This is a genomic window from Gammaproteobacteria bacterium (assembly GCA_035501935.1).
Lineage (GTDB): Bacteria > Pseudomonadota > Gammaproteobacteria > JAJPIJ01 > JAJPIJ01 > JAJPIJ01.
The window spans coordinates 55,906-111,955 of record DATJVC010000025.1 but is presented as its reverse complement, the minus strand read 5'-3'; the positions used below and the strand labels follow the sequence as shown (position 1 = coordinate 111,955).

The following is a 56,050-nucleotide window of genomic DNA, read 5'->3' as shown; positions in this document are numbered from 1 at the left end:
ATTCGACGAACCAACGACGGGTATCGATATCGGCGGTGAAGAGACTGTCTATGGGCTTCTCGCGCGGCTCCAGCACGAACGGAACCTGACTATGCTGATCGTCACGCACGATCTGGCCGTGGTCCACAGACTTTCGTCCATGGTGCTTTGTCTGAACCGACAACTCGTCTGCATGGGGCCGCCTCTCTCGACGCTCACACCAGAGAACCTTCAGCGGCTGTATGGGACTGAGGTGAAGTTCTACGAACATAAACACGAGTAGAGGCGCATGAGCACATTCCTCCTCAGCCTGATTTCGGGAGTATTCATCGGCGGTGCAGCTGGATACCTCGGTACCTTGATGCTAAGCCGCAGGATGGCGCTCGTTGCCGGTCCGCTGGGGCACCTGACGCTGCCTGGGATCGCGCTGGCGCTCCTCTGGGGCTTCGACGTTTCAGTCGGAGCATTCCCTTTCGTGATTCTCGGTGTCGTCCTCATCTGGCTGCTCGAGATGAAGACGAAACTGCCGATGGAAGCCCTGACTGCGCTCGTCTTCGCTTCCGGTGTGGCGATCGCGTTCCTATGTCTACCCATGGAACAGGCCGAAACTGCACTGATCGGCGACATCTCGAAGGTCAACTTCGGCAATGCGGCGCTGTCCGTCGTCGCATCGCTCGCCATAATGCTGACGCTCAGACGAGCTTACCCGCAGATGGTTCTCGGGAACATCTCGGAGGAACTCGCCGCCGCCGAGGGAATCAACGTTAGGCAGTATAACTTGCTGTATCTATTCTTAATCGCCGTGATTGTCGCGCTTGGGGTGAAGATGGTGGGTGGCCTGCTGACCGCAGCATTGGTGGCGATCCCCCCGTCCGCGGCACGCAACTTCGGCAGTACCTTGAAACGATACACCCTGGGGGCGACGGCCATCGGCGCAGGGTCGGCTGTTCTTGGGATCGTCCTGTCCCAGGTAACGGGATTCCCGGCAGGGCCACTGGTCGTTCTAGTGAGCGCTGCGATCTTTCTGTTTACGCTACCGTTCGCAAGATGAAGCGCTCATATCAGCCGGCACGATGCGAGGACCTCCCGGGTTCCGTTGCTAAAGAACGTATAGCTTCGGGATCGAACTGCCCAACAACAGCATGCAGCGGACAGCTTTGCGCTGCCGCTGAGCGTTATTTCCAAACACAGGAGGTTCGGTGCTGTCGTTTGTGATTCCAGCATACAATGAGGAGGCTCACATCGGGCAATGCCTGCGCACGGTGCTGGCATCAGCTGGTGCAGCCGGCGAGCCCTACGAGGTGATAGTTGTCGATGATGCCTCGACGGATCGGACGGCGGAAATAGCCCGCTCGTTTGGCGCAACGATTGTACCTGTTCATCTACGCAAGATTTCCGCGGTTCGCAATGCCGGCGCGCGCGCTACTCGTGGAGATGTTCTGATCTTTGTCGATGCTGACACCTTATTACCTGCGAACACATTGATCGCCGCACTCGCTGCCATTCGTGATGGTGCGGTCGGTGGCGGGGCGCGGTTGCAAATGGATCAAAAGGCACCGTTGTGGGGAAGGGCATTGGCGGGACTGATTGCCGGCACCATGCGGCAGTTCGATCTGGCCTGCGGCTGTTTCATGTTCGCAAGGCGCGATGCATTCGAGGCGGTGGGCGGATATGACGAACAATATTACGCCAGCGAGGAGATACACTTGAGCATGGCGTTGAAGAAACAGGGGCGCTTTGTGATGTTGCCGGAACCGGTCATAACCTCCAGCCGCAAGTTTCAAATGTATTCAGGCCGTGAATTTCTCCAACAATTTCTTGATCTCGCTGCCGGCGGTCTGGACGCCTTCAAGCGCCGCGATATGCTCGACATTTGGTATGACGGACGGCGGGAGCATACACAATCCGGCGAGCACATGACCAAACATCAAGCAGGCGGAACGTGAAGCGGTTTACAACCATCGTTTTGTTATTGTTTTGTCTCGGGCCTGTCCTGGCGGCTGATCGGAGTCTCAAACCCAAGCCGATTTCGCCGGAAAAGCAGCAATGGATCAGTCCACCAGCCGTGCCGGGACTGCGAGCAACCTGGATGCTGGGTTCGGAAAAGGGCGCCGGACTTTACCTGTTGCGCGTCAAGCTGGCTCGAGGCACCCATGTTCCTCTCCATACCCATCCCGATGAGCGCAACACCACTGTTCTGTCGGGTACTTTGTACGTCGGATTCGGCAAAAGTTTTGCTGAAGACAAAATGGTCGCGGTACCGGCGGGCTCGGTCTTTGTCGCGCCAGCTAATGTAGAACATTATCTCTGGGCCAAGGATGGCGAAGTGATCTATCAGGAATCCGGCGTCGGACCGACGGCCACTAACATTTTCAAGCCGTAAATTTGTTTCAAACAACCGTTCGCCCTGATGTATAGAAGGGCGGACGCCATGTTCGCGTTATTTCGTTCGTGCTTCGATACCTCAGCACGAACGGTTTTGCCTTTAGTTTTTTCGGCGGCGCCAGATGCCGCTGCGACCGCCGGATTTCTCCAGCAGGCGCACGCCGTTAATCGTCATGCCGCGGTCAACCGCCTTGCACATGTCGTAGATCGTGAGCAGCGCGATTTCCACGGCCAGCAGGGCCTCCATCTCCACGCCGGTCTTGCCATCCGTCTCGACGGAAGCGCGGCAATGCACGGCATTCTTTTTCTTCTCCGGCGTCAATTCGATTTCCACCCGCGTCAGCGACAACGGATGGCACAACGGGATTAGCTCCGAGGTCTGCTTGGCGGCCATGATGCCGGCCACGCGCGCCACCGCCAGCACGTCGCCCTTCTTGTGTCCGGCAGTCTGAACGCGGCGCAGGGTTGCGGCCTTCATGCGGATGCACCCCTCGGCCACGGCCACGCGATGGGTGACGGCCTTGGCCGACACGTCCACCATGCGCGCCTCGCCTTTCTTGTTCAGATGAGTCAGTTTGGGCATGAAGAGATTCCTTGGGATTATTTAGAATAAGGCTTTCTCATGAAAAGTGGCAGGGGCGTAGAATAGGCGCGTGCGTATAAAGGTAAAGCTATTGGCGAGCCTGGCGGAACAGTTCGGCCGGCGTGAAGTTGACGTGGACGCATCTGCCGGCGCCACGGCCGAACAGGCTTGGGCCCAGGTGACCGGCGGCGTTCCGATGCCGCCGAATACGCTGGTCGCGATCAACAAGGAATATGCCGAGCGGCGGAAACCGCTGGCCGATGGCGATGAGGTGGCTTTTTTCCCACCGGTGACGGGAGGCTGAGCCCCATGAAAATCGAAGTACGGACGAAGCCTTTTGATCCCTGGGTGGAAGTGGCCGCCTATGAAAAGCAGGTGCTGGCGGCAGGCGCTTATGGCGCCACCGCCGTATTCGTCGGCGCGACGCGCGATCTGAGCGGCGATGACAGCGTGCAGGCGATGCATCTTGAGCATTATCCGGGCATGACGGAAAAACATCTCACCCGCATCGCCGAGGAGGCCATGCAGCGCTGGCCGATCAACGACGCCCTGATTCTGCATCGCGTGGGCGATCTCAAGCCGGGCGATCCGATCGTGTTGGTGGCCGCCTGGTCGGCGCACCGCGCGGACGCTTTCGCGGCCTGCCGGTTTCTGATCGAGGACCTCAAATCGCGCGCGCCGCTCTGGAAGAAGGAACAGCTCGAGGCTGGCAGCCGCTGGGTGAAATGCAATACGCCGGGCTGAGATCGGGGATGCGCCATGTATTGTGGTGGTTGTCGGCGTTTTGCCTGCTGTTGTCTGGTTGCGGCCAGGGCGTCAAGCCCGCTGTCCCGCCGGAGCAGGAAATGACGGTCGTCACGCCCGAAAATCAAACGCCGGCCTGGTGGATTGCCTATTTCACGGTGGACTGGCCGGAAAACACGCAGCCGCGTTTTTATGTCGACGACTTGCTTGCGCATCGGCTCGTCGAGCCGGAGTTGAACCGTTTTCACGCGGCGATCAGTTTGTGGCGCATTCACCGGCGGGCGGCCCGCGATGAAGCCGGCCATCGTTTCCGCTTCATATTCTATGCACCTGCCCGCGTGGCCGCGGCGATTTTCAGGGATCTGCAATCGCAACCGTTGCTTGCTGATCTGCAACAGGCGGGCGTGGTGAAGGAACTGGTGGTGGATGACGTGCACGGTACACTGAAGACGGACATCGGGGCGACGGGCGATCCCATCTGGAGCCATGATCTCAATGAAAGCTGGCCGTATTTTGCGATGGGCGCAAGCCAGACCTGGCTTTCGCTCGTCGATCGTTACGCGCCCAGTCCCGATTCTGTTCGAAGTGTTCCGGAGTTATTGCAGGAATATGAGCGGGTCGACAAGCGTGTGACCGAGACCTGGCAGAGCGAGGGCGGCCATGCGTTTTTACATCATTTGAACGCCATCTTTGGTTATCAGCCTCTCGGCATTAACTTTTGAAGGCTTTTACTTTCAGCACGACCACGGTTAAGTCATCGAGTTGTGCTTGAGCACCGCGGAACGTCTGCAAATCGGCAATGAGGGCTGTGCAGATCTCCTCGGCGCTTTCCCTGGCATGAGCGCGGAGCAGGTTGCGGATGCGTTCCTTGCCATAAGTCTCATCGGCGCTGTTGCGCGTCTCCCAGACACCATCAGTGCCGAAAAACAGCAAACTACCATCTGCAATATCAGGCCGGATGGATTCCCGATAATTCCAGTATGACTCCACGCCAATGGGGATGTCCTGCCCCACAAGTTCGTGGAAGGCACCCGTGGCGGCACAGTAGAAAATTGCCGGGTCGTGACCGGCGCTGACCCAGCGGCAAGTCCGTTCCCCCGCGTCCGCGATCAGGTAAAACAGCGTCATGAATCGGCCCGACGGCATGTCTTTGGCCAGTTGGGTGTTGATGGCGCTCATAAGCGTTGCCAGGGGCAGGCCCTGTTGAGTGTAGCCGTGCAGCAAGGCCCGAATCGCCGTCATCACCAGGGCGGAACTGATGCCGTGTCCGGAGACATCGCCGATGACCACGCCGATGCGGGATTCGCTCAAATCCAGAAAGTCGTAATAATCCCCGCCGGTTTCCTCGCAATAGATCGTGCGGCCGGCGATGTCGAAATGCGTGGAGCGGGGCGGCGATTGCGGGATCAGATTCTGCTGCACCTCGCGCGCCAGTTGCAGTGACTGGTTCAACTGCAGGAGTTCCTGTAGTTGGGGCACCATGGTGTTGAAACCCTCGGCCAGGCGCTGCCACTCGTCTCCCGTGTCCAGTCGCGCCCGCGCCTTGAGGTCGCCGCGGGTGACGCGGTTGATGACATCGACCAGATGATGCAGAGGGCGCGTCACCGTGCGGGCGCTGAGCAGAGCCACCAGCACGACCAACGCCGCCGCCAGTACGGCGATGGCCGCCGTGGTTTTCAATTGTTGCGCGGTGGCGTCGAGGGCCATTGCATGCACAGACTCGGCATGTTCGATGGCGCGGGCATAAGGCACGATCAGCACTAAAATGCTGCCGTCATCTTCGAGCGGGCGATAGGCCCACAACGATTCGACGCCCCGATAAAGCGCCTTGATCATGCCGGCGCGATGCGCGCCGGTATCGGTTATCAACCGGGCGCCGGCCGAGGCCGGTTCGGGCGTCAGCCATTCCGTGGACAGGACGGTATGCCAGTCGCGGGCGGCGGTTTCGTAGCTCTGTCTGGCCAGCACCTTTAGCGCGTGCTGTCCGTCGCCGGGGTCATGATCGGCAACCACCACGAAGGCGTTGCTTTCCGCCGCCCAGCCGGAGGGCAGGGGTACGCGCGAGAACAGGCCTTGGAGCGAGATGTCCATGGCGGTGACGCCGGCGAAATTACCGTCGGGGGCGCGAACGGGCATGGACAGGCCCAGCGTGACTTCGCCGCTGACGACGTCGACGAGCGGCGGACTCCATGCCAGCCCCGGCGTCTGCAATTGATGCTGATACCAGGGGCGGGTCCGCGGATCATAATCGGCGGGATAGCCCCCGCGCCCCGGATAAACCGAATGCAATCCCGATTGCAGGGTGGTGTAGTGCCGGAGGATCACGTCGTTGTGCGAGGCGTAGATTTCGCGGTAAACGTCGCTCATTGAGACCAGCCGGTTGATGTCGCCCCGGAATTCCGACACGGCGCCGCCCGGCGGGATGCGAAAAATCTGCGACTTGTAGGTGATGGGCATGGCGCCACCGTTTGCTCCAGGCATGGGCTCGGTTCTGTCCGGCGGCACCTTCCCGGCATCCAAATCGGTGTCGAAGATCACGCGATCCGGGGTCCCGGGAATGCCCGTGGGCGGCAGCGCCAGCCGGGTTTCGACCTCACGGGCCTGATCCCGGATCAGCAACTCCAGGATCTCGCGCTGGCGCTGGATGAGCAGTGCGTCGCTGACGGTGGTCTGGGACAGTTCTTGTTGCGCCCGTTCGGTCAGCGCCTTCTGGCTTTGAGCGGCCAGATCGATACCGAGCGACCGTAATGCACGGTAGTCCAGCCAGCCGATCACGGTCAGTGGCACCAGCGCGATCGCCAGCAGCAGCAACAGCAGTTTGGTGCGGATGCGCAGTCCCATAATCGAGATAGTCTATCAGCACTGTGACCCGCCACTATTACCCCGGAAACAGCCGCCGGGATTGATTTGAGAGCAAGAATCGGGAGTGCGGCCGAGTGAGGCCGGGGGTATTCTTCATTTCAGGTACTGAAATACACTTGACGCTTCAACATGCCCCGGATGATTCAAAAACCAGCTCGTAGGAAGGCGCCCGCCGGCGATGATCCGCGCTGGGCCGCGGTGGTCGCAAAAGACCGCTCTTTCGACGGCGGGTTTTATTATTCCGTGAAAACGACGGGCGTGTATTGCCGGCCGTCGTGTCCGGCGCGTCTGCCCAAGCGAATGAACGTGCGTTTTCACAGGACATGCGCCGAGGCCGAAGCAGCGGGCTTCCGACCCTGCAAACGCTGCAAACCGGATCAACCTGCGCTCCATGCGCAATATACGGCGGCGGTGGCCAGGGCATGTCGTCTCATCGAAGCCGCGGAAAAATCGCCCAAACTGGATGAACTCGCCAAGGCCGCCGGGCTCAGCCCCTACCATTTCCACCGGATTTTCAAGGCGGTGACTGGCGTGACGCCCAAGGCCTATGCGATGGCCCACCGCCAGAAACGTATTCGCGACAGATTGGGAAGGAATGCAACAGTGACCGACGCAATTTATGACGCGGGCTTCGTCTCCAGCGGCCGGTTCTATGCGACTGCCACGCATATGCTGGGTATGACGCCGAGGGACTACCGGGCCGGCGGCGCCAACACGGAGATACGCTTCGCCATCGGCGAATGCTCGCTCGGCTCCATCCTTGTGGCCTGCAGTGTGCGCGGCGTCTGCGCCATTTTTCTGGGTGATAACCCCGATAAGCTTGTGCGTGACTTGCAGGACAAATTTCCGCGCGCCAACCTGATCGGCGGCGACAAGGGGTTCGAGCGACTCGTCGCCAAAATTGTGGGCCTCGTCGAGGCGCCGCAGCGGGGACTCGACCTGCCGCTCGACGTGCGTGGAACTGCGTTTCAACAGCGCGTGTGGCAGGCGCTCAGAACAATACCGGCAGGCAAAACGGCGAGCTACTCGGAGATTGCCAGGCGGATCGGCAGGCCGAAATCGGTCCGGGCCGTGGCGCAGGCCTGCGCCGCGAACACGCTGGCGGTGGCCATCCCCTGCCATCGCGTGGTGCGGAACGACGGCGCATTGTCCGGCTATCGCTGGGGCATCGAGCGCAAGCGCCTTTTGCTCGATAGAGAGGCTGGCTGAGACGTAAATTAGATCAAACCATCGAAAGGTTGCACATCGACCAATGCACCGGCTTCGATATTGCCGCTGTCCATCGGCAGGATGATGAAGCAGTTGGCCTGCGACATGGAGGTGAGGATGCCGGAGCCCTGCATGCCCGTGGTGCTGACGGAGAGCCTGCCGTTTTCATCGCATTCCAGCATCGCGCGCTGAAATTCCACCCGGCCGGGTTTCTTCTTGAGCCGCGATCGTGTGACGGCTTTCAACAGCAGCGGTGCATGCGGCGCCTCGCCCATCATCTTGCGCAACGCGGGCTGCACGAACTGGTAGAACGTCACCATCACCGATACCGGATTTCCAGGCAGGCCGAAAAACACGGCATCACCTAGCTGTCCGAAGGTGAGCGGCCGGCCCGGCTTCATCGCCACTTTCCAGAAATTCATCTTTCCCTGCTCATTCAGGATTTCCTTCACGAAGTCGGCCTCACCGACGGAGACACCGCCACTGCTGATGACGGCATCCCGTCCCCGCGCGGCGCCCTTGAAGGCAGCGCGGGTGGCGGCGCGGTCATCGCGCACGATCCCGAAATCAGCGACCTCGACACCCAGGCGCGTCAACATGGCGTGGAGGGTATGGCGGTTGCTGTCGTGGATTTCACCGGGCGCCAGTTGCTCACCCACGGGTTTCAACTCATCCCCGGTGGACAGGAACGCCACTTTCAATCGTCGCCGCACCGGCACGGTGCCGATGCCGAGCGAGGCCAGCAGGCCCAGATCGGCCGGCGTCAACCGCCGTCCGGTCTTCAGCACGGTTTGTCCCACGGCAATGTCTTCGCCGGCGGCGCGGACGTTGTCGCCGGCCTTGTGGCCGCCGCCCACCCGGATCTTGTCACCCAGCCGTTCAACATGCTCTTGAATCACCACGCTATCTGCGCCCTGCGGCAGGATGGCGCCGGTCGTGATGCGCACGCATTCGCCCGGTTGCACCGTGGCGGAACAGGGCTTGCCAGCATAGGAACTGCCGGCTATACGCAACCGCACCGTGTCCTGCACGGGCAAATCACCGCTGCGCACAGCGTAACCGTCCATCGCCGAGTTGGCGTATGCCGGGACATTGACGTTGGAGACGACGTCTTCCGCTAATACGCGGCCCAGGCTATTGCGCAAAGTCACATGATCGATGCCATCCACCGGCGACACTGCCGCAAGCAGGCGGCGGAGCGCTTCATCGCAGGTCAGCGAACCCGGGTCGTAATCATCCGCGCAACTGGATTGAGTTGTAATGACGCCTTTGCTCATGACGATTTCGAGGCTGTTTTCATGGCGTGCTTGCCGAGTTTAAACCGGTGCAGAATAAAATCCGCGATCACGGCAGGTTCATTGAGCGGCAATAACGGCAGTCCGCGGGGCAGTGTGAGCGGTGTGTCGCTTGCGACGGCAATAATGTGGGGGTCATCGGCGCAGAGGAGGGGCTTGTTCAACGCCGGGCGGTGAATCTCAATCTTGTCCATCGGCTCATTCTTCAATCCCTCGACCAGAATCAGATCCGCGTTCTCCCGCGGCAGATGGCGCAGCATGTCGGCCAGCTTGGGTTCGCGTTCCGTGGCAGCCTCCACCATCAGGGCCCAGCGTCTGCTTGAGCAGACCAGCATCTGATTGGCGCCGGCCTTGCGCAATTCATAGCTGTCCTTGCCGGGCACGTCGATGTCGAATTCATGATGCGCATGTTTAATCATGGCTATGCTCAAATTCTGCGCGCGCAGCAGCGGCAGCAGCGCCTTGAGCAGCGTGGTCTTGCCAGCGCCGCTCCACGCCGCGAAGCCCAGCAATGGCGTGGTCTTCATCCCGCCTGCCTCATGGCGTCGGAGTTCTTCATTTGCTGCTCCACGACGGCCAGATCCTCCGGGGTGTTCAGATTGATGAAGGCGCGCGGATTGTCGGAGAAGTTCACCGCGACCATCCGGTGCCGGGCATACCAGCGGTCAATCTTGCGTTCGCCGCTGTCCAGGTATTTCAGCAGTGACGGCAGCAATCCGCAATCGATCAACGCAAACACCGGTTCCAACCGCCCCTGATTTTCGGCGACAGCGATCTCCGCCTTCTCGTCAATGAGGCCGGCATGGAGCCGAGCCGCCAGATCAGCGGGTACGAAAGGCGAGTCGCATGGGGCCGTCAACAGATAAGGGGTTTTGGCAATGCGCAGACCGCTCGCCATCCCCGCGAGCGGGCCTTGGTAACCTTCGATGAGGTCACTGATTATTGGATAACCCAGTGCCCGGTATTGCTCCAGGTTGCGGTTGGCGTTGATGAATAGATCGGCGACCTGCGTGCGCAGCGCCTGCACGATACGCGAAACCAGCGGCTTGCCCGCCAGCATCAGCAGTCCTTTGTCCATGCCGCCCATGCGCGTGGCGTTCCCGCCGGCCAGTACCAGGCCGCTCAATTGACTGCGGATTTGTTGTGATAGCGCCATAAAACACCCGCATGAGATATGCGCATTTTAACCGAGCTAAGGGGCTCGCGACCGAACTTGTTATGGCGTCATGTTGAGATGGCATGCAATGCCATGCCGGCGGCGACCAGCAGCATCAATATGGCAAACACCTCTTGCAGCCGCGCACCGGCGATGTACGGCGCCAGCCAGCGCCCGCCAGTCATGCCCAGCAGGGCGCCGATTACGAACGGCACTGCGATTAGCCAGGGCAAATCGCGGCCCAGCAGCACGGCGCCTGCGACGGTGCCGAGGCTGGTCAGGGCTATGGCCATCAGCGATGTGGCCACCGCCGAGTGCATGGATAATTCCGTGAACGCGCGCAAGGACGGGACTATCACGAAACCGCCGCCCACGCCCAGGAGGCCCGAGAGAAAACCCGTGACGAGGCCGATCGCTGAAATCATCAACGCGCAGGGCCGCGTCCAGATGATGCGGCCGGTGTTCGCGTTCAGCCGGCAGATTGGTCCATGGGCGTGGCTGCCGTCGCCGGCCACTGCAGCGCGCACCACTGCCGCTTCCTCCGGCACGCGGCTCGCGCGCAGGAACATTCGTATTGCCACTGCGACAAGTACTAGCGCGAACAAGATGGAGAGCGCTGTCTGGGGCAGGGCGGTGCTGGCCTTCAAGCCGAGCGGCGAGGTCAGCATGCCGGCGGCCGCCATCAGACCCGCCGTCTTGTAGCGTACGTAGCTCTTGTGCCAGGCGATGTACGTACCAAGGGCGGCGGACGCCGCCACCGCCAGCAGGGCAACGGGCACGGCTTGTGTGAGCGTCCAACCCAGACCAGCCATCAGCAACGGCACCGCGAAGATGGATCCTCCAGCGCCGGTGAGGCCCAATACCAATCCGGTCAGGACGCCGAGGAACAAGCTCATCGCTTAATCTGACACGTTCATTGATGAAGGGCCACCGACTTCAGATTTCCGGATCGGGGCGCCGAATAAAAAGGCGGGCTGCTTGCCGGCAGCCCGCCTTTGAACTCACATCAAATGCGACTGGATTTACAAACGGATGGTGACGGCCTTGTTTTCGATATAGTTGGACAACACCGCCTCGCCCATCTCCCGGCCCCAGCCGGACTGCTTGTAGCCGCCAAAGGGCAGCGCTGAGTCGAAGATGTTGTAGCAGTTGACCCAGATGGTGCCGGCCTTCAGTTGCGCCGCCAGCGTGTGCGCCTTGCTGAGATCGCGCGTCCACACGCCCGCCGCCAGGCCATAGATCGAATCATTGGCCTGCCTGACAATGTCCGCGTCGAGGCCGTTGAACGGCATGGCACAAACCACCGGCCCAAATATCTCTTCCTTGATGACTTTCATGGCGGGCTTGGTATTGACCAGTACGGTGGGATCGATGAAATAGCCCTTGCCCTGGCGTTTTTTGCCGCCGGCCACGGCCTTGGCACCTTCCTTCAGGCCTGCCTCCAGGTAACTACCGACGCGCTCATGCTGCGTTTCTGAGACCATGGGCCCCATTTCCGTGCTGGATTCCAGGCCTGGACCGACCTTGATCTTTTTGGCGTATTCGGCGACGCCTTCGACCACCTTGTCGAACACCTTCTTTTCCGCGTACAGGCGCGAGCCCGCGCAGCAGCATTGGCCGTGATTAAAGAAGATCGCGCTGGCGGCGCCGGGTATGGCGACATCCAAATCAGCGTCGGCCAGGACAATGTTGGGCGATTTGCCGCCCAGCTCGAGGGTGACTTTCTTGAGATCATGGGCCGCTGCCTTGACGATGAGCTTGCCCACCTCTGTCGAGCCCGTGAACGCCACTTTTTCAATGCCCGGGTGTCCGGCGAGCGCGGCGCCGGCGGTCTCGCCGAAGCCGGTGATGATGTTGACGACGCCATCCGGCAGACCGGCCTCCAGCATGATTTCGCCCAGACGCAGCGCGGACAACGGAGTTTCCTCGGCGACCTTCAACACGACGGTGCAGCCGGTGGCCAATACCGGCGCCAGTTTCCACGCCGCCATCAGCAGTGGAAAATTCCAGGGGATGATCTGGCCGACCACGCCGACCGGTTCCGGCCGCGTGTAGGAATGATACCGCGCACCCGGCGTATACAGTACTGACAACGGCAGGGTCTTGCCCTCGATCTTGGTTGCCCAGCCCGCCATGTAGTGGAACATGTCGGCGGAGAGGGGAACGTCCGCAGCCTTGGCGACACTGATAGGCTTGCCGTTATCCAGTGCCTCCAGTTCGGCGAGTTCGTCGTTGTACTTGGAGATCAGATCGCCGATGCGCCAGATCACCTTGCCGCGTTGGGCGGGCGTCATGCGCGACCATTCGCTGTCCTCGAAGGCCCGGCGGGCGGCCTTGACCGCGCGGTTCACGTCTTCCTTGTCACCCTCGGCCACCTGGGCAATCACCTCGCCCGTGGCCGGGTTGGTGACGCCAAAAGTACCGCCCGATGCGGCGGGCACCCATTTGCCGTCTATCAACAACTTCTTCGGGTTTTTAAGAAACTCGATATTTTCTTTTGAAATGATGGAGCTTAATGCCTTTAGTGCAGCTGTCATGGAAACCTCCTGCTACTCATCTCTCGTGCATCTGCAAAATTTCGGGGAGATGCATCCCGTCTGGCTTTTGGTATCAAACAGCAATTCCGTCAAAATATCGGTATATCCGGCGCCCTGTTTTTATTTTTATGACTTTTTGAATCATCGGACATTGACCTGGATCAACTTAATTATCGCGCGATTGGACCGGAAATAAACAAGAAATGCGAAAATCAGCTCGATTTATAGTGGATGTGTCGCAAACTGCAACAGAAATACGTGATCGGATCGCGTTTAGGCCAACTATCCGGCCGGTATCAGGGCTAGCCGCCGGTCATGTTCATATGGCGCAGGATGACGGGTTGCGCGGCCAGATTGAAGTCGTGCCCCTTGGGCTTGATGGCCATGGAATCACGGATGGCCTGCTTGAGAATCTCCATGTTGCCGGGATTCGCTCGTATGACGTGGCGCAGGTCGATCGAGTGTTCCTGGCCGAGGCAGAGCAGAAGGCGGCCTTCAGCGGTCAGGCGCACGCGGTTGCAGAGATGGCAGAAGTTGTGGCTGTGCGGCGAGATAAAGCCGACGCGCGTGCCGGTCTCCTTGAGGCGGAAATAGCGTGACGGACCACCGGTGGTTTCAGCGGTGGGCAAGAGTGTGTATTCCTGTTCGAGATCGCGGCGGATTTCGTCACTGGAGTAATGGGCCTCGGCGCGGTCATGGTCAAAATTGACGCCCAGCGGCATTTCCTCGATGAAGCTGATGTCCATCAGCCTGTCGCAGGCAAAACGCGTCAGATCGATGACCTCATCGTGGTTGCGGTTTTTCAGGATGACGGCGTTGATCTTGAGCCGTTCGAAGCCGGCCTCCAGCGCCGCGTCGATGCCGGCCAGCACGGCATTAAGATCGCCGGTCCGCGTGATCTCACGGAAACGTTCAGGCCGTAATGAATCGAGACTGATGTTGATGCGTTTGACGTTCGCGGCCTTCAACTCGCCGGCGTAGCGGCTGAGCTGGGAACCATTGGTGGTCAATACCAGTTCACGCAAGGGCAGAGCCCCCAGTTCGTGTATCAGGGTCATGACGTTGCGACGCACCAGCGGTTCGCCACCGGTGATGCGTATTTTCTGCACGCCGAGTTCCGTGAAGGCCCGCCCCACGAGGGCGATTTCCTCCAGAGTCAGCACCTGCGCCCGCGGGAGGAATTGCATTTCCTCCTCCATGCAATACACGCAACGGAAATCGCATCGATCCGTGACGGAAATGCGCACGTAACTGACCGTACGGCCAAAACGGTCGATCAATTGCGGGGTTGTGTGAGCGCTCATGTGAGTTTGCCAGACAGTATTATTACGATCAGATTAATTATACACCCGCCCATCTTGACTTGACGCACTACTTTGGACACTCTGAATACCCGCAAGGCACTAAAAAAACAACAAATTCGCAAGGGGAGGGCACATGGCTGGTCTGTTATCCAAAGAACACACCGTGGCGAAACCGGGGTTCAATCGCTGGCTGGTCCCGCCGGCCTCCATCGCCATCCATTTATGCATTGGTTCGGTCTACGCCTGGAGCATCTACAATCCGGCCTTGATCAAGACCAGAGGCGTGGTGACCAGCGCTGCCGGTGATTGGTCGCTGTCCGATGTCGTCTGGATATTCACCGTTGCCATCGTGTCACTCGGTCTGTCGGCTGCCTTTGCCGGGAAATGGCTGGAAAAAGTCGGGCCGCGCATGGTCGGCGTGGTGGCGGCCTGCTGCTGGGGCGGGGGTTATATCGTCGGCGGCTTCGGGATACTGGCCCACCAGTTGTGGCTGATTTATCTCGGTTACGGGGTCATTGGCGGCTGCGGCCTGGGTCTGGGTTATGTATCGCCGGTCAGCACGCTCATCCGCTGGTTTCCCGATCGCCGCGGCATGGCCACCGGCATGGCGATCATGGGCTTCGGCGGCGGCGCAATGATCGGCGCGCCGCTCAAAGAGCACTTCATCAAGACGTTCTACAAGGCCCCTGAATACCTCGGCACCGTTGATCAGGTCAAGCTCGTGACGCAGGCGGGCAGGCGCTTTGCCGAAGTGGCGGGGCAGTTGAAGGAAGTCGTGGTGGTCGGGGCCAACGAAATCAGCAAGATGATCGTCCCGGGACCGCAGGGTGTCTATGTCACCGGCACCGGCTCGGTGGGCGCCGCACAAACCTTTTTCACCCTGGGCGCCATCTACTTTACCGTCATGATGATTGCCGCGTTTTCCTATCGGATCCCTGCTGTGGGCTGGAAGCCGGCGGGCTGGACGCCGCCAGACCAAGCCACGAAAAAAATGATGACCTCCAACCATGTCCACATCGATCAGGCGCTGAAGACACCGCAGTTTTATTTGTTATGGCTGGTGCTGTGTCTCAACGTGACCGCCGGCATCGGCGTGCTGGGCGTGGCCAAGACCATGATCACGGAGATATTCGGGACCACTTTGCCGAATGTGGTGAACAGTTCCTTCGCCGCCACTTACGTGGTCATGATCAGTGTCTTCAACATGGTGGGCCGGTTTTTCTGGGCCAGCGCCTCTGACTACATCGGACGCAAGAACACCTACTGGATATTCTTTGCGCTCGGCATCGTGTTGTATCTTTCCATCCCGTACAGCGCGCAGCATGTCAGCGTCAATCCGTCGACGGTCTGGCTGGTGTATTTCTACGCCGCAACCATGATCATTTTCACCATGTATGGCGGCGGCTTTGCCACCATCCCCGCCTATCTGGCCGATGTTTTCGGCACCAAATACGTCGGCGGCATTCATGGGAGGCTTTTGACGGCCTGGAGCACCGCCGGGGTATTGGGGCCGCTTGCCATCACATCGTTGCGTGAGAACGCGGTCAACAAGGCAATAACCGATCTGGTTTCGCACATCGACCCGGCGAAATTCCAGCAGAAGTTCGGTGCCGGCGTGGACCAGTTGCAGCTGCTGGTCTCGCAGCATACCGTGACCATTTCCAAACTGATGGAGATTGCGCCCGCGGGCACCATCGACCCCACCAGTGAACTCTATAACAACACGATGTATTTGATGGCGGGTTTGTTGCTGATTGCCCTGGTTTGCAACGCCATCATGCACCCCGTTCATGATAAGCACCACATGACCGAGGAGGAGCTTCTTGCCGACAACGTCTGACCTGGCGGGGCAGTCGGGAAACTTCGCGGCATCCATGCGGACTTATTTTTTCCGCCAGTCTTTGTACGGATATTGGGCCAGATTGACGTTGTAGTAGCGCGGATCGTCGGTTACTTCTTCCCCGAGCCATTCCGGCCTGGCAAAAGTTTCATCGGGGTTGTTCAGTTCGATTTCAGCGACGACGAGCCCGGCATTATCGCCCTCGAAGACATCGATCTCCCAGGTGTGGCCCTGGTGTTCGACGAAATGCCGCACCTTGTCGATGAAAGGCCGCGCACATAGCATCTCCAGCAATGCCCGTGCCTCCATCGTCGGGATGGGGAATTCAAATTCCGCGCGTGAGGCGCCCAAGGTCATGCTCTTGATGTTGAGCCTGGCCTCATCACCTTCGATGCGCACGCGCACGGAACAGCCGCTGTCTGTACCGGTGCGTAGATATCCCTGGTGGTAGCGCGTGGATTTGTGCACCGCGCGCCGCCAGCCGTCATTTTTTGGCAGGAATTTGCGTTCGATTTCCTCTGCCATCGTGTGTATGCTCGCGCCGGGGATTCATGCCTGATCCAGATCTCTCAAGTGATGCTCATTTTCGCATGATAAGACGCTGGAACTTAAGTTACTTATTGCCGCTGGGTTTCGCCTCCGGGCTGCCGCTGGCATTGACCTCCGGCACGTTACAGGCCTGGTTGACGGTGGCGGGTGTGGACGTCAAGCAGATCGGGCTGTTTGCGCTGGTGGGTCTGCCCTATATGCTGAAGTTTCTGTGGGCGCCGTGGATGGACGCCTATGCGCCGTCATGGCTGGATCGCCGTCGCGGCTGGATGTTGATCTGCCAGGTGACGCTGATCACGGGCATGGCCATGATGGCGGGCTGGGCACCGGCGCAGGGCACGCTCCCGGTTGCTGCACTGGCTTTGTTTGTCGCCTTCGCCTCGGCGTCGCAGGACGTGGCCTATGACGCCTATCGCACGGACGTGCTCGGCGCGCGCGAACGCGGCATCGGCACGGCCCTGACAACTGTTGGCTACCGCATCGCCATGCTGACCTCCGGCGCGCTGGCCTTGATACTGAGCGAGGACATTGGTTGGCACAACGTTTATCTGCTGATGGCGGCTCTGATGGGTATCGGCATGCTGGCGACATGGTGCGCGCCGCCGGTACCCCCGACCCGGATACCCCGGCATCCTCTGGCGCAGACGTTGCGCGATCCATTCGAATCGTTGCTGTCGCGCCCCGGGATCGCTTGGGTGCTCTTGTTCGTCGTGCTGTATAAATTGGGCGATGCGCTGGCCGGTGCACTCAGCACCACTTTTTTGCTGCGCGAGATGCAGTACACCACGGTGGAAGTCGGCCTGATCAACAAGGCCGTGGGACTGGCAGCCACGTTGATCGGCACCTTGTTTGCCGGCGCCTTGTTGACGCGCTGGCGGCTATATCCGGCACTGATGATGTTCGGTGTTTTGCAGGCGGTGACCATTCTTGGTTTCTATGCCTTGCTCATCATCGGCAGGAGCTATTGGGGCCTGGTGGCAGTGGTGACGATGGAAAATCTGACCAGCGGCATGGGGACCTGCGCCTTCACCGCATTACTGATGGCCCTGTGCGATCATCGGTATTCAGCGACGCAATTCGCACTGTTGACGGCACTGGCCTCCATCGGGCGCATTGTCATGGGAAGCAGCGCCGGATACATGGTGGATGGCATGGGCTGGGGCAACTATTTTCTGTTGAGCTTTATACTGGCCTGGCCGGCGCTATGGGTGCTGCGGTTGCTGCGACCTCAAATCCTCGCCATGGACGCGGAGGTGAAATCGACATGAACAAGCCACGCATCGAGATCATCTATTGCAGCCAGTGTCGTTTCATCCTGCGCGCGACGTGGCTGGCGCAGGAACTGCTGTTTACTTTCGCCGACGAATTGGGCGGGGTTACGCTGGTGCCCGGCACCGGCGGTATATTCGAGGTGCGCGTGGACGGCGAACTTGTTCATTCGAAGGCGCAGGCGGGCGTTTTCCCCGAGGCCAAGGATTTGAAGCAGCTTGTCCGCGATCGCATCGCACCAGGTAAATCACTGGGCCATAGCGACAAACCCGCGTAGCATCACGCCTGTTATCTCCAACCGCATTCATTTTTTCACTACAACCCAGGAAATACCTTCACTGCTTCTTCGGGAATGATCCCGTTGGAGGGGCCATGAACCGGCTTCAGCATGACGGTTCATGGGGCACTCGAATCTCGGGATACTCACGCTCGAAATGCTGGCCTTGGGCCTGCCTTGGCTGTTCGCCATTGTGGGCGCCATCGTTGTGGAAATTTTAGCTATGGGGTGGCATGGGCTGAAGAAGGCGTATTCAGGTTGCCTTCCTCAGCGGAATCGATTTTCGGCGGGATGGTCATCACGCCTGTTGCAATCCAGCTGCGGCAAGGGCATGAAATATGGTTCGCCCTGCCGCTGAAGGGAAATATTCCCAATTTTTATGGAACGCGTGCCGTATTCATTCCATGCCAGCCGTAATACCTTGCATGCCTACATAACAGGCGTTGCCGTTTGAAATCCATCGCTTTCTAGCGATGTGACTCCGGGCAGGGGACTGAATTTCTGATATTCCTGCAGGTTGTCGGCAACGTCGACGGAATCAATCGTTCGGCATCGAGGGGGGGCTCCAGCCATGTTGAATTTGTCGGGCATAAACGGACTCACACGGAAATGTTGCACTAGCGGCACGCTGGTCGTGTTGATGGTGTGCACCGCGGGCTACGCGTTACCGGTGCTGGCGGACGATACGCAAACACTGCCGGAAGTGGAGGTCGTCGGAGTTACGCCAGTTCACGGCGTCGGCCTTCCCAAGGACAAGGTACCAACCAATGTCCAGTCTGCTACCAGCGCCGATCTTGAGCGCTCGCAGAACCTGGATCTGACCGGCTTTGCGCGCAACAATCTGGGCAGCGTCAATATCAACGACGCGCAGGACAACCCGTTGCAACCCAACGTGTTGTACCGCGGTTTCACTTCCTCCCCCCTGTTGGGTACGCCGCAGGGCATTTCCGTCTACCTCGACGGCATGCGTTTCAACGAGGCGTTCGGCGACATAGTCAACTGGGATTTGTTGCCGGAATCATCCATCGCCAGCATCAATCTCATCAGCGGCGCCAATCCAGTGTTCGGGTTGAACACCCTCGGCGGCGCCCTCTCGATACAAAGTAAAAACGGTTTCACCGATCCGGGCCACAGCCTTGAAGCCTATGGCGGCTCCTTTGGGCGGGTGGTGACTTCGCTGGAAAGCGGGGCCAACAACGGCACGCTGGGTTACTACCTGAACGTACGCTATTTCAACGAGGATGGCTGGCGCGATGCCTCGCCTTCCAACGCTGTCAACTTCTTTACAACGCTGAGCTGGCGGCACGCGAATGACAGCCTTGATCTCCATATCAGCCACGGAAACACCGACCTCATCGGGAACGGGGTGCAACCCCTTTCCGTGCTGGCCTCCGATCGCGCATCCATCTTTACTTCTCCCGACCAGACCAAAAATGACATGACGTTGGTCAACCTGGAGGGCGCGCACTGGTTCACTGACAAGTTCCAAACCTCCGGCAACATTTATTACCGCACCACGGACACTCATACCGCCAACGGCGACACCACCGACTTCAATACCAACACGGCGGTGTTGCTGGACGATGACGGGAACCCGGTGCTGGATCAGAATGGCAATTCCATTCCTTCAACCTTTGACGCGGTTTTCCACCAGACCGTCACCGACTCTGAAACCTTCGGCGGTACTTTGCAGGCGACGCTGCTGTTGCCGTTGTTCAGTCATGACAACCAGTTCATTGCCGGCGTCGGCTATGATCGCGGCCTGAGTGACTTTAATTCATCAACGGAGGCGGCGACGCTGCTTGCCGATCGCTCGACCGCAGCCAGCGGACTGAGTATCCCCTCGGTGGCCAGCGATGCCGGCACCACCAGCCGCACCGCATCCGCATACTTCACGGACGCATTTTCCATCACCAAGGACCTCACTCTCTCAGTTTCCGGCCGCTACAACGACACCAAGATCACGCTCAGCGACAGCACCGGCGATATCAATGGGTCACACTCTTTTTCACGGTTTAATCCCGCCGCCGGACTCACCTGGCAGTTCATTCCCGGCGTCAACTTTTTTGGCGGCTACAGCGAATCCTCCCGCGCGCCGACGCCAGTGGAACTGACCTGTTCCGATCCCACTGCGCCCTGTTTCCTGCCCAACGCCTTTGTGGCCGATCCGCCCCTCAAGCAGGTGGTGGCAGAGAGTTTTGAGGGTGGTGTACGCGGCAGCGTATTTGGCAGCGTGAATTACACCGTCGATGTCTTCCACACCACCAACATAGACGACATCCTCTTCCAGTGCACGGGTGGCGGTACCTGCACGACGGGATTTTTTGCCAATGCCGGTGATACGCGCAGACGGGGCTTCGAACTGGGACTCAATGGTGTACAAGGCAAGGCCAGATGGTTTCTCAATTACAGCTATGTCGATGCGACATTCGAATCAAATTTCACTGAAAGCAGCCCTAATCATCCGAATGCCGCCGCCGACAGCACCATCCAGGTCGTGTCCGGCGATCGGATCCCGGGCATCCCCAAGCATAATGTCAAGTTGGGCGCCGACTACGCGCTTACGCCGAGCCTGTCCATCGGCGGCGACGTGGTGTACAACTCGGACCAGGTTCTCTTTGGCGACGAGGCCAATCAGCTCAAGCCCCTGGACGGCTACGCCGTCGTCAACCTCCACGGCAACTATGTCATCAACAAGCACATCACTGCTTTCGCCAGCATCGAAAATCTCTTTGACACCGATTATGAGACCTTCGGCATTCTGGGCGAACCCGACGATGTTCCCTTCCCGCCGTTTTCAAGCATCACCGATCCCCGCATGGCAAGTCCCGGCGTGCCCTTTGGCGGATGGGTGGGCCTCAAGATATCGCTGTAGTCAAACTTCACGTATGCGGAATTAATGCTGACGACGGATGCTTAGTTTTTTCCTGTAATACAATTTGGCAGCAGCTTGAGCAGCGTAGGCCATCGTTCCCGCCAGCCGGAATCATGTGTGGCGTCCTTTACGGCAATGATCCGAATGCAGGAACTGTCACCGGCGTGGCGGACAAATGACTCGGCAACGGATTGTGGAATCACGGAATCGTCTGCGCCCACGAAATGCAACTGCGGCAATGCGCTGAGCATCAGTGATACATCAATGGGATTCAGCGATTCCGGCATCGGGCTGACGTGGTGCAGGCGGTTCACAAATTCGTGATCCAGGTTGCCGGCCACAGTCCGAAGTGTAGAGACGTCGTGTCGGCAGGCAGCCAGCAATACCGCCACAGCGCCGCCGCCGGAATAGCCGATTAAATTTATTTTCCGGGCGTTGGTTTGACGCACAAAGAAATCCACCGCCCGGTTCATGGAATCGATTACCTCCTTGGAATAGCGCTTGTCGGACCAGTAGGCGCTGTCGCAGGCGGTCTGTTTCAAATCAACAAACTGGCAGGGGCGGGCTAGATAAACCACGTTAGGGGAGGGGTCGAGGGCGGCCAGCGACAAGCCGATCGCCTGCTGCGGTGTCGGATCCGGCGACAGCCGCGTGCGCGAAAGCCATGCCAGGCCGTCGCCTTCGATATAAAAATTGATTGGCTGGGCGGGATCGCTGATGCGTGAATAGGTGGTCAGCGTGAATATGCCTGCCGGTACGCCGTTACGTGTCAATCCGCCTTGATGCGCGATTTGATCGGCATGTACAAGCCGGTCCTTCGTGGTGGCGCATGCTGCCAGCGATGCCGCCAGCAGGATGATGATAACGGACGCTGTTTTCTTGCCGCCATGAGCCATGACGGCATGATAACCGAAGGTTAGAAATGCGGGATGGGTTGGTCAGGCCATCCCACCAGTGCTTAAAATTCAAACCGTGCCGTCAGCATGCCTGCGTGACCGATATACTCATCCCTGACTTCCGCGTCATAGCTCACCACCAGGCTCTTCATGCCATCGGCGGAGACGAGCCGCAGCTTGGGGCCCACATCCACCGATTCGCGGCCGATGTTGATGCCCCGGGTGTTGAAGGCATTGCCCCCGGCGGCAAAGCTCGCGGTGGCGTCTTGGGATGTGTCGCCAAATTCATGCTGCCATACGGCATGTAATTCCAGCGCACTGCCGAAATCCTTGGTCATGACCAGGGGTATGAACAGTTTGCCGCCCAACCCGGTCCGGAACGAGTCGACATCGTCGTTGTCGACCTTGAGCGCCGCGCCCGCCACGCTGGTTTCGGTGTAGCTGTCGGTGCTGAGATGGCTGTAGGTCAGCGATATCAGTGGAACCGCCGTCATGGCATCCCAATGGAGGGGATATCCGCCTTCGCCTTTGACAGTATATTGCCAGCCGTCATAGCTGGCAGTGGCGGTATCGCTGAAACCGCCGATGTTGATCACACGCTTGCTGTCATACTCGTGAAAGCCGAAATCCACGATGCCGTCGAAATACCACGGTCCGTCATTGTAGGAACCATACACGGCCCCCTGAAAGCTGTCGAAGTCGATCGAGTCGCCGCGCCGGCTGCCCTTGTCATCGACATTGGACAGCGCGTAACTTCCCGCCAGGCCGACACGCCACATATCCCCCACCGCGGTGTCCACGCCGAATGCCACGCCGGCGCTGTCAGCGGTATAGCCGTCTATGCCGTCACGGCGATCCTGTTCACCGCGGGATCCGAAGCCCTGCAGCCAGAAGTTTTTCATCGTCGCGTTCTCGCCGGCAGAGAGGCCGGTCATGCCGTTGCCGGCTCCCGCATCGGCGATGCGATTATCAATCACCGTGAGCAATCCGTCGGTTACGTTGATGGCTCCCTGCATGCCGGCGTTGTTTGCGTTGGGGCGCAGCTTTTCCCCCGCATCACGAACCTCATCCTCCGTGGCCAGGTTCTGGACCTCGCCACCGAGGCTGAGCAGCCCGGGATCGGTGCCGGTGTAACTTAACAGGGCCTCGATTGCGCCAGAGCCGCCGGCCGTCAATCCGGGGATGCCGGCGGGATCCTTGACCGCCGCACCTAACACCAGATCATCCGCTGCGTTTTCCTGTATCGTCCAGGATACCAGCGCGCTGCCTTGGATTTGGGGCACGGTATCGAACACGCTGCCGCCGCCACTGTTGGTGGCGATTCTGTACCAGGCGCCGTTGTGCACGATCACGCCGCTGGTGACGGGTACCACCGTGGCGCTGGCGTCCGCGGTGCCGGTGGCGCCCACGGTCAGCAGGCCGGCGTTGCTGGACGGCGCGTCGGCGGAGGCGCCGCCCGCGCCGGAGATCGTTGTCTTGAACACGCTGCCCGCGGCCATGGCCACCGCGCCGGTGACCGTGAGGACGGAGGAGCCCACGTCGATCGTGCCGGCATTGGTTACCTCGCCGTCAATGGTTCCCGAACCGCCTAGTGTGCCGCCGCTGTCAACCGTCACATCGCTGGTCAGGGCGCTGTCCACGGTCAGTGTGGCGCCATCCTCAATTTCGGTTCCAACGGAGAACTGTTGGGCCGTTCCACTCGCCAGTGTCCAACTGGTGGCGGCACTGGCGGCGTTGTCATCGTCGTCATCAGCATCTTCGTCTGCGGCCCCGCCGGTCACGGTCAAGGTCGTGAAGTTGCTTACATTGTGCAGGGTGCCGGCGCCGGTCAGTGTCAGGGCGTTGGTGCCGGTACCGTTGGTCGCAGTGATGTCGCCACTGAAACCCCCGCCGCTGAGTGTGATTGAATTCTGGGCGCCAGCAAAGTCAATAATGCTGATATTGCCGGTCAGCGTGCCGGAGTTCTCCAGGGTGAATTGCCGGGCGCCTATCGCCGTCCCGATGCCGGTTTGATCGACAAAGATGCTACCCGTGATCGTGCCGTCGTTTTCCACCTCGTGCGTACCGGAGCCGAGGTAGATGTTGCCGGTAATCGTGCCGTCGTTGTCGAGCTCCAAATCCCTCACCCCCGCCTGATTGTTCAGCGTCAATCCGGTCACGCCTTTCGCTTTTGCCGCCCAGTAGCGGAGGGCATTACCGTCCACCGCCAGAATGTCACCGATGATGGTGCCGGAATTGTCGATTTCCAGCTCGCCGTCGCCGTCATCGGAGGCGGCGTGGGCGGAGATGGCGATGCCGCCGCTGTTATTACGGATGATACCGGCGTTGTCGATCTCCAGATCGCCGGCGCGCCCGTATATCGCCGCCGTGTAGTCCCCTGTGGCCTCGATGACGGCGCCCTGGTGATTGTTGACTGTGAAGTCGTCAGTATCGTCGTCGCTGTCGATGCCGGAGGCGATCCCCAGCGCGCGGTTGGTGCCATCGATGGCTGTTTTCGCCTGCAGGGCGCCGCCGACGACGGTAATGGTGAGCGCCTGCGTTCTGTTGCTGGTGACGGTGCCGAAGTTGTCGAAGGTGATGTCGTCGACATCCTCGCCGGAATAGATCGCCTCGGAATTTCCCACGCCGGCGTGATTTAGTGTAACGCTGCCATTATTGACGATGCTCAAGTTCTCCAGCGTTGACGGGCTGGAGCTGGCGCTGGAGGTGGCAATCAAACCGCGCAGTGTTCTGGTGCCCTTTATCGTTCCCGGCAGGGCAGAGGTGATGTCGGTGTCGCTAATCGTGAGCTGCACCGAACCGTTGTTGGTAATGGTGCTGTCGGTGTCGTTGATGTTGATCCCCAGGTTGGTGGTTTGCGAACCGCCGGCGTTGATGACGGTCCCATTGTTGGTGACGGTACTCTCGTTGTTGATTTGTATGGTCACGCTGGGGCTCACGGTTGTTTTCGCCTGCACGGTGGCGCCGCTGTCGACGTTGACGGTGAGATTGTTCACTCCCGTACCGGCAACAAATCCGTCAGCATCGGTTCCGGTACAAGTCACGGTGGCGCCGGTCGTCGCCGGATCGGGGGTGCAGTCCGCATAGGCGGATTGTGCGCCCAAAACCAGCCCTAACGCCGACAAGGTGGCCGTGATGGCTCGATGCGACGCCAGTAGTGCCGCGAATTTTGCTTTCCTCATTGTGACTCCCCCGGTGTGTAAATAATTTGTTTTTTTGCACGTCTTGGACGCGAAAGAAATTTTTCGCCGCCCGCGCCGGATCCGGCCATCGATTACACTAGTGGTATGAACGGTATGAGGTAATGGAATGTGCAGACGAGAAAAGTGGGATAACTTCCTTGGCTGACGGGAGATGTTGCATGGAACTGCATGACGCTACCGACGACTTTCCGAGGGTGATCGTCACGCCTGAATAATGCCGTGGCGGACGGCAAGCCGGGTGAGATCGGCGATGTTGTCGACCTCCAGTTTGGCCTTGATCTGTGTGCTGTAGTTGGCGATGGTTTTATAGCTCAAGGACAGGCGTCGGGCGATTTCTTCCAGCGTCGTACCCGACGCCAGCAGGGTCATGATCTCGAATTCGCGCGTTGATAGCATCTCAAATGGCGTCTGTTTGCCACGGCTTTTCTGAAACGCCATTTGCTGGGCGATGGCTGCATCCACGTATACCTCTCCTCTGGCTACTTTCTTCACAGCTTCCACCAGCACCGTGGCTGCGCTGCTTTTGGTGACGTAGCCGAGTGCGCCGGCTTGCAGGGCCTGCTCGGCGAAGATGGGATCCTCATGCATGCTGAAGGCGAGTATGCGGACATCGGGCGTGCGGTTGATGATGCGGCGTATGATCTCCAGTCCGCTGATTCCCGGAAGCACGAGATCCATAATCGTCACATCCGGGCGTTCGCTCAAAAAACAGGCTTGGGCCTCCTCGCCGGTGCCGGCTTCGGCGACGACTTCAATATCAGGCGTGGTTTGCAGCAGGATGCGATATCCCGCCCTAACCACGGCATGATCGTCGACCAGCAGCACCCGGATTTTCGCCGCCAGGGTGTGTGATTTGCGCATGGTGTCATGATAGTGAGAGAGAACGCGGCGGGTGCCGGAAAAAGTAATTTCATTGGCGGGATTGTTTCCCGTAAATACGGGATTATCGATCGGTGGTTTGACGATTGAGTACCGTGAGTGCAATGGTCCCATGGGTTGTCCAGTGTCCATCGGATCGCTGCACGACAGTATTGAGCCGTCGAGCTACTCGACGCGCCATGACTGCGAAGCCGATCAAAGTCATACGAATGGGAAAGCAGCGTGTTCCCCCGAAATTATCTCAACGGCAATCTCACTGGATTGTCGTGGTTTCCAGTCGGCGGGCAATGGGTTATTGTAGTTGCGCCAGCGATCAGGCGAGACTGCTCATTTCCCACGGGAATCATGTTTTAGGAAGGAGAAACGTCATGAAGAAAAGCACGTTAACTACAGCGATTGCTATTACTTTAAGTGCGACTCCAATTGCCGATGCCACCGATAATCCGTTCTCAGCGAGGGATTTTTCCGGCGGTTTCATGGTGGCTGCGACCGGCCATGACATGACTGGCAAGGAGGTGGAGATGCCGGCCGGCTTTACTTATGGCGGCGATCCCACGGGTGCATACGCGGGCGGCAAGATTGGCACGGGCGCCAAGGATCCCGCCGTATGCGGCACGTTCAAGGAAGCCAAGTGTTCAATCAAGTACGTCAAGGGTGGTGGCTCCATGTCGAAGATGAAGCACATGATGAAAAACAAGATGAAGGAGATGATGAAAGAGTAGGGATTGATCCTTTTCGCGACCGGTATCGCAATGTAAATGAAAGACCCCGCTTCGCGGGGTCTTCTTTTTTGGGAGTTCTTTACGGCTCAGGGCTCGCGGAGGATGCGGAAACCGGTGGTGTCGTTGCCCCTGGATGGATTCAGCTTGTCGCGGTAGGAGGCGCGGATGGACTTCGGCGGTTGATCGTAGGCGCCGCCGCGCACCACGCGCTCGTCGCACTCGCCGCCCTCCCAGACACTGCCGTCGTTCGGGGCGCCTTCGTAGTTGCTGTGGTAGCAATCCTGCACCCATTCGGCGACGTTTCCGGCGGTGTCGTAGAGTCCGAATGGATTGGGCTTGAAGCTGCCCACCTTGGCCGGCCGGCGGCTGTCGAAATCGGAACCGCAGCCGAAGCAATGCGCCATGCCCTGGCCCGGATCGCGTCCCCACCACCATTCATAAGTGTCGGTTCCCGCTGCCGCGGCATATTCCCACTCTGCCTCGCTCGGCAGTCGGTATTTGAAACCGGTCTGCTCGGAGAGCCAGTGGGCGTAGGCCAGCGCGTCCTCCCATGACACCCAGATGATCGGGTGCTCGGGTTTGAAATCGCCGCCCAGTTTGGGCATGGCGCGGCCGGTCGCCTTGACGAATTTCTCGTAGTCGGCCACGGTGATTTCATACTTGCTCAGGGCAAATTTTTTGCCAATCTGCACGGTATGGCGCGGGCGCTGATTCGCTTCACTTGCGGTCGCGGGCGCACCCATCTCGAATTTGCCGGGCGGCACCCATATCATCACCGGTCCGGCGCCGCCGGATTTGAGCGCATCCTGGAATTCCTCGATTTTGCCTGTGGGCGCTGGTACTGGTGCTGGTACTGGCGCCGGAGTGGCGGGCGCCGGCTGTGGAATGGCCGCCGTTGTTGGTGGTGTCCCGGGTTTTTCCTCCGGCGTGGCGGTTTCCGGTGCCGGTGTTGTCGCAGTCGGTGTTTCGGCGGTTGTTTCAGTTTCCGTTGGATGCTTTTTGACGGCGTGGTGCGCCGTGGATTTACCGCCCCCTGACATGAAGTAATAGCCCGCGCCGCCTGCCACAATGAGCACGCCGGCGATGACGGCGGCGACGGCCAGCCAGTTGCGTTTTGGTTCTTCTTCGACTGGCGGTGGAGGCGGCGGGGCCTTGCGCTTGATGGCGATCGGCGGTGCGGCGCCGGGCGCGGCGTATTTGGTGATGGCCAGATCCTGTTCCTCCTGTTCTGTAAGCGCGCGTGCTGGCGGCGGAGGTGGCGGAGGTGGCGGCGGCGGTGGGGCAACGGCCGGTTTTTCCTCCTTGGCAGTGACATCGATGACTACAACGGTGGTGTTGTCCTGCCGGGGGATCTTCGCTTCTTCAACGCCATCGAGCAGTGACTTGACGCACTCCTTGGCGGTTTTGACGCCGTCGCAATAATGCAAGATTTTGGCGTCGGAGAGCGAATCGAGGCCATCGGTGGCGACGATGATGCGATCACCGCCCTTGATCTCGAAGGGCTCCGGGGGACAGTCAATCTCGGCGATGTCCTCGCCTGTCAGCGCACTCATCAGCATGTTGCGTGAGAAGCCCTGCTCCGGCTTCACCGGCGTACCGGCGGCGGACATGCGGTCGAGAAAACCGCCGTAGCTGTGATCGGCATTTTTCTTGATGAGTTTTTTGTCGCGCAGCAGATACAAATTGCTGTCGCCCACGCTGACCCAGCGCATCTTCGACTTGTGCAGAATGACGCCGACGAAGGTGCAGCCCATGCCCTTCAGCGCCTCGGTTTCCTTGACGGTGTGTTCTATGGAACCGTTGGCGGCGAGGACCGCCTCCCGCAACACCGTCTGCATCTGCTCGCTCGGATAATTACCGGTGAGATATTTATTGAAGGTCTGCACCGCCATGTTGCTGGCGACATTGCCGGCGGCGTGGCCGCCCATCCCGTCGGCGACGATGACCAGCGACGCCTTTTCGTCAGGATTGTCACTGTCACCCAGGTGCGTAATGAGAAATGCGTCTTCCTGGTAATCCCGGGCGCCGTTGATTTGCGAGCCCGAAATGTCGAAGGTGAACATCATGGTTATAATCGCTTGATTTCTGTCGTTTTACGTCATGCGATGCGGGACGCGGCGCGCGATAGCGCAATGGTATCAGCGCCCTGCCGAATTGACAAAGGTGCACGGGCAAAAATGGTGTGCCGCGTCACGGAAACGCACGATCGGAGGACCGGAAAGCGTCGCCGGCATTTTGCGGTGCGGCGTGGGATGTTTTAATCGTGCGGTCACCGCCGTTTTCCATTGATGATGGCGCGAATAATCGAAACAATGAGTGGCGTAAACAGCATGAAAACAAACAGCCATATCCAGAGGAAGGGCGCAATGAATGCGTGATTGATTGCAGTTCTCGCCTTGTACGAGTAATCGCCGACCCATAAATATTCAACAAGGGCAATCACGGAAGGGATCATCATGCCGGCAATGAACGCCTCGCTTTTGCGAGCCCATTGGTTCATCACCACCCAGAGGTTGGTGACGTACAGTCCGGGCACAATAAACAGCGAACCAAAGGCCAGGCTCATTCCATCCCAACTGCCGGTTCCGTCCAGCGACTTAATCAAGGCAAACTGATATCCAATAAAGACCATGACCGGAAGCAGGATGCCAAGACAGACTCTGGCCCCCATCGAGACCCGGCGACTGCCGGCGGGTTTACCGCTCATGGGTTCATGGGCCGGTTTGAATTTGGTTTCAATTCCGCCATCTTATCCAGAGCCCAACGCCGTATAATTCACCGGGTGCGACATTGTTCAATTATACGCAATGCGTGCCGGGCAATATGGAATAAACTGACAAAATGACTGGCAAACTCATGACGGGAGTGGTGTTGCTGGCCACCGTGGCGGTGGCTGCGGACTATTTCGGATTGCTCGGCACCCGCGAGCAGCTGTCGAGCGATGTGCTGCACCCGCGCTTTAAAATGGTGGAGAAAGGTACCGGCAGGGCGATTGAAGGCGTGCATATCCAGTGCTTCATCGGCCGCAAGGAAGGCGCCTGTTCCTCCAAACCGGAGGACATTCCCGGCATTATCGAGCTTAATTTCGTCGTTGCCCGCGTCGATACGCGCACCTGGCTGTTCAAGAAGAACGAACGCTTCCTGCTGCGCGATACGGGTAACGTGACACTGGCCTTTCTTCACCCCGATTACGTGCAATATTTTCTGCCCGTGGATTTTACCGATATCCCCAAACTGGCATCGCGGGAGACCGTGATCGAACTGACACCGGCGGGTTCATAAGGGAGGGAATTGGTGAGCGAAGCACTGGATTTCCTGCTGCGGGTGCGGCCTGAAGCCATGCAGGCCCATTTTGCCTTTTTCAAGGATGCCGGCGGCCGTCTCGATCCGAAGACGCGATCTTTGCTGTCGTTCATCAGCAAGGTCGAGGCGCAATCCGGTCCGGGCTTGAAGCAATATCTCCGGCGGGCGCTGCAGGAGGGGTGGAGTGGCGGCGAACTGCTGGATGCCATGCTGCTGTCCCTGCCCGTCTTGGGGCTGAGTAAAATCGTCTGGGCTGTCGAGGTTATCAATGGCATGGGTTTACCGGAGTTTCGGGAGGAGGCCTTGCGTGCCCAGGTGCAATGGCATGAGGTCATTCCACTGGATGCATTGATGCTCGGCCGGCCGTGGACGATGGAATGTGACGGCCGGTCATTGCTGGTCATGCAATACCCGAATGAGGAACCCCGTGTCTATGATCGCCGCTGCCCGCATCAGGGCACATTGATTCCGGAGTCGGCACTGGCCGGCAATCAACTCACCTGCCCCAAACACGGCTGGACATTCGATGTCAGGGATGGCGCCTGCGTCAAAATCGGAAACCAGCCGCTGAAACGTTACGAATGTAAATCGGAGGGCGGCAAACTCTTCGTGCGCTGGTAATGATTCTTTGACGCGAAATTCATTCTTCCACCAGCCATCGCACATAAAAATCACCCCGGCCGTCGGGTGATAACGTCCGCCACAGCCATGGCAGCAGGTTGTCAATGGCTTTATCCAGCTGCCAGGGAGGGTTGATGATGATGAGCCCCGAACCGTTCATGCCCAGCGGGTTGTCGCGCGGATGGATGCAGAGTTCCGTATTCACGATCCGGCGAATTCCTGATTCGTGCAATCGTTTTTTGAGTCCATTGATATTGACCTTGGGCATGACGGGATACCAAATGGTGAAGGTTCCCGTCGCCATGCGTCGGTGGCCTTCCTGTACGCCTTCGTATGCCCGTTCCGTTTCACCGGACAGTTCGTAAGCTGGATCTATGAGAATCAAAGCGCGGTGCTCACGCGCGGGCAACTTCGATTTGAGGAGATGATAACCATCCTCCCTGAAGACCAGCACCTGCCGGTCGCCGGAGAATTCGGCGCGTAAAAGCGCGCCGTCCGCCGGATGTTTTTCCGCCAGCAGCATCCGATCCCCGCGACGCAGGAAATGACGCGCGATCACGGGTGAACCCGGATACCAGCGCGGCGGGGCTGAGGCATGCGGGTTGAGCATTCGGATGACGTCCAGGTATGATGTTACGGCAGCCGGGGGAGCAGGGGCATTCCAGAGTCGTCCAATGCCGCCGGCATGTTCCCTGTTTTTTACCGCCATTTCGCCGCGCAGGTCATAACGTCCGGCGCCGGCGTGCGTGTCGAGATAGAGGAACGGCTTATCCTTGCGCCGCAGTGACTCGAGGGCCAGCACGAGCACAACGTGCTTGAACACGTCGGCAAAATTGCCGGCGTGGTAGGCGTGGCGGTAGCTCAGCATCGGCTGTGGAGATTCAGGACGGCAGCTCGCCGAGGAGCACGTCGGCGCGCGCGGCCATGTCCGTGTCGCCGGCGGCAAAAGCAAGACGCAGGCCGCGTGAGAGCAGCTCGCGCGCCAGTGCGTAACTCTTTTTGTCAGAATATCGTTCGCCCATGGCGATCAGGATGTCATGGACGGCTTCTTTGTCATGCTCCGCGCACGACAGCGCCCGTTCGTAAAATTGAAGCGCCTGATCGTCTTCTCGCGTGAAATCCCCCAGCGTCTCCCATAGGAAGGCGCATTCGCGTCCCTCATCGATGAGCGCCAGACAGTAATCCCGCATCTCTTCGTAACATTCCTCCGTCATCGCCGGGTCGCCCCGCTCGGAGGCGTCTTTCATGGCGGTGGCGAGATCGAAAATGCGATCATGAATGTATTGCGGAAGGGGCTCTGGCATGTGCGCTCCTATGTCTTCAGTGGCCGGAAGCGCAGCCGGTGCGGATTATCGGCATCCTCGCCTTTGCGCCGTCGCAGGTCCTGAATGTAGTCCGCGTAGTTGCCCTCGAACCAGACCACCTGGCTGTCGCCCTCGAAGGCCAGAATGTGGGTGGCGATGCGATCGAGAAACCAGCGGTCGTGCGAAATCACCACGACGCAGCCGGGGAAGTCGAGCAATGCCTGTTCCAGCGCCCGCAGGGTTTCCACGTCGAGGTCGTTGGTCGGTTCGTCCAGCAGCAGGACGTTGCCTCCTGCGGTGAGGAGTTTCGCCAGATGCACGCGATTGCGTTCGCCGCCGGAAAGTTCACCGATCGATTTCTGCTGGTCCGTGCCCTTGAAGTTGAAGCGCGCCACGTAACCCCGTGAGGGCGTCTGATAATTGCCGACCTGCAGGATATCCAGTCCCTTGGAGATTTCCTGCCATACGGTTTTTTGGGGATCGAGTGCGTCGCGGGATTGATCGACGCAGGATAATTTCACCGATTCACCGACGCGGATCCCGCCGGCATCGGGTTTTTCCTGACCGTTGATCAGGCGAAAGAGGGTGGTCTTGCCGGCGCCGTTGGCGCCGATGATGCCGACGATCCCGCCGGGCGGCAATTTGAAACTGAGGTTGTCGAACAGCAGGCGATCTCCGTACGCCTTGCGCAGGCCTTCCGCTTCGATGACCTGATCGCCCAGGTGCGGGCCCGGCGGTATGTAGATTTCGTTGGTCTCGTTGCGCTTCTGATAGTCGCTGGAGGCCAGTTCCTCGAAACGCGCTAGACGGGCCTTGCTCTTGGCATGGCGGCCCTTGGGATTGGCGCGCACCCATTCCAGTTCGGCCTTCATGGCCTTGATGCGCGACTGCTCCTGCTTTTCCTCCTGCTCGAGGCGTGTTTCCTTCTGTTCCAGCCAGGAGGAGTAATTCCCTTGCCAGGGGATGCCATGGCCGCGATCCAGTTCCAGGATCCAGCCGGCCACATTGTCCAGAAAATAACGATCATGAGTAACCGCGATCACCGTACCGGGATATTTTTCGAGATATTGCTCCAGCCAGGCCACTGAAATGGCATCGAGATGATTGGTGGGTTCATCCAGCAGTAGCATGTCGAGTTCGGACAGCAGCAGCCGGCAGAGGGCCACGCGACGCCGCTCGCCGCCGGAAATTTTGGCGACATCCGCCTCCCACGGCGGCAGCCGCAGGGCCTCGGCGGCCATCTCCAGCTTGCGATCCAGTTCCCACGCGCCGGCGGCATCGATGGCTTCCTGCAGCCGGCCCTGCTCCTCCAGCAACTTGTTCATTTCCTCGTCGCCCAGAGGTTCGGAAAATTTTTCGGAGATGGTGTTGAAACGGTCAAGCAGTTGTTTGATTGCACCGACGCCTTCCTCGACGTTGCCACGCACGTTTTTGGCGGGATTGAGTTGCGGCTCCTGGGCGAGATAGCCAATCTTCAAGTCAGGCTGGGGAATTGCCTCGCCGTCATATTCCCGGTCGAGACCGGCCATGATGCGCAGTAGTGAGGATTTGCCGGAGCCGTTCAGGCCGAGCACGCCAATCTTGGCGCCCGGGAAAAAACACAGGGAGATGTCGCGCAAGATGAACCGCTTGGGCGGCACCACCTTGCTGACCCGATTCATGGTATAGACGTATTGCGCCATTCATTTTCCCCCGCCATAGATTTTTAATGGCAATGAAGTTAAGGGCGGCATATGATACGCAAAGCGGGGTTTATGGGGAGTGGGCAGTTATCGCGACAATCGCAGATTATTTAATTTTGAGAGTGGTTTCTTTAAGTCACTTTTTACGACCCGTTGGCATGGAACTTGACTCTTAAATGCAATATGTGAGAACCTACCAAAAAATGTAGGTAACTACATGTTTTTATTTTAATAACCGCACTTTTTCAGTGCATAAACGTTCAATTTTAGGGCACACAAGGGGACATGATCATGATGCGGAAAATAGGAATGGCGGCAATTTTGTCGTTGACGGCGTTTACCGCTCCGCCGATGGCAAGCGCAGACGATGCCGGGCCGTTGGCGATATCCAACTTCAATGCGGATTTGTACTTCACCAACCAATACATGTTCCGCGGCATCTCCAACACTGAAGGTCCGGCCATCCAGGGCGACGTCAACTGGACCTATAACGGCTGGTACCTGACCGCTTGGGGCTCGAATACTAAATTTAACGAAGATGAAGTTGAAATCGACGCCTACGGTGGCTATCGCTGGTCTTGGAGTGGATTCAACTTCGACGTCGGTGGTTTATATTACACCTTCCCGGGTGACAGCTGTCATACCACCAAGCTTGTTGGTGGCACGGGTGCTGATGCAGGTAATCCGGCGGGCGTGGATGCCTTCGGTAAGTCCGTTTGCCCGGATGCTGATTACGGCGAGTTCCAAGGCATCGTCAACTATGCCTTCAGTGATACATTCCTTTCACCCAGTGTGACGCTCAAATACGACTTTTCACCTGACTTCTATGGCTCGGACGGTGACGCACATGCCGTGGAAGGCGACTTGGCATTGACCGTGCCCACGGGTCCTCTGGGATTGGGCGATTTGGGTTTTGAAGCAGCGGTGGGTTACCAGACCGTTGATGGAGATCAGTCCTCTGGCAAGCGTCTTTGCGCGCCGATTACGGCGGGCACCAGTGACGGCAGCACGAGTGCGGCATGCGACACGGCACTTGGTAATCCAGCAGGAACGAAATATCAAGACGGCTATGACTACACATGGTGGCGTGTGGGGGTGAACAAAAATATCGATGGTTTCCTGTTCGATATCAGCTATTACGCCACCGATGAGACGACCAGCCTCAAGAACTTCTACTTCGATAATCCCGCCGTGAAACTCAATCCCCGCAGCTTGATCGAGCCGCATGTGGTGGCGACGGTTTCTCATAATTTTACTTTCCCCTGATCGGGAACGGGCATTAAAACAAAACGGCGCCTGCGGGCGCCGTTTTTATTTTTATAGTTTCATCAGGGCGCGTATATGCACCACGGCGCTGCGCCCCAGGGCGGGCAGGGCGTAGCCCCCCTCCAATGTGGATATGACCCGCCCACGGCCGTGGCGGTCGGCAATCGCCATGATTTCCCGCGTGATCCACTCATAGTCCTGCTCAACCAGATTCAGGCCGGCCAGCGGATCTTCGCGATGGGCATCGAATCCGGCCGATATGAAAATCAAACGGGGCTGGAAGCGCTCCAGTTGCGGAAACCAGGTCGCAGCCACGGCGCGCCGGAATTCCCGCCCGCCGGCGCCGGCCGGCAACGGGACATTGACCCGATGGCCATCGACCGTGGGGCCGGCCTTGTAGGGATACAACGGATATTGGAAGGACGAGCACAACATGACACGCGGCTCCGTGTCAAAAATATCCTCAGTACCGTTGCCGTGGTGAACATCGAAATCCACGATCGCGACACGATCGACGCCGTGATGATGCAAGGCATGCATGGCGCCCACGGCGACATTATTGAAAAGACAGAAGCCCATGGCCTGCCGGCGTTCGGCATGGTGGCCCGGCGGCCGGATATTGCAGAATGCCGTGGTTTCCTCCCCGCCCATGACCAGGTCCACCGCCCGCACCGCCGCACCGGCGGCCCGTAGCGCCGCCGGGAGACTGTGGGGATTCATGCTGGTGTCGCCGTCGAGATGGACGTGCCCCTGTCGCGGCGCGGCGGCGATCAGCGCATCGACATAGTCCGCATCATGCGCGCGTTTCAACTGTTCCCCGGTGGCCAGCGGCGCTTCATAGTGATGCAGCAAATCGTACAGCCCAGCTTTGTGGAGGGCGTCTTCAATTGCGGTGATGCGTGCCGGGCACTCGGGGTGGTCTTCACCCATCTCGTGCTTCAGACAATCCGCATGAGTCAAATAAGCCGTCATTCGTGCAATACCATGGGCGAACTCTTATTCCTGCCGCGGGTCTTCATGAACAATAAACCCTGTATAATCGCTCACACTTGACTCCGCTTACCGCACATCAGATCCAATGCCCGTGCCCATCTATCGCTCAGGCTGGTTAGGCGTTCTGCTGTTGCTGCCGCCGCCAGTATACGCCGGTGAGCCCGTACAGCGCGGCACCGAGGCGCTGGCCTTCAACTGCTACACCTGCCATGCGCCGCAAGTGCGGCGCAAGGACGGTGACATTCCCTCACTCAAGGGGAAATCCGCCGAGGTATTGCTGCGCAAGTTGCATGACTTCAAGAGCGGCGGGGGCAATGCCACCCTCATGAACCGCATCGCCAAGGGCTACAGCGACGAGGAATTGGCGCGCATTGCGAATTTTCTGGCTGATGATCTGGCCAAGACCGGTCCCAAGAGGAGATAGCATGAGGCGACGCGCCTTCATTCAACTGACAGCGGCCTTGATGGGCGCGATGCCGTTGTCTCTGCGTGCCGATGATGAGACGCGCGCCAAGGCACGCATCGTGATCATCGGCGGAGGTTTTGCGGGTGCGACCTGTGCACGTTATCTGCGGCGTGTCGATCCCGCCATCCACGTCATACTGATCGATGAACAACGGAAATATCTGGCCTGTCCCATGAGCAACTGGGTCATCGGCGGGGTGGGACGGATGGAGCGCCTGCAGGTGAATCGCGCAGGCCTGGCGCGTGCCGGTGTGGAACAGATCCACGATCGGGTCGACGCTGTGGATGGACTGAACAGGCAGGTCACGCTGGCCGGCGGCCGGAAGCTGGGTTACGACCGGCTGGTGATGGCTCCGGGCGTGGATTTCAAGTGGGGCAGCCCGGAGGGCTACGATGAGGCGGCAGCTCTGCGCATGCCACATGCCTGGCGGGCCGGCGAGCAGACGGTGCTCTTGCACAAGCAATTGCAGGCGATGAAGGACGGCGGCGTGGTGGCCATCAGCGTGCCCGCAGCGCCATTTCGCTGTCCGCCCGGCCCCTATGAGCGCGCCAGCCTCATTGCCCATTACTTGAAGACACACAAGCCGCGCTCGAAGGTGTTGATCCTCGATGCCAATGACAAATTTGCGAAACAGGCGCTGTTCAAAGAAGCGTGGAGTACATTGTATCCGGGCATGATCGAGTGGGTGCCGGTGACCGAGGGCGGCGCTGTGCGGCGCGTCGACGCGAAGACCATGACGTTGTACACCGAACTTGAGGATCACAAGGTGGATGTCGCCAATGTCATTCCAGCGCAAACGGCCGGCCGGCTGGCAATAAGCGCGGGGCTTGCCGAGGATTCCGGCTGGTGCGCCGCGGACAGCAGCATTTTCGAATCCAAACGCATGTCCGGCGTGCACGTCATCGGCGATGCCTGCATCGCCAACCCGATGCCGAAATCCGCCTCAGCGGCCAACAGCCAGGCGAAAAACTGCGCCCTTGCGATCGCCGCGCTCGTCAGTGGCGTCGCGCCCGGCTCGCCTTCGCTGCACAACACCTGCTACAGCCTGGTCGCGCCGGAATATGGCATCTCTGTTAACGAGATTTTTCAGGTGATCGACGGTAAGATTACCCTCGTGGAGGGTGCGGGCGGGATTAGTCCGTTGAACGCCGCCGCTGAATTTCGCGCCCGTGAAGCGGCTTATGATCGGTCGTGGTATGAAAGTATCGTCGCCGATTCCTTCGGTTGACGGTCTGCTCAAAACATCATTGCGGGATCCTCGTCAGGTGCGGAACAGAGGTTCAAGCGCGGGTGTGGAAGTGGTGGATTGCCGGTCGGATTTTGCGCCGCCCAACTTCCCAAGGGCATCGGCAAGCGCGTTCCCCCGCCACTGTTGTCCTCCTTTCGAGTAGAGCGAGCGGTTCAATTCATCGAGCAGTCCCGCCAACCCGGGTTCGTACGCCGCGATGTCGATCAATCCCTGGAACACATGCCGGGGCCAGCGTGCCCTGGCCCATATCAGCAAGGCAGCACGGGTTTGTGCCGGTGCATTGGCGTCGCAGGCGTCCAACACGGCTTTCAACAAGACCCGCTCTTTTTGTTTCCGATGTTTCGCAATCCCGGTCTGCGCCTGGCGTTGCCGCGCGCCGGACCACCACCAGAACAAGGCGGTCGAGAGCCAACCCAACCCCAGGGCCATGGCCAGCCGGCGATAGGCCGGCGTGCCGGCAGGCAAGGATGCGTGACTGCTGTTTTCCGGCTGCGCTTGCTTGGAAGGGGGGGGGATGGCCTCGGCATGTGTGTTCGCCCGCGCGGGAACCGCGCTGATATGCAGCTTGCGCGCGGGCAATACCGCTTCCTCCATGTGATCGGTGTCGGTGTTCCACCATGGGACGCGGATCTCCGGCAGCGTGACGTCATCGGCATTGGCGATAACGGCGATCTTCTGCTGCCGCAGGCCGGTGATTCCACTGGGGCGGATTTGATCGTCGAGCAGTGGCTGGTCGGCATATGTTTTCACTCCTTGCGCCTGTGTGATACCGGGTTCAGGCAGCTGGCTGGCGGTCAGTCCATTCGCCAGCAATGAGATCGTGCGGGTGGCCGGTTCGCCCGCCTTGAGATCCTCCGGATCATCCGACCAGGTTTCGTGGATTTGCAGCGATTTGGCAGGCAGCCAGGTTTTGCCGGTGAAGGTCTTGGGAGTGGGTTTGACGTGCAACGTGACCGCCTCGGACTGCAGGCGCCGGGTGTTCATGGCGCCTGAGAATGGATCAAGCAGTAGACCGCCGCCACGGCTGATCTGTCCCTGAAACGTGATGGGGGGAATGGTGATATCGCCGGTCCGTTGCGGATAAATGGCGTAGACGCGCTCGAGCACGTCATAATGTCTGCCCTCCCGCGTCGTCCGGGTGATTTTGTCCCTGCCCAGTTTTTTGATGAGGATCGCCCCGGAGACGGTTTTTGGATCCTCGAGAACAGGTTCATCGACGTCCCAGCGCGAATCGGCCAGTATGCGCACCGTGTACAGGCATTGCGCTTGGATATAAGGATCGCGCGGGGTGACTTCGACTTCCATGAACAGCCCTTTTTCCGCTGCCTTGTCACCGGGCGCGTTTGGAGTGACGTGCATGGTCAGCGCCGCGGTCTGTTCGCCGCCGACCTTGAGCGGCGGGATCACGAGATCTCCCTCGCGTTTGGCCATGAGGTTGATCTGCCAGCTGCTTGATTTTTTGAAATTGCCGTTGAGGATGCTGATCTCGCTGCGCTTGCTGGTGCCCAGCACGTCGAAGTCCGCTGACAGCGGACTCAGATCCGGGTCGTCGCTGGTTTTGGCCTCGATGGTGAGGACAAAGGACTGACCCAGGCCTACGGTGTCCTGATCCACCGTGGCTTCCGCCGCCGGCGCAGGACGCGCGAACAATGCGCCGCACAGAAGCAGTGCCATCATCAGTCGTCGGCTGATGCCTACCATGGCTGAGATTCAGTGTCGGATTTGGACTGCTGGCGGTATTGCAGCAGGAACTTGCGGCGCAACAACCCGCCTGGATCGTCGGGAATGCGCCGCAACCATTGCTCATCGGCCATTGAAGTTTCACTTTGCTGATGTCCGCTTTTGGGCGCCGGCAATGGTTTATCGCCGCTCTGTTCGGCGGTTTGTCCCTGCGCGTGTTGCTGTTCTTTTTGTTTGTCGGCCTGATCTGCCCGGGCTTCCTGCTTTTTCGATTGATCCGGCGGCGCGGATTGCGGGCGCTGCTCCCGAGATCCCGCTTGAGCAGACGGGGAATTCTGCTTGTCCGGCGCGGTCTCAGCGCCCCCGCCATGACCGGCCTCGTTCTTATTTTCGGGTTTTCGGGGTGATGAGTTTCCGTTACCGCCGCCTTCCTCCTGCTTCTGTTTCCTTAGTTTTTTTTGCAACAGCCCGCGGTTATAGCGCGCATCACCGTTTTTCGGGTTCAATCGCAGCGCTTCCTCATATTCGGCGATGGCATTCTCGAATTGCCCCAGCCGGGCCAGCGCGTTGCCACGGTTGTAATGATCGTCGTCGCCCTGCGGTTGCGTCAGCGCACGAAGGGCGTCGTGGTAATGGTGCGCGCGATAATGAGCAGCGGCCCGCCATCGCGGATCATTGAATTCCGCCGCCGCCCGTTCATTGTCGCCCTGTGCCAGTGCATGCGCGGCTTGTTGATCCTGACGCCACCAGAGATCATCCCATTCGAAGGCCTGCGCGGGCCTTGGCAGGGGCAGAAATAGCATGAACAAAACAGCGAGCAACAACCCACGCCGGAACGTCAGGGCGGCCAGAGGCAGGAGGGGCAGCAGCAGCCATGGTCCGGCATCCAACCAACGTGGCGCATTGAGGTCGGTTCGTGCAGTCGTGCCAATCGGCGCTGAAGCGCGCAGAAATTCGGTATAGGCACGGGTGTCTCCATCATCGACGCCGGCCTTGAGATAGAGGCCGCGTCCCGCTGCGGACAACGCGCGCAGATCGGCATGATTCACGCTGGCGACGACGATCTTGCCCGACTCATCCTTGACGAAACCGCCGCCCGGGAGAGGAATGGGTGCGCCGTCTTCCGTCCCCACAGCCAGGACGGAAATCCGGTGGGGCAGACTGGAAATGGCTTTTCGCGTGGCGTCGACATAGTCTGCGTGGACGCCATCCGTCACCAGCAGGATATCACCGTGGGCAATTCCCGCCTGGCTCAGGAGTTCGCCGGCTTTGCGCAGGGCGAGATCGGGGCGGCTGCCCTGCGCCGGCATGATGTCGGTGGTCAGGGCCGGTAATTGCGCCATCAGGGTTTCGGTGTCATCCGTCAGTGGCGCCACGACGAATGGGCGCGCGGCGTATACCAGCAAAGCGGTTTGTCCTTCGCGGCGTGCCGTCAGGATATCGGCGATTTTGAAACGCGCCCGCGTCAGCCGGCTGGGGGGGAGATCGGCGGCATCCATGGAACGCGACAGATCCAGCGCGATCACCAGTGCGGCTGTGGAACGCGCCACGGGCACCGGCAGTTTTGTCCAGGCCGGACCGGCCAGCGCAAGGACGGCAAGCAGCAGCGCCAGACCCACCCATAATTCAACGCGCCTCCATCCGCGCTCTTCCCTTCCGGCAGGGCGTTCCAACACGTGGGGCAGCAGCGCGGCGTCACAAACCCGCTGCCAGGGGCTGTGCTGCCTCCCGAGCCTGGACCAGACACGCCAGAGTAGCGGCAGCAGCAACAGCGCCAGCAACCACCAGGGGCGCAGGAAATGCAGTTCAGTCATGGACATGACGGTACGCACCGGTTTGCCGCATGAAAATCAACAGGCCCAGCAACAGCGCCAGGCTCAGTGGGAAATAAAATAACGGCATCACCGGACGATAGTGTTTGGGATCCTGGGCGGCGGGCTCGATCTGATCCAGCACGCGATAAATCTTGCTTAACTCGTCCAAATCGCGGGCGCGGAAATAACGGCCGCCGGTTGCGGCGGCAATGGCGGTAAGCGTTTTTTCGTCCAAATCCTGTCCCGGATTGCGCTGCAGGAAGCCGAACAGCCCGCGTGTTTCGGTTTCGGCGCCGATGCCAATGGTGTAGATGCGCACGCCCTGCCGCGCTGCCATTTCCGCGGCCTGCAACGGTTCGATCTCGCCTGCGGTATTGGCGCCGTCGGTGAGCAGGATCAGCACGGCGTCGGCGTGTTCGGCCTTGCGCAGGCGCTTGAGAGCCAGGCCGATGGCGTCGCCGATGGCGGTGGCGTCGCCGGCGATACCGATTTGCGCCTCATCCAGCAGCGTCTTCACCGTCTGGCGATCGAAGGTCAATGGTGTCTGCAGATAGGGCCGTTCGCCGAAGAGTATCAAACCCACCCGGTCGCCTGCGCGCCGGTCGATGAACTCACCGGCCACCCGCTTGACGGCAGTGAGGCGATCGACTGTCTCGCCGCCCCACGACATATCGTTTTGTTCCATGCTGCGGGAAAGATCGACTGCGAGCAGCAAATCCCGGCCGGTGAGGGGAACGTCAGTCACACTGGCCACCCATTGCGGGCGCGCCGCCGCCGCGACGAGCAGCAGCCAGGCCAGCGCCGCCATCAACAGCAAAAGGTATGGGAAGCGGCGCCACGAGGAGGTTTTTTCCAGTCGCAGAAAGTCATCGAAAAAAGGCACCCGCAGCGCTGTGCCACGGACGGCTCGAACAGGCGGCAACCACGCCCGCAGCAGCCAGGGCAGCGGCAGGATCAGAAACAGCCAGGGCCAGGCAAATTCAAACATGTGGGCGCCGGTGCCCGTCGTTTTCAGACTGACGCGTGACCGCGCACAGCCATGCCGCGCACAGACTCAGCAATGTCCGCGCATCCACAGGCATCACGGCTTGATAGGGTGCGGTGGCAAGCACGCGGCCGCCGCCATGCCGGAAGCCCTCCATGCCTGCCATCTGATCGAGGAAGGCCAGCCAGTTTTCGCCCGTGAGCCCGGCAACGATCCGGCGCGGATAAAGACTTAAACACACCCGGCGTAGCAGGGTGGACAGTTCGCCGACCAGAATATGCGCGTCGCGCGTGGATTCGTAGCGCTGTTGGATTAGCTGCAACTCGCGTTCCGCGATGCGATGCCAGGGGACGGATCGCTCACGTCGGTAGAAATACCCTGCCAGCAGGCCGGCGCCGAGAATGACCAGCAACAAGAGCCACCAGCCGGGCGCCGGCGGCCACCAGGAAATTGACGGCGGCAGATGGATGTCACGTAGCGGTAATTGTTCCGGGTCCATCGCGGAGAGTCCGGGGAGAGTCTAGGCCGCCTGAAGTTCCGATCCTTGCAGGACCAACAGGGGATTGTCAGTGGTGGCGCAGGAATAAAACCGCGCCTGGCAGCGCCGGCTGAGTTGTATCAGTTGTTGCTGGCGCGCCGCGAAACGTCTGGTATATGCCTGCGCCAGGCCGACGTCGTAGGTTGGTAACATCATCCGGCGCGCGCCATCGCTCATGGGATAACGGCCCGGCGGCGGCAGGCGCTGTTCCAGCAGGTCGTATAAGAAACACAACACCACCTGGCTGTGCCGCGACACCGATTCCACGGCGGCCTCCACATCGGGAAGATCGCGAAAATCGCTGATCATCACCACCCGGCTGCCGGGACGCACCCGTTGAAATTGCGCGTGCAAATTCGGCGTGATCATCGCGGATGAATTGTCCGTTGTGGGTGCCGATCCCTGAGCCAAATGATGAAATAGGGTCAAAGCCGATGACCGCCCGCGTTGCGGTAATTGTTCCTGCACGGTATGCGCGCCGATGACCCATCCACCCACGTGATCGCCGTGTTCCAGCGCCTGCCAGGCATAGAGCGCGGCGATCCTGGCTGCCAGTACGTTTTTGAAAGCGCCACGGGTGGCAAAAAACATGGCGGGGCGGTAGTCCACCCACAGCCACACCGACTGCTCGCGTTCTTCGCGGAATACCTTGACGTGCGGGCGGCCGGTGCGGGCGGTCACCCGCCAGTCCATGCGGCGGGCATCGTCGCCGGATTGATACAACCGTGATTCTTCATACTCCATGCCGCGGCCCTTGAATGGTGACAACCGCTGGCCGTGCGACATGGCGCGCGGATGACGGTGCCATGCCGGCAGCAGCATGGCGGCATGGCGCAACGCCAGCAACTCCTCAAACCGGACCGCGAATGGCGCGGTCATCATGGCACCCCTACGCGCGCCAGGATTTCGCCGATAATGTGTTCGCGGCTCACCTGCTCGGCCTCCGCCTCATAGCTGAGGAGGATGCGATGGCGCAGGATGTCGGGCGCCGTCATCTGGATGTCCTCCGGCGTCACGTAATCCCGTCCGCGGAGCCAGGCCAGCACGCGGGAGCAGCGATCCAACGCGATGCTCGCGCGCGGACTGGCGCCGTGGCGCAGCCAGCGCTCCAATGTGGCGTGATAAGCGCCCGGATGGCGGGTGGCCTGGACCAGTTGCAGCAGATACGTTTCAAGGGCGGGCGCCAGATGGACGCTCAGTGCGGAACGACGGGCCGCGAAGATGGCCTGTTGCGGTATGACGGGAGGCGGATGCGTTTGGCCCGTATCCGCCGCCGCTTCACTGCGCGCCAGCGCCAGGATGCGCGCCTCTTCCTCCATGCCGGGATGCTCTATGCGCACGTATAACAGGAAACGATCGAGCTGCGCCTCCGGCAGCGGATAAGTGCCTTCCTGTTCGAGAGGGTTTTGTGTGGCCATGACCATAAACAGTTCGGGCAGGGCGTAGGTGGTGCGGCCCACCGTGATCTGCCGTTCGGCCATCGCCTCCAGCAGCGCCGATTGCACCTTGGCCGGCGCGCGGTTGATTTCATCCGCCAGCACCAGATTCTGAAACAGTGGTCCTTGCTGAAAGCGGAACTGCCCGTCGTGCGGCTGGAAGACCTCCGTGCCGGTCAGGTCGGCCGGCAACAGATCGGGTGTAAACTGGATGCGATGAAAACTGGCCTCGATGCCCTGTGCCAGTACCTTGATGAGGCGTGTCTTGGCCAGTCCCGGCGCGCCTTCAACGAGCAGATGCCCGTCGGCGAGCAGGGCAATGAGCAGGCTGTCGATGAGCTTGTCCTGACCGATGATGCGGCTCTGGATGTAGCGGCGCAATTGCGTGATGGCATCGGAAGCGACGGGGACGGTGTCATTCATGGGGGACGGAACCTAGTTTTACCGGGTGATCGGAGTGATAGCACGCGCTCAAGATTGTACCGTTTCTGACCGCAAATGGCGCTGCCGGTTCATGCCGCTGACGCTGGTTTTGGGATTGAGTCCGACGCTTCCGGCATGTGACCGGCATCCCCCCGCCGCGGTCGAAAGCTTCAGTGGCGCGGCCGAAGGCACGACCTATCACATTAAATTGGCACAGCCGCCCGAACCCCTGACGCGCGAGGTGTTGCAAGAGGCGATTACTACGGTGCTGACCAGGATCGATCGGGAGATGTCCGCCTATCGTCCGGATTCCGATCTGTCGCGTTTCAATGCCAGCCAAGGCACGGATTGGTTTCCCGTATCTGGCGAGCTTCGGGAGTTGGTCGACGTTGCCTTGCAGGTCAGCCGCGAAACAGACGGCGCTTACGACATTACCGTGGAGCCGTTGAGCGAGTTGTGGGGATTCGGGCCGCAGCGGCACGTTTTTCGCGTCCCAACGGATGCGGAAATCGAACGCGCCAGACTGCAGGTGGGTCATGGCCACTTGCACAGCCGGCGGGATCCCCCGGCGCTGCGCAAGGATGTTCCGGAACTCCGGATCGACGTGAATTCCCTGGGTCCGGGGTATACCGTGGACCGAATCGCCCGGGCATTGAGCCGTTTGGGCGTCGATGATTACCTCATCGAATTGGGCGGCGCGGTGTATGCGCGGGGCCAGCGGCCGGAGGGAGGTGCATGGCGCGTGGCGATTGAAAAGCCTTTGAAGACGAGCCGCGTGGCGCAGCAGATCGTCGGTCTGAGCGCGGAAGGGCTGTCCACCGCCGGCGACTATCGCCAATACTTCGACGAGGATGGCAGGCATTATTCCCACATCCTCGATCCGGCGACGGGGCGGCCGGTCACTCACGCGCTGACGTCGGTTTCCGTGATCGCGCCGATCGCCGTGGAGGCGGACGCGTGGGACACGGCGCTCATGGTGATGGGGCCGGAACGCGGCTGGGCCCTGGCCTTGAAGCTGAAAATACCCGCCCTATTTATTACCCGTGAAACAGCGACCGGTCAAAGCGATTTCAAAGTCCGGGCCACGCCGCAATTCGAACCATACGCACGGCCGCCGAAGTGAGCCTGCCGGTCAATTGCTGCTGACGATCTTCCAGCTGCCGTCGGGCTGGCGGCAGGCGGTGCCGTAGCCGCTCTGCTTCTGACCGTTGACCTCGATGGTCTGGGTGAATTCGCGGCAGGGGGTGCCATCGTCGGTTTGATAGGTGCGCGTCGGCGTCACCGAACCGCTGTGCCCGCTGTCGGGGTTGACCCAGCTGGTGGTGGTGCCGGTCTTCTGCGTTTCAAAGGAATTCTGTGCGGTGCTGGCGTGGTATTCCTGATCCCGGCAATCCAGTTGCGAGCCCAGCTTGTTGCCAAGCAGGCCGCCGGCCAGCACACCGGCGCCGATGGCGACCTTGTTGCCCGTTCCCTTGCCGATCTGAGCGCCGATCAAACCACCCACCGCCGCGCCCAACAGGGTGCCGACAACCTCGCCGCTGCCGGTCTGCTGTGAATCGCATTCGGCGCGGCCGGGTGATGAAAACAGCAGCAAGCCGCATACGGTTATTACGGAAAATATCCTGCTCATAAATCACACCCCATCCTTACGCCCTGTTAAGCATAGTCCAGCCGTCATGGTTCTGCGATTCCTCCAGGACCGCAGCCGATGCCCCGGGGACGCGGGAATTTCCTTCCCGAAATCAATTTAATTCTATACCAGTCGGCCTGAACATGCTCTTAATGGAGGGGGATCCCCATGTTACTATTGTCGCCCGGCACTATTCTTTTTTTGAACGCGCGCATGGCCAAACCCATCTACAAGGTCACTTTCCATAATCAGGGCAGGGTCTATGAAGTCTTCGCCCGCAGTGTGCACCAGAGCAGCATGATGGGCTTCATCGAGATCGACAAGCTGTTGTTTGGCGAGAAATCCACCGTGGTGCTGGATCCCTCCGAGGAACATCTGAAAACGGAATTCAAGGGTGTGGTGCGGACCTTCCTGCCGATTCATTCCATCATCCGCATCGATGAGGTCGAAAAGCAGGGTCATGGCAAGATCACGACGATGGCTGATACGGCGTCCAATGTCGCGCCCTTTCCGCTATACACCCACGGCGACGGCAAGAAGAACTAGATCTCAACGACTTTGCCTAGATCAAAGCCATCGATGTCCTGCACGCCGGCATAACCCCGGGTGTTGCTCACCACCCGGGTCCGCCCGATGGCGTAGTCGTTGGTGCGGTGAATATGGCCATGGATCCAAAGCGCGACGCCGCTGTTATTCAGTTCGCTATCCATGTCACTGCAGTAAATGTGCAAAAAAGGCGAACTTCGTCCGCCATACCAACTGCGCAGGCTGGGGGCGTGATGTGTCACCACCACGGTCTTGCCCGGGAAGGGTTCCGCCAGCCGCTCCCGCAGCCATTGCCGGGCTTTATGATGGGCATCCCAGGTGTCCTTGGGCCGCAGACGTTCGCGGCCATTGCTGATCTGCCAGTAGTCATTCATCTTCAAGCGTGATTCATCGATGAGCTTCTGATCACCACCGTTGAAGTCAGTCCATAATGTCGTGCCCAGGAAACGCACATCATTGATGACGACCTGATCGTTTTCCAGAAAATACACGGGATTACCGCGACCCTCGGCACGCAGTTTCTCCAGAACCTCCGGCATGTTGGCGCAATAGTATTCGTGATTGCCGGCCACGTAGATCACTGGCACAGTGGCAGTTTGCAACCAGCGCAGGCCGTCCAGCCCGAGGCTGATGTCACCCGCCGCGACGATCACCTCAGCATCGGCCTGACGGAACTCCAGCGGTCCGAACTCAAGATGGATGTCGGAGAAGAATTGAATGCGCATATACGGACAGGTGGTTTGAAGGCATGGTGAGATTCGCGATATCGCAATGATAAAACACTTTATATTCTAATTTATAATTATATAAATTCAGTATGTTATATTATATTTCAATTAAACAGGATTAACTTACTTGACGCAAGCCGTACGCAAGCACCAGACCTCCCCGCCAATTACGCTGCATCTGGCAAAGCGCCTGCGCGAAGGCGGACTGATCGTGCTGGCCGCGGTGGCATTGTTTCTGCTGCTGGCGCTGCTGACGCACAGTCCGGATGATCCCGGCTGGTCGCATGCCGGCAGCGCCGGTCAGATCCACAATCAAGGCGGCATCGTCGGCGCCTACGTGGCGGACTGGATACTTTATCTCTTTGGTTATGTGGCCTATCTCTTTCCGATCATGATCGCCGGAGCGGCATGGCGTGTCTATCGGCTGGAGGTCAGGCCGCGAGAATTCGATTATTTCCATATCACCGCCCGTACTGTGGGTTTCCTGCTCACCGTAATCATGGGTTGCGGTCTGTTCTGGGCGAATACGCGCGGCGTGCCGCCCCAGCAAATGGGTGGCGGCATCCTTGGCGACGTGATCGGCAAGGCCTGCATTGCGATTTTTGGCGCGCGCGGCGGCATTCTGTTGATGGTGGCCTTGTTTCTGACGGGCGTCACCCTGTTGACGGGCCTATCCTGGCTGTGGCTGATGGAGACCGTTGGGCGCCATACCCTGGGGTTGGCGGATACGCTGCAACGGTTGTTCGAGATCCTTGTAGATTACACCGCCGGTCAGCGCGCCAGGCGTGCGCGCGAAAGCTTCGTCAAGGAGGAAATAGAGCGGGTTATCAGCCGCCCAAAGCCCAAGATCGAGGTGCCGATGCTGACGCCGGAGGTCAGCAGGCGGGCGGTCAAGGCCAAGCAGGAAAAATTATTCGACACGCCACTGGCGCCCTCCGAACTGCCGTCGCTGGATCTTCTGGACGCGCCACCGCCCGCCAAGGGGGGATATTCCACCGAGGCGCTGGAGGCGATGTCGCGGCAGGTCGAACTGAAACTCAAGGATTTTGGCGTCGAGGCGCAGGTGGTCGCCGTGCATCCAGGGCCGGTGATCACCCGCTTCGAATTGCAACCCGCGCCGGGCGTGAAGGCCAGCCGCATCAGTAATCTGTCCAAGGATCTGGCCCGCTCGCTCTCCACCGTCAGCGTGCGCGTGGTGGAGGTGATCCCCGGAAAGTCCGTCATTGGTCTGGAAATCCCAAACGCGCAACGCGAACTGGTCAGCTTGAGCGAAATCCTGAGTTCACGAGAATACGAGGAGAGCGCCTCACCGCTGACGCTGGCGTTGGGCAAGGATATCGGCGGCAAGCCCATCGTGGTGGATCTGGCGCGCATGCCTCACCTGCTGGTGGCCGGCACCACGGGATCGGGCAAATCCGTCGCCTTGAACGCCATGGTGCTAAGCCTGCTTTATAAAACCACCGCGGTGCAGACGCGGCTCATCATGATCGATCCAAAAATGCTGGAGCTGTCCGTCTACGAAGGCATCCCGCCGTTGTTGGCGCCGGTGGTGACGGACATGAAGGAGGCCGCTAACGCGCTGCGTTGGTGCGTCAATGAGATGGAACGGCGTTACCGGCTGATGGCGGCGCTGGGTGTGCGCAATATCAGCGGTTACAACCGCAAGGTTGAAGACGCCGCCGGCAGCGGCCAGCCATTGCATGATCCGCTATTCCAGCCCGAATTGGCTGGTGAGGGAGAAGCAGCGCCGGTATTGAAAGCGCTGCCTTACATCGTCGTCATCGTTGATGAGCTGGCCGACATGATGATGACCGTCGGCAAAAAGGTGGAAGAGCTGATCGCGCGGCTGGCGCAAAAGGCACGCGCCGCCGGCATCCATCTCATTCTCGCAACACAACGTCCCTCCGTAGACGTGATCACCGGCCTGATCAAGGCAAATATTCCCAGTCGCATCGCGTTTCAGGTGTCCTCGCGGGTGGATTCGCGCACCATCCTTGATCAGATGGGCGCCGAGAATCTGCTCGGCCACGGCGACATGCTGTATCTGCCGCCCGGCGTCGGCCTGCCTACGCGAGTGCATGGCGCTTTTGTCTCGGATCAGGAGGTGCACAAGGTGGTGAACCGGCTCAAGCGTTCCGGCAAGCCGGAATACATCGAGGCCATTGTGCGGGGCGATCTTGAAGAGGAGGAAGCGGCGGGCGACGGCGCGGAAAGTTTCGCCAGTGGCGGCGGCGGCGAAAAAGACGAGTTGTACGATCAGGCCGTGCGCATTGTGACGGAAACCCGGCGCGCCTCGGTCTCCGGCGTGCAACGGCGGCTCAAGATCGGCTACAACCGCGCCGCACGGCTGGTGGAGGACATGGAGCGTGCCGGCATTGTCGGCGCCCTGCAATCCAACGGCAGTCGTGAAGTCCTGGCGCCTCCGCCACCGAAGCAATAACCGGTGACGCCGGATGATGACAGTGGCCGATGCTATTTCCGCAGCCGCGATCTTCCGGGGCGCGTAATATAAACCAGGTGAGGGGGTCGAAGGGGCGGCGCCCCGTGCGGCGGGGGCCGCCGTGGCCGGGGATGTCAGTATCGCCACCCACCAGCACTTTTTTCGAAAAGAACACCAGGGCTCTGACTATTCCGATCCAAAAGTTCTACCTTAGACGGAGGCGATAAACGTTGAGTCCCGCCCGCCTAAGCAGGCGGCGCAACCGTCGCAGGGAAACGTATGAATATTTTTCAGTGAGCAAATGGGGCGTCAGGGCCAGACTGTTGATCTGCTGATTATGGATTCGGGAGAATAAAAGTTGCGAGGTCAGCGCGCCGATCAAGGCCCAAAGCATGTCCCACTGCGTGTCCCAGGGGTCGCCCTGCGTCCCGAGGAAGGCGTCCGCCGCCTGTCCGAGGGTCATCGCCGCCGCCCATTCGAGCAGCTCGTAACTGGCGCTGATCGCCAGGCATGTTGCGGTTACCAGCGTGAACAACCAGCGGCCTGGAAAGAGCGGCGAGCGACGCAGCAGGATTTCACGCGCCGCGATGGCCGGTACGCAGCCCTGCATGAAATGGCCGATGCGATCGAAATTATTGCGACCGAAACCGAACCATTCCTCCATCCAGTCGCCGAAGGGGACGTGTGCATAAGTGTAGTGGCCTCCGACCATGAGCACGAGCGAGTGCAAAAACATGAGCCGGTAGGCCAGCGGTGTGAACGGGAATACCTGGCCCGTGGCAATCAGGATGGGCACGATGGTGAAAATTGGCAGGGTCTCCAGCCACCATGTCAATCGATCATGCGGGGCAATGCCGGACAGAACGAGCAACGCGATGCTGATGATCAGCAGTACCAACGCTTCATGACGGCCAGCGTTGCGCAGAAGGGGGTTATTTCTTGCTACCCGCCGTGGAAGTTGAAGCATCAAGCAACTCGAGTACGGTTTGTTGTAGTTATTGGATAACTTGTTCGTACAGTATTCACCGATTTCACAGACCCTGCAAATTCCCCCGTTCTTTTTGTTTGTCGGGTTCTTGCGGACATGCGATGATTCAGAACCAAGACAACAGTCATTAGTCACATTTATATGTGAGCATCTTTGGTTCCGGGCAATGAAAATATTCAGGGCGATTGTACTTTCAGGACTGGTTTTGCTGCCCTGGCCGGCAGCGGCGGGAGAAGCGCGCAAGGCGCTGGACGATTATCTCGCGGATTTCAAGACGCTCAGGGCGCAATTCGAGCAAACCGTCACCGACGAGCAGGGCAAACTTCGCGAAACTTCCCAGGGCACGGTGTATTTGGAGCGTCCCGGCAAGTTTCACTGGGAATATACCAGGCCTTATGAGCAATCCATCATCGGCGACGGACAAAAGGTCTGGATTTACGACAAGGATCTGGAGCAGGTGACGATCCGGCCCATCGACAAGGTATTGAACAGTGCCCCGGCACTGATTCTGGGCAACCAGGTGCATATCGATGAGAAATACAATGTCACCGAGATGGGCGAGAAGGATGGCGTGCAATGGATTTCGCTCATCCCCAAGGACGCCAGTCACGATTACGCAGGCATCAAGCTCGGTTTCGAGAAATCCAACCTGCGTGAGATGGAGCTGGCCGACAATTTCGGTCAGGTCACACATCTCAAATTCAGGGACGAACAGCGCAATGCCTCCATCGACGACGGCGTGTTCAGTTTTACGCCGCCCGACGGCGTCGACGTCAATGATTTGAGCCGTCCGCGCAACGCGCCCAGACCTTGAACAGACCGGATAGCCCTACTGTTTCCGATTTCCGCCCCCTGGCGGATCGACTGCGTCCTCAACGTATTGAGGATGTGGTCGGCCAGGAACATCTGCTGGCGCCGGGCAAACCGTTGCGACGGGCCATCGAAACCGGCCAGGTGCACTCCATGATCTTCTGGGGGCCGCCCGGCTCCGGCAAGACCACGCTGGCCCGACTGATCGCGACTCAAAGCAACGCGGAATTTCTGCAGTTGTCGGCGGTGCTTTCAGGCGTCAAGGAAATCCGCGCCGCCATCGATCAGGCCAGGAAGGCAAGGGAAGGGGAGGGCAGGCGAACAATTTTGTTCATTGACGAGGTGCATCGCTTCAACAAGTCCCAACAGGATTCCTTTCTGCCACATATTGAGGACGGCACGATCATTTTTATCGGGGCAACGACGGAAAATCCCTCCTTTGAACTGAATAATGCGCTGTTGTCGAGGGTGCGGGTCTATGTCTTGAAGAGCCTTGGGGCATCGCAGTTGCGCACTCTCATCGATTCCGCTCTGGCGGCGACCGGTGCAGGCATGGCCCCTGGAGTGCGGGACAAGCTCGCGCAGGCCGCCGATGGCGATGCGCGCCGTGCACTCATTTATCTCGAAATCGCCATGTCATTGACGGAAGGAAGGGATATTAACGAGGCGTTGCTGGATGAGGTGATCACTGGCGGCAGCCTGCGGCGCTTCGATAAGGGCGGCGAGGCATTCTATGACCAGATCTCCGCTCTGCATAAATCGGTGCGCGGTTCGAACCCCGACGGGGCCCTGTACTGGTTGGCGCGCATGATTGATGGTGGCTGTGATCCGCTGTACGTCGCCCGGCGCGTGGTGCGCATGGCCTCGGAGGACATCGGCAATGCCGATCCGCGCGCGTTGCGCCTGGCGCTCGATGCCTGGGAAACGCAGGAACGACTCGGCAGCCCGGAGGGCGAACTGTCCATCGCGCAAGCAGTGGTGTACCTCGCCTGTTGCGCCAAGAGCAACGCGGTTTACACTGCGTTTAACAGCGCGATGCGCGATGCGCAGGAGCAGGGTTCGCTGGAGGTGCCGCTGTATCTGCGCAATGCGCCGACCAAACTCATGAAGCATCTTGATTACGGCAAGGATTACCGCTACGCCCACGACGAACCTGACGCCTACGCGGCCGGTGAGAATTATCTGCCTGAAAAACTGCACAATCGCCGCTATTACGAACCCACTGACCGCGGCCTGGAAGCCAAAATCGCCGAGAAGTTGCGGCAGTTGCGGGCGCTGGATGAAACAGCGCGAAACAAGAATAAGCGTTGACAATTATCCGCGTGAAAGTTGACGGGCATGAATGAACCGGCGGGGCTGAAAATAGATATTCCGGGACGTGGCAAATTGTTTTTACGCCATCTCGTGCTCGATTTCAATGGCACATTGGCCCGTGACGGCCGTCTGATGCGTGGCGTGACGGGCAGATTAAGACGACTGCGGAGGATTTTGGCGATCGAAGTACTGACGGCTGATACTTTTGGCACCGCAAGCCGGGCGCTCAGGCAGACAGGGATCCCCTGCACCGTAATCAACAATGGTCGCGGCAAGGCGTGACGGGCGAAAGCACTGGGCGCTTCCAGTATCGACGGTACGGAATGCCGCCACGGTTGAAATAAAGGAAGATCCCAATTCGTGGTGGGGCATGACTGGGGGCATTGCTCACAAAGTTTAAATGACAGAAATGCTGACTTGATGCGCCTGGTCAACCCGGCCTTTCAGTGTCATCGACTTCGACCTGTTCATGCACAATGAGTCGATGGCCGACCATTTTTTTCAGTTCTGGCATCACACGTCCGATTTTTTCCATTGCATCGATAAACTCGATCACCAGCGGCAGTTTGCCGCCGGCATCGACGAGCGAAGTGGTCTCCACGCCGCCTTTCCCGGTGAAGCCGGCGACGGCGCGCAACACTGTGCCGCCCGCCACGCCGCGGTCGTGCAGCATGCGCAACACTTCAAGATGGAGCGGCCGGTGATGCCATTCATCGGCTTCATTGATATACACCGATACGCGGACGAATTCGCGGCTCATGTCAGATGGTCCGCGCCAGAACCATGCCGGCGACTACTCCGAGAAGTGACAGGAGATTATTGGCGAAAAAATTCATTGTCGCAAGGCCATAATGCCCCTGCTCCAGCAACGCGACCGTCTCGTAGCTGTAGCTGGAATAGGTCGTGTAGGCGCCGCAGAAACCCACCGCGACCAGCGCGCGCCAGCGTGGATCCGCCAGCACGCGTTCTGCGGTCCAGGCGAGAAAGAAGCCGAGAATAAAACTGCCCGTGACGTTGACTATCAGGGTCCCATAAGGGACCGACGCGGAAAGGTGTTTCAGCGCCAGACGGTTGATCGCATAGCGCAGGTTCGCTCCGACGACCGCGCCGAGTGCAATCCAGATCACGTCCTTCACGGTTTGCTCTCAAGGCGAGTGCGTCACCGGACCACCATAACCGGCCGGTCGGCATACTGCACCACATTTTTTGACACGGACCCCAGCAGAAGCCGCGCGAACTTCGATCGTCCCCGATGGCCAATGACTATCAGGTCCACATCATGCCGGTCGGCGCTGTAGATGATTTGTTCTGCCGGATGGCCCACGGTAACCTCGAAATGCCCCTTGATGCCTTTTTCCGAAATGAGATGTTTGAGCAGCGCAAATTGTTCGGTGTGGTACGCGCGCGAGTTTTCGATCACTGCTTCAGTCTCAACGTCGTCCGCGACATCGAGCGTCCTCACCACGGACAGCACGTACAAATCGGCCTTGTCTCTGACGGCGAGGTCAAGTGCCATGTTGAACGCCTTTCTGCCGGGTTCGGAGCCATCGTAGGCGATCAAAATTTTCCGGTACATGGGTTATCCCGTATTGGCCCGTGCTGGTTTTCCCGCCGGCAGTGGCGACATGCCGTGTCCTGTTTTTTCTTCGACCGCATTCCCCGGCTTGGGCAGCAAATGGTGCGGCAGGAACCAGGCATTCGCGATGAGGGTGGGGATCACCGCGCTGGCGACCACCGCCGCGACCAGTGCTGAATACTGCGCCTGGTTGATTATCCCATGCGACAGCCCGAAAAGTGAGGAGATCGTACCGAAGGTCAGGCCCGTTGACATCAGCAATGTCGTATAGAGACTCTCTTTCTGCGGCGAGCGAAAAGCCTTGGTGACCGGGTAGATGCCGGCGAACTTGGTCACCATTTTTATCAGGAACATCGCAATAAAGGCCGCCGGTGCCGCGATCAGCGCCGGCATCGAAACGAACGAGCCGGCGCGGATGAAATAGAAGGGGGTCAGCAGGCCGAAGGTGAGCGTGCGCAGCCGGCGTATCAGAGCGTGATCCTTGCCGACCGTGCCGGCAAGCACCATTCCTATCAAGTAGGCCGGGAGCACTGCTTCGCTGTCAGCCCAGCCGGCCAGCGCCCCGAGGCCGAAGAGACACAATAGAAGGTACTTGGCCTCCATTTCCGATGGCCTCCCGCCGTAGCGCCTGAAGAAGCGCGGAGTCAACCAGGGCAGTACCAGCGCCGCCATGGCCATACCGGCGACGAACACGAGAGTTTTGAACGTGAAGGGCGCAAAGATCAGGCCGAGTCCAATCACCGTGCCGAGATCGTTGATGAAGCACGACGCGAGCACCGTCTTGCCATATTCAGTCTTGTTCAGACCGAATTCGAGCATCACTGCATAAACCACGGCGACGGAAGTCGTGGACATCGCAATCCCGGCAAGCAGACTGGGTTCGTGCCCCCATCCCAGCAGCCAGTAGGCGCCGGCAGCACATCCGAAGAACGGTGCGAAAAAGCCGATCAGCCCGACCACCGTCGCCTCCTTCCATTTGCGCCGGAATACCTCGGGGTCGAGTTCGGCGCCGGCGAGGAACGTGAGTACGATTGCACCTGTCCCCGAGAGATATTTGACCCATATGGAATCAGTGGCGAGCAATGCGGTCCCGATGAATGCGCCGATCAGCAGTTGTGCCACGGTTCCCACAACGATTTCAGACAGCGCCGTGGCGACCCGGAACCAGATCGACAACAATGTGGCGAGCAACGCCAAACCTATCCACAACGCCGACAGCGCCCAGATTTCCGTCATTGTGTTTCCCCCTTTAGCGGAGGCATTGCCTTGACCAACTCGGTCTTCTGGACACCGGTCACCCCGTACCTGACCGGCGAAATCACGTAAAACAGGGAGAGCCCGGCCTCCTCGACCGCATCGAGCAGCTTACCCGCCTCGTTTTCGCTGCATATGAAGCGCACTTCGACCGGCAGGTCGCCGGACAACTCCCAGAAATGCTGTTCATGCAACACGCCGTGGCGGCCGAAACCGGCGATTCCATGAAACGCCGATCCACCGTGAATGCCGAGGTTTCTAGCTTTTATCAAGAGCCAGTCGTAGATCAGTTGTCCTTTGTATTTGCGGTTTTCGTGCAGGACGAACCGCAGAAACACACCTTCCAGACCGTGTACTCTCCAATCGCGCCGCTGTTGATTCATGGCAGGCCCTCCATCAGATGATGCAGGATTTTCACGCTGAAAAACCCCATTGTCGTT

58 protein-coding genes (2 of these 58 running past the window's edge) are annotated in these 56,050 nt (G+C 59.5%); 25 read left to right on the top strand and 33 right to left on the bottom strand.

Annotation, left to right across the window (positions count from 1 at the left end; all coding sequences use genetic code 11):
- The 4 genes from VMH34_07185 to VMH34_07170 all read left to right on the top strand — a co-directional run.
- Positions 1 to 262, top strand: partial view of a metal ABC transporter ATP-binding protein gene (locus VMH34_07185; protein ID HTT08557.1) — the end only. Its footprint begins 539 nt before the window's first position; the window shows 262 of its 801 coding nt (coding positions 540-801); the start codon falls outside the window, past its left edge; the stop codon is at positions 260 to 262.
- 6 nt (positions 263 to 268) lie between these two features.
- Entirely contained in the window at positions 269 to 1,030 is a 762-nt protein-coding gene (locus VMH34_07180) for a metal ABC transporter permease (GenBank protein ID HTT08556.1), read from the top strand.
- Positions 1,031 to 1,178: 148 nt separating this feature from the next.
- Positions 1,179 to 1,925: a glycosyltransferase gene (locus tag VMH34_07175; protein HTT08555.1), complete on the top strand. Its 747-nt coding sequence runs from the start codon at positions 1,179 to 1,181 to the stop codon at positions 1,923 to 1,925.
- On the top strand, positions 1,922 to 2,362 hold the full coding sequence (locus VMH34_07170; GenBank protein ID HTT08554.1) for a cupin domain-containing protein: 441 nt from the start codon (positions 1,922 to 1,924) through the stop codon (positions 2,360 to 2,362). Before VMH34_07175 ends, VMH34_07170 begins: the two co-directional genes overlap by 4 nt.
- 102 nt (positions 2,363 to 2,464) lie before the next feature.
- Here the strand turns inward: VMH34_07170 and moaC are convergent, their stop codons facing one another.
- Positions 2,465 to 2,947: a cyclic pyranopterin monophosphate synthase MoaC gene (moaC, locus tag VMH34_07165; GenBank protein HTT08553.1), complete on the bottom strand. Its 483-nt coding sequence runs from the start codon at positions 2,945 to 2,947 to the stop codon at positions 2,465 to 2,467.
- Between the two features lie 70 nt (positions 2,948 to 3,017).
- Here moaC and VMH34_07160 point away from each other — a divergent pair, with 70 nt between their 5' ends.
- From VMH34_07160 to VMH34_07150, 3 genes are read left to right on the top strand one after another with little or no spacing between them, the layout of a single operon-like run.
- Positions 3,018 to 3,251, top strand: a complete 234-nt coding sequence (locus VMH34_07160) for a MoaD/ThiS family protein (GenBank protein ID HTT08552.1) — start codon at positions 3,018 to 3,020, stop codon at positions 3,249 to 3,251.
- 5 nt (positions 3,252 to 3,256) lie between these two features.
- Positions 3,257 to 3,691, top strand: a complete 435-nt coding sequence (locus VMH34_07155; GenBank protein HTT08551.1) for a molybdenum cofactor biosynthesis protein MoaE — start codon at positions 3,257 to 3,259, stop codon at positions 3,689 to 3,691.
- 8 nt (positions 3,692 to 3,699) lie between these two features.
- Entirely contained in the window at positions 3,700 to 4,413 is a 714-nt protein-coding gene (locus VMH34_07150) for a hypothetical protein (GenBank protein HTT08550.1), read from the top strand.
- Here the strand turns inward: VMH34_07150 and VMH34_07145 are convergent.
- Entirely contained in the window at positions 4,403 to 6,532 is a 2,130-nt protein-coding gene (locus VMH34_07145; GenBank protein HTT08549.1) for a SpoIIE family protein phosphatase, read from the bottom strand. The genes VMH34_07150 and VMH34_07145 overlap by 11 nt on opposite strands.
- 150 nt (positions 6,533 to 6,682) lie before the next feature.
- Here VMH34_07145 and ada point away from each other — a divergent pair, with 150 nt between their 5' ends.
- Positions 6,683 to 7,762, top strand: a complete 1,080-nt coding sequence (ada, locus tag VMH34_07140; protein HTT08548.1) for a bifunctional DNA-binding transcriptional regulator/O6-methylguanine-DNA methyltransferase Ada — start codon at positions 6,683 to 6,685, stop codon at positions 7,760 to 7,762.
- An 8-nt stretch (positions 7,763 to 7,770) separates the two neighbouring features.
- Here the strand turns inward: ada and glp are convergent, their stop codons facing one another.
- The 6 genes from glp to moaA all read right to left on the bottom strand — a co-directional run bounded on the left by glp (position 7,771) and on the right by moaA (position 14,054).
- Positions 7,771 to 9,039, bottom strand: coding sequence for a gephyrin-like molybdotransferase Glp (gene glp, locus VMH34_07135; protein ID HTT08547.1), 1,269 nt, complete (start codon positions 9,037 to 9,039; stop codon positions 7,771 to 7,773).
- The gene (gene mobB / locus VMH34_07130; protein HTT08546.1) at positions 9,036 to 9,584 is read right to left on the bottom strand and encodes a molybdopterin-guanine dinucleotide biosynthesis protein B; all 549 of its coding nucleotides are present in this window, start codon (positions 9,582 to 9,584) and stop codon (positions 9,036 to 9,038) included. The genes glp and mobB overlap by 4 nt, the downstream gene beginning before the upstream one ends.
- On the bottom strand, positions 9,581 to 10,213 hold the full coding sequence (gene mobA / locus VMH34_07125) for a molybdenum cofactor guanylyltransferase MobA (GenBank protein HTT08545.1): 633 nt from the start codon (positions 10,211 to 10,213) through the stop codon (positions 9,581 to 9,583). The genes mobB and mobA overlap by 4 nt, the downstream gene beginning before the upstream one ends.
- Before the next feature lie 68 nt (positions 10,214 to 10,281).
- Positions 10,282 to 11,109 (bottom strand): sulfite exporter TauE/SafE family protein, encoded by an 828-nt coding sequence (locus tag VMH34_07120; GenBank protein HTT08544.1) that lies wholly within the window; start codon positions 11,107 to 11,109, stop codon positions 10,282 to 10,284.
- Between the two features lie 126 nt (positions 11,110 to 11,235).
- Entirely contained in the window at positions 11,236 to 12,750 is a 1,515-nt protein-coding gene (locus tag VMH34_07115) for an aldehyde dehydrogenase family protein (protein HTT08543.1), read from the bottom strand.
- A gap of 302 nt (positions 12,751 to 13,052) precedes the next feature.
- Positions 13,053 to 14,054, bottom strand: a complete 1,002-nt coding sequence (gene moaA / locus VMH34_07110; GenBank protein ID HTT08542.1) for a GTP 3',8-cyclase MoaA — start codon at positions 14,052 to 14,054, stop codon at positions 13,053 to 13,055.
- A 133-nt stretch (positions 14,055 to 14,187) separates the two neighbouring features.
- Here moaA and VMH34_07105 point away from each other — a divergent pair, with 133 nt between their 5' ends.
- Entirely contained in the window at positions 14,188 to 15,894 is a 1,707-nt protein-coding gene (locus tag VMH34_07105) for an OFA family MFS transporter (protein ID HTT08541.1), read from the top strand.
- Between the two features lie 42 nt (positions 15,895 to 15,936).
- Here the strand turns inward: VMH34_07105 and VMH34_07100 are convergent, their stop codons facing one another.
- Positions 15,937 to 16,419, bottom strand: coding sequence for a CYTH domain-containing protein (locus VMH34_07100; protein ID HTT08540.1), 483 nt, complete (start codon positions 16,417 to 16,419; stop codon positions 15,937 to 15,939).
- Positions 16,420 to 16,484: 65 nt separating this feature from the next.
- Between VMH34_07100 and VMH34_07095 the strand changes: the two genes are divergently transcribed.
- From VMH34_07095 to VMH34_07080, 4 genes are all read left to right on the top strand, one after another.
- Entirely contained in the window at positions 16,485 to 17,711 is a 1,227-nt protein-coding gene (locus tag VMH34_07095; GenBank protein HTT08539.1) for an MFS transporter, read from the top strand.
- Positions 17,708 to 17,989 (top strand): SelT/SelW/SelH family protein, encoded by a 282-nt coding sequence (locus VMH34_07090; GenBank protein HTT08538.1) that lies wholly within the window; start codon positions 17,708 to 17,710, stop codon positions 17,987 to 17,989. Before VMH34_07095 ends, VMH34_07090 begins: the two co-directional genes overlap by 4 nt.
- 121 nt (positions 17,990 to 18,110) lie before the next feature.
- Positions 18,111 to 18,347 (top strand): hypothetical protein, encoded by a 237-nt coding sequence (locus tag VMH34_07085; protein ID HTT08537.1) that lies wholly within the window; start codon positions 18,111 to 18,113, stop codon positions 18,345 to 18,347.
- Positions 18,348 to 18,560: 213 nt separating this feature from the next.
- A complete protein-coding gene (locus VMH34_07080) occupies positions 18,561 to 20,864 on the top strand; it encodes a TonB-dependent receptor (protein HTT08536.1) in 2,304 nt (767 codons plus the stop codon).
- 41 nt (positions 20,865 to 20,905) lie between these two features.
- On the opposite strand, the gene VMH34_07075 is transcribed toward VMH34_07080, so the two are convergent.
- From VMH34_07075 to VMH34_07065, 3 genes are all read right to left on the bottom strand, one after another.
- A complete protein-coding gene (locus VMH34_07075) occupies positions 20,906 to 21,760 on the bottom strand; it encodes an alpha/beta hydrolase (protein ID HTT08535.1) in 855 nt (284 codons plus the stop codon).
- Between the two features lie 62 nt (positions 21,761 to 21,822).
- A complete protein-coding gene (locus VMH34_07070; GenBank protein HTT08534.1) occupies positions 21,823 to 24,942 on the bottom strand; it encodes an autotransporter domain-containing protein in 3,120 nt (1,039 codons plus the stop codon).
- Between the two features lie 222 nt (positions 24,943 to 25,164).
- Positions 25,165 to 25,824 (bottom strand): response regulator transcription factor, encoded by a 660-nt coding sequence (locus VMH34_07065; GenBank protein HTT08533.1) that lies wholly within the window; start codon positions 25,822 to 25,824, stop codon positions 25,165 to 25,167.
- 386 nt (positions 25,825 to 26,210) lie between these two features.
- Here VMH34_07065 and VMH34_07060 point away from each other — a divergent pair, with 386 nt between their 5' ends.
- A complete protein-coding gene (locus tag VMH34_07060; GenBank protein ID HTT08532.1) occupies positions 26,211 to 26,564 on the top strand; it encodes a hypothetical protein in 354 nt (117 codons plus the stop codon).
- 86 nt (positions 26,565 to 26,650) lie between these two features.
- Here VMH34_07060 and VMH34_07055 read toward each other — a convergent pair whose 3' ends face one another.
- Positions 26,651 to 28,630: an SUMF1/EgtB/PvdO family nonheme iron enzyme gene (locus tag VMH34_07055; protein ID HTT08531.1), complete on the bottom strand. Its 1,980-nt coding sequence runs from the start codon at positions 28,628 to 28,630 to the stop codon at positions 26,651 to 26,653.
- Between the two features lie 203 nt (positions 28,631 to 28,833).
- Positions 28,834 to 29,271 carry a hypothetical protein gene (locus VMH34_07050; protein HTT08530.1) on the bottom strand — a complete coding sequence of 146 codons (438 nt, stop codon included), beginning with the start codon at positions 29,269 to 29,271 and terminating at the stop codon, positions 28,834 to 28,836.
- Between the two features lie 134 nt (positions 29,272 to 29,405).
- On the opposite strand from VMH34_07050, the gene VMH34_07045 reads away from it, so the two are divergent.
- Positions 29,406 to 29,846 (top strand): hypothetical protein, encoded by a 441-nt coding sequence (locus VMH34_07045; GenBank protein HTT08529.1) that lies wholly within the window; start codon positions 29,406 to 29,408, stop codon positions 29,844 to 29,846.
- Between the two features lie 12 nt (positions 29,847 to 29,858).
- Positions 29,859 to 30,488, top strand: a complete 630-nt coding sequence (locus VMH34_07040; protein ID HTT08528.1) for a Rieske 2Fe-2S domain-containing protein — start codon at positions 29,859 to 29,861, stop codon at positions 30,486 to 30,488.
- A gap of 19 nt (positions 30,489 to 30,507) precedes the next feature.
- Here VMH34_07040 and rlmJ read toward each other — a convergent pair whose 3' ends face one another.
- From rlmJ to ettA, 3 genes are read right to left on the bottom strand one after another with little or no spacing between them, the layout of a single operon-like run.
- On the bottom strand, positions 30,508 to 31,356 hold the full coding sequence (rlmJ, locus tag VMH34_07035; protein HTT08527.1) for a 23S rRNA (adenine(2030)-N(6))-methyltransferase RlmJ: 849 nt from the start codon (positions 31,354 to 31,356) through the stop codon (positions 30,508 to 30,510).
- Between the two features lie 13 nt (positions 31,357 to 31,369).
- Positions 31,370 to 31,792, bottom strand: coding sequence for a hypothetical protein (locus VMH34_07030; GenBank protein ID HTT08526.1), 423 nt, complete (start codon positions 31,790 to 31,792; stop codon positions 31,370 to 31,372).
- A gap of 8 nt (positions 31,793 to 31,800) precedes the next feature.
- Positions 31,801 to 33,474 (bottom strand): energy-dependent translational throttle protein EttA, encoded by a 1,674-nt coding sequence (gene ettA / locus VMH34_07025; protein ID HTT08525.1) that lies wholly within the window; start codon positions 33,472 to 33,474, stop codon positions 31,801 to 31,803.
- A gap of 291 nt (positions 33,475 to 33,765) precedes the next feature.
- Between ettA and VMH34_07020 the strand changes: the two genes are divergently transcribed.
- On the top strand, positions 33,766 to 34,740 hold the full coding sequence (locus tag VMH34_07020) for a TorF family putative porin (protein ID HTT08524.1): 975 nt from the start codon (positions 33,766 to 33,768) through the stop codon (positions 34,738 to 34,740).
- Between the two features lie 51 nt (positions 34,741 to 34,791).
- On the opposite strand, the gene VMH34_07015 is transcribed toward VMH34_07020, so the two are convergent.
- Positions 34,792 to 35,712, bottom strand: coding sequence for a histone deacetylase family protein (locus tag VMH34_07015; GenBank protein ID HTT08523.1), 921 nt, complete (start codon positions 35,710 to 35,712; stop codon positions 34,792 to 34,794).
- A gap of 106 nt (positions 35,713 to 35,818) precedes the next feature.
- Between VMH34_07015 and VMH34_07010 the strand changes: the two genes are divergently transcribed.
- Together VMH34_07010 and VMH34_07005 are read left to right on the top strand one after the other, a co-directional pair.
- Positions 35,819 to 36,157, top strand: coding sequence for a c-type cytochrome (locus VMH34_07010; protein HTT08522.1), 339 nt, complete (start codon positions 35,819 to 35,821; stop codon positions 36,155 to 36,157).
- Between the two features lies 1 nt (position 36,158).
- Positions 36,159 to 37,427, top strand: coding sequence for an FAD/NAD(P)-binding oxidoreductase (locus tag VMH34_07005; GenBank protein HTT08521.1), 1,269 nt, complete (start codon positions 36,159 to 36,161; stop codon positions 37,425 to 37,427).
- A 33-nt stretch (positions 37,428 to 37,460) separates the two neighbouring features.
- Here VMH34_07005 and VMH34_07000 read toward each other — a convergent pair whose 3' ends face one another.
- The 6 genes from VMH34_07000 to VMH34_06975 are packed head-to-tail and all read right to left on the bottom strand — an operon-like array spanning position 37,461 to position 44,324.
- Positions 37,461 to 39,149 carry a BatD family protein gene (locus VMH34_07000; protein ID HTT08520.1) on the bottom strand — a complete coding sequence of 563 codons (1,689 nt, stop codon included), beginning with the start codon at positions 39,147 to 39,149 and terminating at the stop codon, positions 37,461 to 37,463.
- Positions 39,143 to 40,948 (bottom strand): VWA domain-containing protein, encoded by a 1,806-nt coding sequence (locus tag VMH34_06995; GenBank protein HTT08519.1) that lies wholly within the window; start codon positions 40,946 to 40,948, stop codon positions 39,143 to 39,145. The genes VMH34_07000 and VMH34_06995 overlap by 7 nt, the downstream gene beginning before the upstream one ends.
- Entirely contained in the window at positions 40,935 to 41,930 is a 996-nt protein-coding gene (locus tag VMH34_06990; GenBank protein HTT08518.1) for a VWA domain-containing protein, read from the bottom strand. Before VMH34_06990 ends, VMH34_06995 begins: the two co-directional genes overlap by 14 nt.
- The gene (locus VMH34_06985) at positions 41,923 to 42,426 is read right to left on the bottom strand and encodes a DUF4381 domain-containing protein (protein HTT08517.1); all 504 of its coding nucleotides are present in this window, start codon (positions 42,424 to 42,426) and stop codon (positions 41,923 to 41,925) included. The genes VMH34_06990 and VMH34_06985 overlap by 8 nt, the downstream gene beginning before the upstream one ends.
- A 21-nt stretch (positions 42,427 to 42,447) precedes the next feature.
- Positions 42,448 to 43,344: a DUF58 domain-containing protein gene (locus tag VMH34_06980; GenBank protein ID HTT08516.1), complete on the bottom strand. Its 897-nt coding sequence runs from the start codon at positions 43,342 to 43,344 to the stop codon at positions 42,448 to 42,450.
- On the bottom strand, positions 43,344 to 44,324 hold the full coding sequence (locus VMH34_06975) for a MoxR family ATPase (GenBank protein ID HTT08515.1): 981 nt from the start codon (positions 44,322 to 44,324) through the stop codon (positions 43,344 to 43,346). The genes VMH34_06980 and VMH34_06975 overlap by 1 nt, the downstream gene beginning before the upstream one ends.
- A 91-nt stretch (positions 44,325 to 44,415) precedes the next feature.
- Between VMH34_06975 and VMH34_06970 the strand changes: the two genes are divergently transcribed.
- Complete coding sequence (locus VMH34_06970) at positions 44,416 to 45,447, top strand: FAD:protein FMN transferase (GenBank protein ID HTT08514.1); 1,032 nt, start codon at positions 44,416 to 44,418, stop codon at positions 45,445 to 45,447.
- 9 nt (positions 45,448 to 45,456) lie between these two features.
- Here the strand turns inward: VMH34_06970 and VMH34_06965 are convergent, their stop codons facing one another.
- Positions 45,457 to 45,954 (bottom strand): RT0821/Lpp0805 family surface protein, encoded by a 498-nt coding sequence (locus VMH34_06965; GenBank protein ID HTT08513.1) that lies wholly within the window; start codon positions 45,952 to 45,954, stop codon positions 45,457 to 45,459.
- A gap of 168 nt (positions 45,955 to 46,122) precedes the next feature.
- Between VMH34_06965 and VMH34_06960 the strand changes: the two genes are divergently transcribed.
- Entirely contained in the window at positions 46,123 to 46,500 is a 378-nt protein-coding gene (locus VMH34_06960) for a DUF1820 family protein (protein HTT08512.1), read from the top strand.
- Here VMH34_06960 and VMH34_06955 read toward each other — a convergent pair.
- Positions 46,497 to 47,225 (bottom strand): metallophosphoesterase, encoded by a 729-nt coding sequence (locus VMH34_06955; GenBank protein HTT08511.1) that lies wholly within the window; start codon positions 47,223 to 47,225, stop codon positions 46,497 to 46,499. The genes VMH34_06960 and VMH34_06955 overlap by 4 nt on opposite strands.
- A gap of 130 nt (positions 47,226 to 47,355) precedes the next feature.
- Between VMH34_06955 and VMH34_06950 the strand changes: the two genes are divergently transcribed.
- Entirely contained in the window at positions 47,356 to 49,668 is a 2,313-nt protein-coding gene (locus VMH34_06950) for a DNA translocase FtsK 4TM domain-containing protein (GenBank protein HTT08510.1), read from the top strand.
- Positions 49,669 to 49,873: 205 nt separating this feature from the next.
- Here VMH34_06950 and VMH34_06945 read toward each other — a convergent pair whose 3' ends face one another.
- Positions 49,874 to 50,566: a DUF2238 domain-containing protein gene (locus VMH34_06945; protein HTT08509.1), complete on the bottom strand. Its 693-nt coding sequence runs from the start codon at positions 50,564 to 50,566 to the stop codon at positions 49,874 to 49,876.
- 256 nt (positions 50,567 to 50,822) lie between these two features.
- Between VMH34_06945 and lolA the strand changes: the two genes are divergently transcribed.
- From lolA to VMH34_06930, 3 genes are read left to right on the top strand one after another with little or no spacing between them, the layout of a single operon-like run.
- On the top strand, positions 50,823 to 51,470 hold the full coding sequence (gene lolA / locus VMH34_06940) for an outer membrane lipoprotein chaperone LolA (protein HTT08508.1): 648 nt from the start codon (positions 50,823 to 50,825) through the stop codon (positions 51,468 to 51,470).
- Entirely contained in the window at positions 51,467 to 52,777 is a 1,311-nt protein-coding gene (locus tag VMH34_06935) for a replication-associated recombination protein A (protein HTT08507.1), read from the top strand. Before lolA ends, VMH34_06935 begins: the two co-directional genes overlap by 4 nt.
- A gap of 27 nt (positions 52,778 to 52,804) precedes the next feature.
- On the top strand, positions 52,805 to 53,062 hold the full coding sequence (locus tag VMH34_06930; protein ID HTT08506.1) for a hypothetical protein: 258 nt from the start codon (positions 52,805 to 52,807) through the stop codon (positions 53,060 to 53,062).
- A 148-nt stretch (positions 53,063 to 53,210) separates the two neighbouring features.
- Here the strand turns inward: VMH34_06930 and VMH34_06925 are convergent, their stop codons facing one another.
- The 6 genes in view from VMH34_06925 to crcB (VMH34_06900) are tightly spaced (at most 23 nt apart) and all read right to left on the bottom strand, a layout consistent with a single transcriptional unit that may run on beyond the window.
- Positions 53,211 to 53,540, bottom strand: coding sequence for a DUF190 domain-containing protein (locus tag VMH34_06925; protein HTT08505.1), 330 nt, complete (start codon positions 53,538 to 53,540; stop codon positions 53,211 to 53,213).
- A gap of 1 nt (position 53,541) precedes the next feature.
- Positions 53,542 to 53,916, bottom strand: a complete 375-nt coding sequence (gene crcB, locus VMH34_06920) for a fluoride efflux transporter CrcB (GenBank protein HTT08504.1) — start codon at positions 53,914 to 53,916, stop codon at positions 53,542 to 53,544.
- Positions 53,917 to 53,939: 23 nt separating this feature from the next.
- Entirely contained in the window at positions 53,940 to 54,356 is a 417-nt protein-coding gene (locus VMH34_06915; GenBank protein HTT08503.1) for a universal stress protein, read from the bottom strand.
- Between the two features lie 3 nt (positions 54,357 to 54,359).
- On the bottom strand, positions 54,360 to 55,592 hold the full coding sequence (locus tag VMH34_06910; protein ID HTT08502.1) for a cation:proton antiporter: 1,233 nt from the start codon (positions 55,590 to 55,592) through the stop codon (positions 54,360 to 54,362).
- Positions 55,589 to 55,993 carry a DUF190 domain-containing protein gene (locus VMH34_06905; protein HTT08501.1) on the bottom strand — a complete coding sequence of 135 codons (405 nt, stop codon included), beginning with the start codon at positions 55,991 to 55,993 and terminating at the stop codon, positions 55,589 to 55,591. Before VMH34_06905 ends, VMH34_06910 begins: the two co-directional genes overlap by 4 nt.
- Positions 55,990 to 56,050 carry the 3' end of a fluoride efflux transporter CrcB gene (crcB, locus tag VMH34_06900; protein HTT08500.1) on the bottom strand. The gene runs 341 nt beyond the window's last position, so the window shows 61 of its 402 coding nt (coding positions 342-402); the start codon falls outside the window, past its right edge; its stop codon occupies positions 55,990 to 55,992. Before crcB (VMH34_06900) ends, VMH34_06905 begins: the two co-directional genes overlap by 4 nt.

What these genes read in the sequence shown, in the direction of transcription:
- moaA (HTT08542.1), bottom strand. Translation starts at nt 14,054, where the DNA reads ATGAGCGCTCACACAACCCCGCAATTGATCGACCGTTTTGGCCGTACG.
- VMH34_07120 (HTT08544.1), bottom strand. Translation starts at nt 11,109, where the DNA reads ATGAGCTTGTTCCTCGGCGTCCTGACCGGATTGGTATTGGGCCTCACC.
- VMH34_07010 (HTT08522.1), top strand. Translation starts at nt 35,819, where the DNA reads ATGCCCGTGCCCATCTATCGCTCAGGCTGGTTAGGCGTTCTGCTGTTG.
- VMH34_07150 (HTT08550.1), top strand. Translation starts at nt 3,700, where the DNA reads ATGCGCCATGTATTGTGGTGGTTGTCGGCGTTTTGCCTGCTGTTGTCT.
- glp (HTT08547.1), bottom strand. Translation starts at nt 9,039, where the DNA reads ATGAGCAAAGGCGTCATTACAACTCAATCCAGTTGCGCGGATGATTAC.
- mobB (HTT08546.1), bottom strand. Translation starts at nt 9,584, where the DNA reads ATGAAGACCACGCCATTGCTGGGCTTCGCGGCGTGGAGCGGCGCTGGC.
- VMH34_06930 (HTT08506.1), top strand. Translation starts at nt 52,805, where the DNA reads ATGAATGAACCGGCGGGGCTGAAAATAGATATTCCGGGACGTGGCAAA.
- VMH34_07155 (HTT08551.1), top strand. Translation starts at nt 3,257, where the DNA reads ATGAAAATCGAAGTACGGACGAAGCCTTTTGATCCCTGGGTGGAAGTG.
- VMH34_07055 (HTT08531.1), bottom strand. Translation starts at nt 28,630, where the DNA reads ATGATGTTCACCTTCGACATTTCGGGCTCGCAAATCAACGGCGCCCGG.
- VMH34_06985 (HTT08517.1), bottom strand. Translation starts at nt 42,426, where the DNA reads ATGGACCCGGAACAATTACCGCTACGTGACATCCATCTGCCGCCGTCA.
- VMH34_07050 (HTT08530.1), bottom strand. Translation starts at nt 29,271, where the DNA reads ATGAGCGGTAAACCCGCCGGCAGTCGCCGGGTCTCGATGGGGGCCAGA.
- VMH34_06925 (HTT08505.1), bottom strand. Translation starts at nt 53,540, where the DNA reads ATGAGCCGCGAATTCGTCCGCGTATCGGTGTATATCAATGAAGCCGAT.
- VMH34_06995 (HTT08519.1), bottom strand. Translation starts at nt 40,948, where the DNA reads ATGTCCATGACTGAACTGCATTTCCTGCGCCCCTGGTGGTTGCTGGCG.
- VMH34_07085 (HTT08537.1), top strand. Translation starts at nt 18,111, where the DNA reads ATGGGGCACTCGAATCTCGGGATACTCACGCTCGAAATGCTGGCCTTG.
- VMH34_06955 (HTT08511.1), bottom strand. Translation starts at nt 47,225, where the DNA reads ATGCGCATTCAATTCTTCTCCGACATCCATCTTGAGTTCGGACCGCTG.
- mobA (HTT08545.1), bottom strand. Translation starts at nt 10,213, where the DNA reads ATGGCGCTATCACAACAAATCCGCAGTCAATTGAGCGGCCTGGTACTG.
- VMH34_07005 (HTT08521.1), top strand. Translation starts at nt 36,159, where the DNA reads ATGAGGCGACGCGCCTTCATTCAACTGACAGCGGCCTTGATGGGCGCG.
- VMH34_06965 (HTT08513.1), bottom strand. Translation starts at nt 45,954, where the DNA reads ATGAGCAGGATATTTTCCGTAATAACCGTATGCGGCTTGCTGCTGTTT.
- VMH34_07060 (HTT08532.1), top strand. Translation starts at nt 26,211, where the DNA reads ATGAAGAAAAGCACGTTAACTACAGCGATTGCTATTACTTTAAGTGCG.
- VMH34_07015 (HTT08523.1), bottom strand. Translation starts at nt 35,712, where the DNA reads ATGACGGCTTATTTGACTCATGCGGATTGTCTGAAGCACGAGATGGGT.
- VMH34_06960 (HTT08512.1), top strand. Translation starts at nt 46,123, where the DNA reads ATGTTACTATTGTCGCCCGGCACTATTCTTTTTTTGAACGCGCGCATG.
- VMH34_07180 (HTT08556.1), top strand. Translation starts at nt 269, where the DNA reads ATGAGCACATTCCTCCTCAGCCTGATTTCGGGAGTATTCATCGGCGGT.
- VMH34_07100 (HTT08540.1), bottom strand. Translation starts at nt 16,419, where the DNA reads ATGGCAGAGGAAATCGAACGCAAATTCCTGCCAAAAAATGACGGCTGG.
- VMH34_06915 (HTT08503.1), bottom strand. Translation starts at nt 54,356, where the DNA reads ATGTACCGGAAAATTTTGATCGCCTACGATGGCTCCGAACCCGGCAGA.
- VMH34_07000 (HTT08520.1), bottom strand. Translation starts at nt 39,149, where the DNA reads ATGGTAGGCATCAGCCGACGACTGATGATGGCACTGCTTCTGTGCGGC.
- VMH34_06990 (HTT08518.1), bottom strand. Translation starts at nt 41,930, where the DNA reads ATGTTTGAATTTGCCTGGCCCTGGCTGTTTCTGATCCTGCCGCTGCCC.
- VMH34_07030 (HTT08526.1), bottom strand. Translation starts at nt 31,792, where the DNA reads ATGCCAGAGCCCCTTCCGCAATACATTCATGATCGCATTTTCGATCTC.
- VMH34_07070 (HTT08534.1), bottom strand. Translation starts at nt 24,942, where the DNA reads ATGAGGAAAGCAAAATTCGCGGCACTACTGGCGTCGCATCGAGCCATC.
- VMH34_07020 (HTT08524.1), top strand. Translation starts at nt 33,766, where the DNA reads ATGATGCGGAAAATAGGAATGGCGGCAATTTTGTCGTTGACGGCGTTT.
- VMH34_07075 (HTT08535.1), bottom strand. Translation starts at nt 21,760, where the DNA reads ATGGCTCATGGCGGCAAGAAAACAGCGTCCGTTATCATCATCCTGCTG.
- VMH34_07080 (HTT08536.1), top strand. Translation starts at nt 18,561, where the DNA reads ATGTTGAATTTGTCGGGCATAAACGGACTCACACGGAAATGTTGCACT.
- VMH34_06905 (HTT08501.1), bottom strand. Translation starts at nt 55,993, where the DNA reads ATGAATCAACAGCGGCGCGATTGGAGAGTACACGGTCTGGAAGGTGTG.
- VMH34_06980 (HTT08516.1), bottom strand. Translation starts at nt 43,344, where the DNA reads ATGACCGCGCCATTCGCGGTCCGGTTTGAGGAGTTGCTGGCGTTGCGC.
- VMH34_06910 (HTT08502.1), bottom strand. Translation starts at nt 55,592, where the DNA reads ATGACGGAAATCTGGGCGCTGTCGGCGTTGTGGATAGGTTTGGCGTTG.
- lolA (HTT08508.1), top strand. Translation starts at nt 50,823, where the DNA reads ATGAAAATATTCAGGGCGATTGTACTTTCAGGACTGGTTTTGCTGCCC.
- VMH34_07065 (HTT08533.1), bottom strand. Translation starts at nt 25,824, where the DNA reads ATGCGCAAATCACACACCCTGGCGGCGAAAATCCGGGTGCTGCTGGTC.
- VMH34_07145 (HTT08549.1), bottom strand. Translation starts at nt 6,532, where the DNA reads ATGGGACTGCGCATCCGCACCAAACTGCTGTTGCTGCTGCTGGCGATC.
- moaC (HTT08553.1), bottom strand. Translation starts at nt 2,947, where the DNA reads ATGCCCAAACTGACTCATCTGAACAAGAAAGGCGAGGCGCGCATGGTG.
- VMH34_07115 (HTT08543.1), bottom strand. Translation starts at nt 12,750, where the DNA reads ATGACAGCTGCACTAAAGGCATTAAGCTCCATCATTTCAAAAGAAAAT.
- ada (HTT08548.1), top strand. Translation starts at nt 6,683, where the DNA reads ATGCCCCGGATGATTCAAAAACCAGCTCGTAGGAAGGCGCCCGCCGGC.
- VMH34_06975 (HTT08515.1), bottom strand. Translation starts at nt 44,324, where the DNA reads ATGAATGACACCGTCCCCGTCGCTTCCGATGCCATCACGCAATTGCGC.
- VMH34_07090 (HTT08538.1), top strand. Translation starts at nt 17,708, where the DNA reads ATGAACAAGCCACGCATCGAGATCATCTATTGCAGCCAGTGTCGTTTC.
- VMH34_07045 (HTT08529.1), top strand. Translation starts at nt 29,406, where the DNA reads ATGACTGGCAAACTCATGACGGGAGTGGTGTTGCTGGCCACCGTGGCG.
- ettA (HTT08525.1), bottom strand. Translation starts at nt 33,474, where the DNA reads ATGGCGCAATACGTCTATACCATGAATCGGGTCAGCAAGGTGGTGCCG.
- VMH34_06970 (HTT08514.1), top strand. Translation starts at nt 44,416, where the DNA reads ATGCCGCTGACGCTGGTTTTGGGATTGAGTCCGACGCTTCCGGCATGT.
- VMH34_07095 (HTT08539.1), top strand. Translation starts at nt 16,485, where the DNA reads ATGATAAGACGCTGGAACTTAAGTTACTTATTGCCGCTGGGTTTCGCC.
- rlmJ (HTT08527.1), bottom strand. Translation starts at nt 31,356, where the DNA reads ATGCTGAGCTACCGCCACGCCTACCACGCCGGCAATTTTGCCGACGTG.
- VMH34_07105 (HTT08541.1), top strand. Translation starts at nt 14,188, where the DNA reads ATGGCTGGTCTGTTATCCAAAGAACACACCGTGGCGAAACCGGGGTTC.